The sequence below is a fragment of the Amycolatopsis sp. NPDC052450 genome (assembly GCF_044547565.1).
Classification (GTDB): Bacteria; Actinomycetota; Actinomycetes; order Mycobacteriales; family Pseudonocardiaceae; genus Amycolatopsis.
Genome location: NZ_JBIUAQ010000048.1, coordinates 909 through 44,268 on the forward strand (window position 1 = coordinate 909; position 43,360 = coordinate 44,268).

The window sequence follows — 43,360 nt, forward strand, 5'->3', positions numbered from 1 at the left end:
CCTTTGGGGGCTCCGCCAACCCCTTTGGCGCGCCGCGTGGGTCCCCATTGGGGGATCCCCCGACACGGTCACCCCACAAGCCCACGAACGAATCCCCGCGACCCGACACCATGAAGTCAGCGGAATGCTCACGGCCTCAGACGACACCATCTTCACCGCGCGAAGCAACAACAAGATCCTTCGGCACCACGCCGAACTACCACACGAACTTCCGACTCGGGACACTAGACGCAAGGAAGGTGTCCTTCACGGAAAGACGATCCGGCCTTCGACCGCAGTGAATGCGAAGACCTTAAGCCTGATGCCGTCGCGCGAGCGCCTCCGAACCTTGAGCGAGCAGAGACACATCGGCGCCGACCAGCACGAACGAAGCGCCGGCATCAAGGTACCGCTGAGCCTGCGCGGGGTCGAACGCGTTGACCCCCACCGGTTTCCCCTGGGCACGGACGGCCTCGAAGGTGCTCAATACCGCCGCGGTGACGTCGGGATGTGTCTGCTTTCCGAGCAGGCCCATCGAGGCGGCCAGGTCGGACGGGCCGACGAACACCCCGTCGACGCCGTCGACCGCGGCGATCTCGGCGGCTGCCGCGACACCTGCCGTCGACTCGATCTGGACGAACAGGGACGTGAACTCCTCGGCCTTCGCGAGGTAGTCCTCGACCCGGTTCCAGCGCGCCGACCGCGACAAAGCACTGCCGACACCGCGCACGCCACGCGGCGGGTAGCGGACGGCACGCACGATGGCCTCCGCCTCCTCCGCGCTGTCGACCATGGGCACCAGCAGGTTCTGCGCGCCCAGGTCGAGCAACTGCTTCAGCGCGACCGCGTCCCCGGACGACGCGCGGACCATCGGCGTGATCGGATACGCGGCGATCGTTTGCAGCAACGTTTGCACCGTTTCGAGTGCGGCGGGGGAGTGCTCGGTGTCGATGAGCAACCAGTCGAGTCCGGAGCCCGCGCAGATCTCCGCGACGACCGCGCTTCCCGACGTGACCCACATGCCGATCCGCGGTCGCTCGGCCAGCTGGTCCCGGAACGGCGGGTCTAGACGAAGCGGCATGTGATCGCCCCCAGGTCCCGGTAGTCGGCGGTCACGGTGTCGCCGGGGTGCACCCACATCGGCCGCGTGAACGAGCCTGCCAGCACGATGTCGCCCGGGTCGAGTTTGTCGCCGTGCTGCGCGAGCTTGTTCGCCAGCCAGGCGACGCCGTTCGCGGGGTGGTTCAGCACGGCGGCGGCGACGCCGGATTCCTCGATGGTTTCGTTGCGGTACAACAGCGCCGAAACCCACCGCAGGTCGACGGCGTCCACCGCGACCGGGTTGCCGCCGTAGACCATCCCGCCCATGGCGGCGTTGTCGCTGATCGTGTCCACGATGGTCCGTCCCGCCATTTCGATGCGCGACGACAGGATCTCCAGTGCGGGCACGACGTACTCGGTCGCGCGCAGCACGTCGAACACCGTGGTGTCCGGTCCGGCGAGGGAATCACGGAGTACGAAGGCCAGCTCGACCTCGATGCGCACGTTCGAGAACCGGCTGTGCTCGATCACGGAACCGTTTTCGAACACCATGTCCGCGAAGATGGCGCCGTAGTCGGGTTCGGTGATCCCGGTGGCGGCCTGCATGACCTTCGAGGTGAGCCCGATCTTGCGCCCGACCGGACGGCGCCCCGCCGCGATGCCCCGCCGCCGCCATTCGTTCTGCACGGCGTACGAGTCCTCGACGGTCATGTCCGGGTAGCGCGCCGTCAGCAGCGGGATCGTCTCCCGGGCCTCCTCCGCGGCCGCCAGTTCGTCGGCGATCGCGGTGATCGTTTCCTGTTCGAGCATGTCCCCGCCTCAGAGCTGGTTGCCGAGTTTGTACTCGCCCTGTTTCCAGGCCGGCAGTTCGCCTTCGTCGTCACCCTTGCGGGTGTACGAGAATCCGTCGGCGCCGATGGTGACTTCCAGTTCGGTTTCCTCGGTTCTCGCGGCCACCGGCTGCGGTTTGCCGTCGAGGTCGAGCACGAGGGAGGCGTCGGTGTACCAGGACGGGACCACCGGTGTGCCCCACCAGTCGCGGCGCTGGTTGTCGTGCACGTCCCAGGTGACGACCGGGTTGTCGGGATCGCCGGTGTAGTAGTCCTGGGTGTAGATCTCGACGCGGTGCCCGTCCGGGTCGCGCAGGTACAGGTAGAAGGCGTTCGAGACGCCGTGTCTGCCGGGGCCGCGTTCGATGTGGTCCGACATCCGCAGCGAGCCGAGTTTGTCGCAAATGGACAGAATGTTGTGCTTTTCGTGCGTGGCGAAGGCGACGTGGTGCATCCGCGGCCCGTCGCCGCCGGTCATCGCGGTGTCGTGCACGGTGGGCTTGCGCCGCATCCAAGCCGCGTACGTGACGCCCTGGTCGTCCTGGATGTCTTCGGTGACACGGAAGTTGAGGTCTTCCATGTGCTTGACCGCGAGCGGCACGTCCGGCGTGACCTGGTTGAAGTGGTCGAGCCGGACCAGCGCGCCCGGGACGTGCAGGTCGTAGCGCCAGCTGAGTCTGTCGACGTGCTGGACGTCGTGGAAGAACTCGAGCGGGAAGCCGAGGGGGTCTTGCACCCGCACCGAGTCGCCGATGCCTGTGGTGAACCCGTTCTCGTTGCGCTCCACCCGGCAGTCCAGCTCCGTGTAGAACGCGACGGCCTTGTCCAGGTCCTCCGGCGACCGGACCCGGTAGGAGAACGCCGCGACCGCGGCGACCGGACCCTGGCGCAGCACGAGGTTGTGATGGATGAACTCGTCGATCGTGCGGAGGCTGACCGTCGTGTCGTCCTCTTCGGTCACCGTCAGTCCGAGCACGTCGGCGTAGAAGGCGCGCGAACGCGCCAGATCGGTGACGACGAGTTCCATGTACGCGCAGCGCAGGACGTCCGGCGGCGGCGATTTCGGAGTGGGGATCGGCTTCATTGCGTCATCCTTTGTGGACGGGGGAACGGGGTCAGCCCTTGCCGAAGGCGGGGTTGTGCACCTCGCCGAGATTGATGTGCACCGCCTGCTGGTCGGTGTAGAAGTCGATGGAGCGGTAGCCGCCCTCGTGCCCCAGCCCGGACGCCTTGACCCCGCCGAAGGGGGTGCGCAGGTCACGGACGTTGTTCGAGTTGAGCCACACCATGCCCGCCTCGACGGACTGCGCGAAGTTGTGCGCCCGCTTGAGGTCGTTGGTCCAGACGTAGGCCGCGAGCCCGTACTTCGTGTTGTTCGCGAGCTCCAGCGCCTCTTCTTCGGTGTCGAACGGCGTGATCGCGACGACCGGGCCGAAGATCTCCTCCTGGAAGATCCGGGCGTCCGGTTTGACGTCGGCGAACACCGTCGGAGCCACGTAGTTCCCGGTCGGGAAGCCGTCGGGGCGGCCGCCGCCGGCGACCAGCCTGGCCTCGGTCTTGCCGATCTCGATGTACTTCATGACCTTGTCGTAGTGCTCGGGGTGCACCAGGGCGCCGACCTCGGTCGCGGGGTCACTCGGGTCCCCGACCTTGACTCGTTGGGCCTGCGCGGCATAACGCCCGACGAACTCGTCGTAGATCGCGCGCTCGACCAGGATCCGGCTGCCCGCGGTGCAGCGTTCGCCGTTGAGCGAGAACACGCCGAAGATCGTCGCGTCGATCGCGGTCTCCAGATCGGCGTCGGCGAAGACGATGGCCGGCGACTTGCCGCCCAGCTCCATCGACAGTCCTTTGAGGAACGGCGCCGCGTTGCCGAAGATCAGGCTGCCGGTGCGGCTCTCACCGGTGAACGAGATCAGCGGGACGTCCGGGTGCTTCACCAGCGCGTCGCCCGCGTCCTCGCCGAAGCCGTTGACGAGGTTGAACACACCCGGCGGCAGCCCGGCCTCCTCGAAGATCTCCGCCCAGAGCGACGCGGAGAGCGGGGTGAACTCGGCGGGCTTGAGCACGACGGTGTTGCCGGTCGCCAGCGCGGGGGCGAGTTTCCACGACTCCAGCATGAACGGCGTGTTCCAGGGCGTGATCAGCCCGGCGACGCCGATCGGTTTGCGGTTCACGTAGTTGATCTGGCGGCCGGGCACCTTGTAGGTGTCGTCGGCCTGCGCGACGATCAGGTCCGCGAAGAACCGGAAGTTCTCCGCGGCCCGGCGGGCCTGGCCCAGCGCCTGCGAGATCGGCAGGCCCGAGTCGAAACTCTCCAGTGCCGCGAGCCGCTTGTCCCGCGACTCGACGAGATCCGCGATGCGGTTCAGCACGCGCGAACGCTCGCGCGGCAGCAGCTTCGGCCAGGGGCCCTCGGTGAACGCCTTCCGCGCGGCGGCGACGGCGCGGTCGATGTCGGCCTTCTTGCCGGCGGCGGCCTGGACGTAGACGTCGTTGGTCACCGGGTCGATCACGTCGAAAACGGCACCGTCGGCCGAGTCGGTGAGTTCGCCGCCGATGTAGTGCCGGATCCGCTCCGGGACGCCGTCCGGGATCGGCCGGGGAGTCGTGCTGGTCAAGATTCCTCCTCAGTCAGCGTTTCGCGCGCTCTCGCGCGTCCAAAAAGGCCTGCATGGTGGCCCAGCGGTGATTGCGCGCGGCGAATTCGATGTCGAGCGGGTCGGCCTTCTCGGAGATCAGCCGGAGGATCTGTTCGTGTTCCTCGACCGACCGGTGCGCGCGGTCGGGGACGAACGCGAAGGTCGAGTCGCGCAGTCCGGACAGCCGGGTCCAGCCCTGGTGCACGAGGTCGAGGATCTGCGGGTTGGGGCAGCATTCGAACAGCAGCGAGTGGAACTGCTGGTTCAGCGCGGTGAACTCGTGTGCGTCGAAGTGGTCCAGCAGCGCGATCATGCGCTCGTTCACGCGGCGGGCCCGCGCGATGTTCTCTTCGGACAGCTGCGGCGCGGACAGCGCGGTGGCGACCCCTTCGACCACGCCGAGGGTTTGCATCGCGTGGACGTACTCGTTCTGGTCCACCATCGCCACGCGTGCGCCGACGTTGCGTTCGAAGGTGACCAGCCGTTCGGCCTCCAGCCGCCGGATCGCCTCGCGCACCGGGACGACGCTCATGTCGAGCGCGCCGGCGATCTCCGCGAGGACGAGCCGGTAGCCGGGTCCGTACTCGTGCCGGGCGATCCGCTCACGCAGCCACTCGTAGGCGAGTTCGGACTTGCTGGTCGTCTTCACTGCTTCTTCTGCCATGCCTCATACCTTTCCCGCCACAACGGGTTCAGCGGGAAGAGCCCCTCGATCGGGCGGCCCTGGCCGACCTGCTCGGCGATCCACGCGTCTTCGTCCTCCTGGACGAGCGTCGCGTCGACGACCTCCTCGGCCAGCGCCGGCGGGATGACGATCACGCCGTCGTCGTCCCCGACGATGATGTCGCCGGGCAGCACGGTGGCACCGCCGCAGGCGACCGCGACGTCGGTGTCCCACGGCACGTGCTTGCGGCCGAGGACCGCCGGATGCGGGCCCTGTGAGAACACCGGGAGCCCGGTCGCGGCGACGGCTTCGAAGTCGCGGACCCCGCCGTCGGTGATCACCCCGGCCGCTCCGAGGTGGCGCGCCCGCAACGCCAGGATGTCCCCGAGCGTCCCGGAACCCTTGTCGCCGCGGGCTTCGATGACGATCACCTCGCCGGCGCCGACCGAGTCGAAAAGGCGTTTCTGCGCGTTGTAACCACCGCCGTGGGATTTGAACAGGTCTTCCCGGTTCGGGACGAAACGCAACGTCCTCGCCGTGCCGACGACCTTCGAGCCGGGCAGATTGGGGTGCACGCCGTCGATCGCGACGTTGTTCAGCCCGCGCTTGCGCAGCTGGGCGGACAAGCCCGCGACTGGCGCACGAAGAAGCTTGGCGCGCAGTTCCTCGCTGAGCGTGGGCGAGTTCTCTTCGACCGCTTCGGCGGGAGTTCCCCAAGCTTCGGCGCGCTGCTTGTCGTCGACCTCTGGCAGGCTGCCGATGTCCGAAAAGGACCGGATCCCCTGGGTGACGGTGGTGTGCAGCCGTCCGCTGCTGGCGGAGGTGCCGGGGACGTCCACTTCGACCACGACGACGTCGCCGGGGGAGACCACCGTCGAACCCGCGGGGGTGCCGGTGAGGATGACGTCGCCCGGTTCGAGCGTGAAGTGCTGGGAGAGATCGGAAACGAACTGCCGCAACGGGAACAGCAGTCCGGCCGTGGTGTCCTCCTGCACCAGGTCGCCGTTCACCCAGGTGCGGATGCGCAGCGACGAGGGATCGATGTCGCGTGCGTCGATGAGGCCGGGACCGAGCGGGGTGTAGCCGTCACCGCCCTTGGAGCGGACGTTGGAGCCCTTGTCCGCCGCACGCAGGTCGTAGAGGCCGAAGTCGTTCGCGGCGGTGACCGCGGCGACGTGGTCCCACGCCTTGTCGGGCTTGACCCACCGGGCCGTGGTGCCGATGACCAGCGCGATCTCGCCCTCGAAGGCCAGTAGTTCGGTGCCTGCGGGACGTTCGACCGTGCCACCTGACGTACCGATCGAGCTCGACGGCTTGAAAAAGTACGACGGGGTCGCCGGACGCCGCCCGCGCTGCGCGGCCCGTGACGCGTAGCTGAGATGGACGGCGATGATCTTGCCCGGCCGGGTGGCATGCGGACCGGACGCGCGGCCGGAAGGCGCTGATGCCTCGTAAGTGCCCATGTTCCCCTGAATCCTCGACCCTTGCTTCGTATCTAATAACGTATATGATTCTGTGCCACAGTGGCAAGGCGGTCACCGAGTGGCCTTCGCCTCGCCCGGGATCCCTGCGGGCCGCCACTCGCGTCAGGCCTATGTCAAAGGAGTCAAGGTGTCGAATCCAGCGCAGGATGAACGCACGCCCGGCCGGACCGCCCCACCGTCTTCCGATCGACGTCGGGTCGCCTTCGCGACCGTCGTCGGCACCACGGTCGAGTGGTACGACTTCTTCGTTTACGCGTCCGCCGCCGGTCTCGTCTTCGGCAAGCTGTTCTTCTCCGGCCTCGGCGCGAACAGCACCCTCGTTTCCTTCGCCACGGTGGGCGTGAGCTTCCTGTTCCGCCCGCTCGGCGCCTTCCTCGCCGGGCACTTCGGAGACAAGTACGGCCGTCGCGTGGTCCTGGTGCTCACCCTGATCCTGATGGGCGTCGCGACCACGTTGATCGGCGTGCTCCCCACCTTCGACCAGATCGGCGTCGCCGCGCCGGTGCTGCTGATCCTGCTGCGGATCCTGCAGGGCGTTTCGGCGGGCGGTGAATGGGGCGGCGCCGTCCTGATGGCCGTCGAGCACGCGCCGTCGAAGCGCCGGGGACTTTTCGGTGCGTCGCCGCAGATCGGCGTCCCGCTCGGCCTGCTGCTGGCTTCCGGTGTCCTGGCGCTGACCAGTCTGCTCGTCCCCGGCCAGGCGTTCCTCGACTGGGGCTGGCGCATCCCGTTCCTGCTCAGCGTCGGGCTGATCCTGGTCGGTCACTATGTGCGGCGTCGCGTCGAGGAGAGCCCGGTCTTCCGTGAGATAGCCGAACGCCGGGAGCAGACCCGGACCCCGATCATCCAGCTGTTCCGCAAGCACTCCGTGCTCGTCCTGGTGGCCGCGCTGGTGTTCGCGGGCAACAACGCGGTCGGCTACATGACCACCGGCGGCTACATCCAGAACTACGCGACCAATCCGAAGGGTCCGATCGGCCTCGATCGCGGGCCGGTGCTGTGGGCGGTCACCGCGTCGGCGGCGACCTGGCTGCTCTCGACGTGGGCGGCGGGCGCGGTGTCCGACCGGATCGGCAGGCGGCGCACGTATGTGCTGGGCTGGATCGCGCAGCTTGCCGGCGTCGCGGTGCTCTTTCCCTTGGTGGATACCGGGAACGTCGTGTTGTTGGCGCTCGGGTTGATCATCCTCAGTGTCGGGCTCGGGTTCACCTACGGCCAGCAGGCGGCGTTCTACGCGGAGCTGTTCCCCGCCTCGATCCGGTTCTCCGGCGTTTCGATCTCCTACGCGCTCGGCGCGATCCTCGGTGGCGCTTTCGCGCCGACGATCGCCACCGCCCTGGTCGGCGCGACAGGCACGTCGGTGTCCGTGGCCGTCTACTTGGCCGGGATGACCGTCGTCGGCCTCATCGCCACTTTGCTGCTGCGCGACCGGTCGGGGATTCCGCTCGGGCCGGACCATGAGGCCGAGCAGGCGGTGAGCCCGCTGCGGTTCGGCAAGTGATCAGGCCGTCCGTGACGCTCACCCGCCGAGAGCGTCACGGACGGCCTTCGCCGCCGCCTTGAGCCGCTCCGCGAGCTCGGCGGGGGCCCGCGTGCTCGACAGATAGACGACAGCGAGTGCCGCCGGGTTGTGGCCGCGAAGGGGGAGCGGCACCGCTACGGAACTGAGGTTTTCGATCACTTCGCCATGGCTGTCCGCGTAACCGCGGGCGGCGACTTCCCGCACTTCTTCGGGCCAGTCTTCCGACGGCAGTTGGGAAAGGATCGCGCGGCCGGGAGCGCCCGCGGTGAACGGATGCCTGGACCCCGGGCGCTGCGCGACGGACGCGACGGCGTGCCGGGGTTCCACGCTGACCAGGGTCACGCATTCCTCGCGGTCCATCACCGCCACGAAACACGTCATGCCGAGTTCGTTCGCGACCGCGGTCAATTCGGGCAGCGCGGCGGCCTGCAGGTCGTGCTTGATCCCCGCCGCGAGCGCAGCCAGGCGCGTGCCGAGTTCGAATTTCCCCGCGGGCTCCCGCGTGAGAAGCCCGTGGTCTTCGAGCGTGCGGATGAGCCGGTACGCGATCGACCGATGGACGCCGAGACGTTCGGCGATCTGGTCGACGCTGAGCGCTTCTTGGGCATCGGCAAGGACTTCGAGCACGCGGATGCCTCGGCTGAGCGTCTGGGACGTGCTCGTGGTCTTGCGGGAGTCCGAAACCATCGTATACGATCCATTTCGATAGTTGAACTGTCTGTTCGATTATAGAACAGGAATCGACGATGATGTCACGCGAAACCAGTTTCTCGCCGGGTTCGAGCCTCTATCGGCCGCCCGCACAGTTCTTCCGCGGCTGTCTCGGCCGCTTCGCGACGGGTGTCGCGGTGGTGACCTTCGATGCCGCGACGAAACGGCACGGCCTGACGGTGAACTCCTTCACCGCGGTCTCGATGGATCCGCCGCTCGTCCTCGTCTCGATCCAGCGCACCGTGAAAAGCCACGACCTGCTCGCGGGCCGCCCGTTCGCGGTCAACGTCCTCGGTGCCGAACAGGAGGCGCTCGCGATGAACTTCGCCGGCCGTCCGACTCCCGAAGGCGCGCCGGCATGGGTCGAAGGCGGACACGCGCCGCGGCTCGGCGGCGTCCTCAGCTGGTTCGACTGCACGCCGTGGGCGGCCTACGACGGTGGCGACCACACCCTGTTCCTCGGCGAAGTGCAGGAATTCGACTATCGCTCCGGCGACGCGCTCGGCTTCGTCAACGGGCAGTTCTCGACCATCCACGAATCCGCGCAAGGCCACGAATCCCTTTTCTGACAACGACGTCCACCCGAGAAGGAGCACCACATGGGAGCCCGTACCGGACAGCAGTACCTCGACAAGCTCAACGGGATGACGCCGGAGTTGTACGTCGACGGCGAGAAGGTGACCTCGAAGGTCGCCGAACACCCGGCGTTCCGCAACAACGCGCTGACTTACGCGAAGCTGTTCGACCTTCAGCACGACCCGGCGCACCGTGACGTCCTGACCTACGAATCGCCGACCACGGGGGAGCGTGTCGGAACGTCGTTCCTGGTGCCGCGCACCGAAGAAGACCTCAAGCGCCGCCGCGCCGCCTTCTCCGTGTGGGCGCAGTACTCCAACGGCTTCCTCGGCCGCACCGGCGACTACATGAACTCGTCGCTCACCGCGCTGTCGACCGCGAAGAAGTTCTTCTCGCAGGCCGATCCCGTCTTCGGTGAGCGCATCGAGAAGTACTACGAGATGGCGCGCGAGAACGACCTCCTCGCGACGCACACCCTGATCCCGCCGCAGGTCAACCGTTCGGTGTCGGGGAGCCAGCAGGGCGGCGGCAACCTGTCGGCGAAGGTGGTCGAAGAACGAGAAGACGGCATCGTCGTCCGCGGCGCCCGGATGCTCGCCACCATCGCGCCGATCGCGGACGAACTCCTGGTGTTCCCGTCGACAGTGCTGCGCGGAACCCCCGAGGACGCGCCGTACTCCTACGCTTTCGCCGTCCCGAACGACGCGCCAGGGCTGAAGTACTTCTGCCGCGCCGGACTCGACCACGGCCGCTCGCGGTTCGACGAGCCGCTCGCCTCGCGGTTCGAGGAGATGGACGCGGTCGTGGTGTTCGACGACGTCTTCGTCCCGAACGAGCGGGTGTTCCTGCTGGGGCATCCGGAACTGTGCAACGCCTGGTATTCCGAGACCGGCGCCGGGGCGCTCATGACCCACCAGGTCGTCACGCGCACGCTGGCCAAGACGGAGTTCTACCTCGGCCTCGCCAGTGAGATCGCCGCCGCGATCGGCATCGGCGGCTTCCAGCACATCCAGCAGGATCTGTCCGAGCTGATCTCCTACGTCGAAATCGAGAAGGCCGTGCTGCGCGCGGCGGAGGCCGACGGGAAACTGAGCGAGGATGGCGTCTTCCTGCCCAAATGGGAAGTCCTCAACGCCGCCCGGAACTGGTACCCCACCAAGGTCTCGCCGCGGCTGACCGAGATCATCCGCAAGTTTTCGGCGTCCGGCCTCATGGCTCTGCCGGGCGAAGCGGACTTCGAGGCCGAAGGCCGCCCTGACATCGACACCTACCTCCAGTCGGCCACGCTGCCCGCGAAGGACCGCGCGCGGCTGTTCAAGCTCGCGTTCGACGCGTCGGTCTCGAGTTTCGCCGGGCGTGAGTCGCTGTACGAGTACTTCTTCTTCGGCGACCCGGTGCGGATGGCGGGAGCCCAGGTCAACGCGTACCCGCGGGAGGCACTGCAGGAACGGGTCCGCGAACTGCTGGCGCGAGACGAGTGACTGCGGATTTCGCCGATGAATGAATATTCCTGCGCGATTTCGTTGAGATCGCCGTAAATGTGAGCGGATCGCGATAACGGAAAGCGTCCGTCGCCCACCGGGTGGCGGGCGCTTTTCGTGCGATCGGGCGAGTGGCTATGTATCGGCCATGATGTGTCCCGCTTTTGTCCAAAGTTCGCGTTCACGAATCCGTGATCAGGTTACGACGTTCGAGTTAACCTCCGCATTGGCCGTTCAAGTCCGCCATATCCGTGCGCAAAAATCCAGGATGGTCCGATCGACGGAGACCAGGCGAGGCGGCAGGGGGAGACATGATCGAAACCATGCAGTGCGCGGGTGCGGATTTCTGTGAAGAGCTTTCAGGTGCTGACGACACCTCCTTCGCCCGTTTCTACGAAGGCGACCCATCGTCCCGGCTGATATATTCAACAGAAAATTTGACCCTGCTGGCAGATATGTCACCGCTCGTCCTCGGGCATCTCCTGCTCCTTCCGTCGAACCACTACATGTCGTTCGCTCAGGTACTTTCCCTCCATGAGGCGGAGGTGTCAGGCTTTCTCGCCGAGATCGTGCCGCTGTATCGCGAGGCATTCGGTGAGCCGCTGATCCTGGAGCACGGGTCGAGTGCCGGACAGGAGAGCCACGCCTGCATCACGCACGCGCATCTGCACTTTCTCCCCATCGATGGGGACGCCGTTGACGATCATCTCATCGCGGACGCCCTCGCCTACCGGGATCTGGGCTCGCTCGGGGAACTCGCGCTCTCGCCGTGGCCGTCTTCGGCCTATTTTCTCCGCGTGTACCGGGAAAGGGTCCGGGTCTATCGGCCGACAGGGGAGCAGAAAAGGCAGTATCTGCGTTCGGTCGCCGGAGCCGTGCTGGCGATCGAGGACCCGGAATGGGATTACGCGGTGGTGATGCGGAAGGGGGAGCTTCGCCGGACCATGCGAATGGTGGACTACTGGCCGGGAAAATTGAGCGGCAACGTCATGACCGTCGATGCGGAGCTGTCCTGTGGTGAGTGAGAAATTCTCGGACGAACCGACCAGGCTGGCACAGACGATCGTTCCGTTGTTCGCTCGCCAGGCAGGTGCGTTCGCTCCGGTTTCGTTTCCGGACGGCGGCCGCGTGGAGCTGACCACGGGAGCCGATGCTCAAGACGACTGCGCGGTCTTCCGGCTGGCCGGGAGCCATGACCTCGTGGTGGGCACCGACTACGTCCGTGGCCCCAAATTCAGGCTGTACGAGATGGGGTACCTGGACGAATACGACCTGGGGTACTACCTGGTCGCGGCGAACTTGAGCGATATCGCCGCGATGGGCGCGAAGCCGATCGGGCTGCTTTCGGTCGTACGGTACCCGGCCGAAATGGACGACGCCCTGTTCAGCCTCGTCATGCGAGGCATCCGTGACGCGTGTGCCGCGTTCGGTTGCTTCAACGTGGGTGGTGACATCGGTGGCGCGGAACGTCTGATCCTCTCCGCCTCGGCTCTGGGGGTTTGCCCGGCAGGCAAGGCGTTGTTGCGGTCCGGCGCGAAACCCGGCGACGTCGTATGCCTCACGGCCCCGACCGGCCCCGCCGGGGCCGCGATGGCGTATCTGCGCTCCGGCGTCCCGGACCTGGTCATCGACAGCCTGCTTCCCTCGTTGCTCGCCAACTGGAAGCGGCCGGTGGCCAGGGTGGGCGAGGGACTCGTGCTCGGGGCCAGCGGAGTGGTCACGAGCTGCCAGGACACCTCGGACGGTCTGAAGGCCACCTTGCTGGGTATCGCCGAGTCGAGTGGTGTCGGGATCGACGTCGACGAGCGGTCCATTCCCGTCCCCAAGGCGGTGGCCGCCGTGGCTGCCCATGTGGACGTGGAGCCGTTGAGCCTGGTCATGGGGGATTCGGTCGATTTCGAGCTCGTCTTCACCGTATCTCCCGGCCAGGTGGACGATCTCGCCGAAGCGTTGAGCTTCCACAGGATCGGGGTGGTCACCGAGAAGCGCGAAGTGGTGCTGACCGGTGAGAACGGCGAGCGTACGGACCTTCCCGGCAAGGCGTGGCGGCACCAGGGCGACGGAAAGACATGAGACGGAAGACGGCCAAGGCCGCGGACAAGGCGATCCTGCTGTCGGCGACCCTGTTCCTGGCGGGCAAGGCCTACAACGTACCTTCGAAGCTCTTCTGGGATGACCTCCTGACCGGCCGCCCTTACCTGTTGCTGGTCGTTCTCGTCGTGGCCGGTGTTTTCGGCGCTTTCACACCCTTCGAAAGCTGGCAGCGACGCTCCTTTGTGGACCGGAACGTCATGATGCGTCGCCGTGTCCTGTCCACGTTCGGCAGATTGCTCGATATCAGTGCGAAAATCGATCCGCCACTGGACACCGGCGATCTGGCACTCCATGTCTGGCGGAAGACGCGCACGCTGCGACATCCGGTACAAGGTGTGCTGAAACGACTTTCCTCCTATCGGATGTCATCCTTCCCGGCGACGCGGAGCTTTGCCCCGGCGCGAGGCATCGGGGCTGTGGGATTGCGCTGGCAACACGACCGTGAGGTGCGGTTCGACGTCGCGCCCTTGGTGGAGCACCTCACCGACCCGGCGAAATACGAAGACCACGTGACAAGGTACGGACCGGAATCGGTGATGAACCTGACGTGGGAGGAGTTCCGGGTCCTCCAGCATCGAACGGCGCTCTTCGTCACGCCGATCAGGAGCGGGCGCAACAAGTTCGTCGGCTGCGTGAGCGTCGACGCCGGCCGGGGTTACGACGTGCTCGACAGGCGGGAGTTGCTCGAGGAGATGACGAACCTGGGCATGGCCATCGGCCGTGAGGACTTCGAATGCACCTGAACGACGAAGACTTGCGTGCCCTCGTGTCACGTAACCGCTCGGCCTACGACGAGAGCGCCGCCGCCTTCATCCGGGCCACGGACACACTCGACAAATTTCCCGGTCTCGACCGTGAGTTGGATCGGTTCTTCGAGTCCTTGCCGGGTGCTCTCGTACTGGACCTCGGCAGTGGCGCCGGCCGCGATTCCGAGTACCTGATCGAGCGAGGTGCGGCCGTCGTCGCGACCGACCTCAGCGAAGAGTTGCTCCGGCACACCCGCTGTCGGTGTGCGGTCTTCGGCGCGGTGCAGTGCGATCTCCTGGCCCTGCCGTTCGCCGCCGGAGTGTTCGACGGCGTCTGGGCCTGCGCGAGCGTCCTGCATCTCCCGAGCGAGGTGCATCCTCACGTCTTCTCCGAGCTCCATCGAGTGCTCGCGCCCCGCGGTGTCACCGCGATCAGCCTCAAGGAAGGGGAAGGCGAAGGATGGATGCGAAGCGCGCGTATGTCGTCCTCGCGCTGGTTCTCGTTACGCAGGCCCGAAGCCATTGTGGCTGAGCTGGCCGCTGTCGGCTTCGTATCGGTCCGGGTCTTGCCGAGCGGGCGTGGCAACTGGTTCGTGGTGGAGGCGAGGAAGGCTCAAACAAGCCATTCGTCGGGATTGGTCCCCGGCAGGACGTGACGGATACCGCCTCGAGGGTCCGGCACGTCACCCTCGTAGCGTGGGATCAGGTGGATGTGCAGGTGGTCGATCGTCCTGCCCGCGGCCTGCCCCTCGTTCACGCCGATGGTGTATCCGTCCGGTTGGAACTGTTCTTCGATCTTGTGCCATGCCCGCTTGATCAGGGCATAGACTTCGGCGTGCTCACTCGCTGTGAGAGCGAAGTAGGACTCCACATGTCTTTTCGGGACAACTTCGACATGCCCCTTTGCCGCCGGGAAGTTGTCCCAGCGGACATAGATCTCGCGTCCTTCGAACAGTACGTCATTGACCGAGGCGTCATCGAAATGGCAAAAGAGACATTCGGCTGTCACCGGTTCGGCTTCGTTTTCCTTCGCCATCGCCGGTCTCATAACCGATACTCCTTGTCATTGATCGATCACTTGAAGTCATACCCGTGGTCAACTTAGCTTCGTCGCAGACAAAGCAGAAGCGTACTCGCACTATCGGTTGATCTCTAAGCCTCTGTTACGACACGCCGACGACATGCGGTTCAGCACCTGCATGAGCGTGAGTTCGGAGGTGTCGATTCTGATGGCGTCCTCCGCGGCGGCCAGCGGTGACGACGTTCGGGACATATCGGCGGCATCTCGGCGAACCACGTCGCTGAGAACCTGCTCGTAAGAGGCTGCCCGCTCTTGACGTACTCGCCGCATCGCCCTGATTTCGGGCCTGGCGGTCAAGTAGAACTTCACGGTAGCGGCGGGAAAGATGGCAGTGCCGATGTCTCGCCCCTCGATGACGCACCGTGTCTGTGCTCCGGCCCAAAGCCTGATGAGGCTGGTGACACGCTGGCGGACCTCCGCGATCTTGGCCACGGCCGAGACGGCGACGTTGACGGGGGCCGCGCGCAGTTTGTCAGGTGCGTAGCGCTCGGAAGTCAGCAGGCCTGCCGAACGGCTCTCCGTTATCAATTCGTCACACAGTCCGGTGATCTTCCCGGCGTTGTCGACCGGAATTTCCCGTTGAAGCGCCTCGAAAGCGATGATGCGGTAAGTCCTGCCGCTTTCGAGATAGCGAAGGTCGAATGATCTCGCCAGTTCAAGACAGGTGGTGGTCTTGCCCGCCGCCGCCGGACCATCCACCGCCACGACGGTGTTGAAGCCTTGTTCGGGCATGATTATTCCTTGACGGTGTGCACTGGATGAGGCCGGACTGTGGGGAGTAGGGCGCAGACGCTACCACGGGGGACGTGAGTCGTGGCCACGTGTGCGTGGGGCCCCGGAGCAGCGGATCTGCGGGGAATCACGCTCTGCCAACGAATTGTGGGTCCCGGCCGAGAGGCGTGTGCGGGACGGTCGGCGACGCTCCGGCGTGCTCACTCACTCGTCCAGGTGTCCTGTAGTGCCACTTTTGTGTTGATGTGCACCAAAAGCCCCTGGTGACAGTGGAGATTCCTTGCCTCCGGAGCAAGTTTCGTTCGATTTTCGCACCTTCGTGTGGTCATCGATGCGCGGTCCAGACCAGTGGCCGGGGGCGCTTCGTGGATATCGCAAACCGTCGATCAATGCGTTTTCGGCCGGTTGTTTGTCCGGAGTGAAAATTCTTGAAGAGAATCTGTAACGTAAGCCACAAAAGCGGCGTCGATATGGGTAACCGCCCTTGCCGTGTCCGGCGGCCGAATCGTCCCAGTTGCCTCAAGCTCGCCGTCGTGGCGCGTGAAGGGCTCGCGGCGCTCGGCCTTCGTGTCCTCGGTGGGTGCGGACTTGAGGCAGCGAGACACGCCCGGGATCCGAGAACTTGATTCATTCCAGAAAATGGGCCAGACTGCGCTCGTGCCCACGACCCCGGAGTTCGAGCGGATGCTGCGCGGGGCCGCCCTGCGCGTGACGCGTCCGAGGGTGGCCGTGCTGACAGCGGTCCGCGACCACCCGCACGCCGACACCGATTCGATCATCGGTGCCGTGCGTTCCGAGCTGGGAGAGGTCTCTCATCAGGCCATCTACGACGTGTTGCGGGCACTGACCGCCGCGGGTCTCGTCCGGCGGATCCAGCCGTCGGGATCCGTGGCACGCTACGAGTCCCGGGTCGGGGACAACCACCACCACGTCGTGTGCCGATCATGTGGAGCCATCGCCGACGTCGACTGCGCCGTCGGTCCCGCCCCCTGTTTGACCGCGTCGAACGATCAAGGCTTTCTGATCGAAGAGGCCGAGGTCATCTACTGGGGCCGGTGCCCCGACTGTGCGATCGAACCCCGTTCCTGAACCCCGCCAGTTCTTATTCCCGGAAGGATCCCCGTGTCTGACAGCCCGGACGCCGTCGTCGGCGAAATGAACGAAGAGAGCGCGGGCGGCTGCCCCGTCTCGTCGGGCCGCCGCAACCACCCCACCGAAGGCGCGGGCAACCGTGACTGGTGGCCGAACCAGCTCAACCTGAAGATCCTCCGGAAGCACTCCGCCGCCTCCGACCCGATGGACGCCGGGTTCGACTACGCCGCCGAGTTCAAGACCGTCGACCTCGACGAGCTCGCCAAGGACGTCGACGCCGTCCTCACGACTTCGCAGGACTGGTGGCCCGCGGACTTCGGCCACTACGGCGGCTTCATGATCCGCATGGCGTGGCACAGCGCGGGCACGTACCGGATCGAGGACGGCCGCGGCGGCGCCGGCGCGGGCATGCAGCGCTTCGCCCCGCTCAACAGCTGGCCGGACAACGGCAACCTGGACAAGGCCCGCCGTCTGCTGTGGCCGGTCAAGAAGAAGTACGGCCGCAAGATCTCGTGGGCCGACCTGATGATCTTCACCGGCAACCGCGCCCTGGAGACCATGGGCTTCAAGACCTTCGGCTTCGCCGGTGGCCGCGCGGACGTGTGGGAGCCGGACGAGGACGTGTACTGGGGTCCCGAGCGCACGTGGCTCGGCGACGAGCGCTACACCGGTGACCGTCAGCTCGAGGGCCCGCTGGCCGCCGTGCAGATGGGTCTCATCTACGTGAACCCGGAAGGCCCGAACGCCAACCCGGACCCGCTGGCCGCCGCCCGCGACATCCGCGAGACCTTCGGCCGCATGGCGATGAACGACGAGGAGACCGTCGCGCTGATCGCCGGCGGGCACACCTTCGGCAAGACCCACGGCGCGGCGGACCCGGACAAGTACGTCGGTGCCGAGCCCGAGGGCGCTTCGATCGAGGAGCAGGGCCTCGGCTGGAAGAACACCTTCGGCAGCGGCAAGGGCCGGGACGCGATCACCAGTGGCCTCGAGGTCACCTGGACGCCGACCCCGACCCAGTGGAGCAACTGGTTCTTCCACAACCTGTTCGAGTACGACTGGGAGCTGACCAAGAGCCCGGCGGGCGCCCACCAGTGGACGCCGAAGGACGGCAAGGCGAAGAACACCGTGCCGGATCCCGAGGACGGCAAGCTCAACCGCGCGCCCGGCATGCTCACCACCGACCTGGCGCTGCGTTTCGACCCGGTCTACGAGCAGATCTCGCGCCGGTTCTACGAGAACCCGGACCAGTTCGCGGACGCCTTCGCCCGCGCCTGGTTCAAGCTGACCCACCGCGACATGGGCCCGGTCCAGCGCTACCTCGGCCCGCTGGTGCCGCAGGAGACGCTGATCTGGCAGGACCCGGTGCCCGCCGTCGACCACGAGCTGATCGACGACGCGGACATCGCCTCCCTCAAGGAGAAGCTGCTCGCTTCGGGACTGTCGGTCTCGCAGCTGGTCTCCACCGCGTGGGCGTCGGCCTCGACCTTCCGCGGCAGCGACAAGCGCGGTGGCGCGAACGGTGCCCGCATCCGTCTCGAGCCGCAGCGTGACTGGGAGGTCAATGACCCGCAGACGCTGGGTCAGGTCCTGCGGACCCTGGAAGGGGTCCAGGAGGCGTTCAACAGCGCCCAGACCGGCGGCAAGAAGGTCTCGCTGGCCGACCTGATCGTGCTCGGTGGCGTCGCCGCCGTCGAGCAGGCCGCCAAGGACGGCGGCGTCGAGGTCGAGGTGCCGTTCACTCCGGGCCGCACCGACGCGACGCCGGAGCAGACCGACGTCGAGTCGTTCGCCCCGCTCGAGCCGACCGTCGACGGCTTCCGCAACTACCGCGGCAAGGGCCACCGTCTCCCGACGGAGTACCTGCTCCTCGACCGCGCGAACCTGCTGAACCTGAACGCGCCCGAGCTGACCGTCCTCGTCGGCGGCCTGCGTGTGCTCGGCGCCAACGCCCAGCAGTCCCCGCACGGCGTGTTCACCCAGAAGGTGGGGTCGCTGACCAACGACTTCTTCGTGAACCTGCTCGACATGGGCGTCCAGTGGACCGCCACGTCCGCTGACGCGGAGACCTTCGAAGGCCGCGACTCCGCGACCGGCGAGGTCAAGTGGACCGGCACCCGTGCCGACCTCGTGTTCGGGTCGAACTCCGAGCTTCGCGCGGTGGCGGAGGTCTACGCCAGCGACGACGCCAAGGAGAAGTTCGTCCGTGACTTCGTGTCGGCGTGGGACAAGGTCATGAACCTCGACCGTTACGACCTGGTCTGAGCTTGATCCGAGCGTCCGGGCCCGTCGCTTCCGCGGCGGGCCCGGACGTTTTCATTGGTGCTGTATATCGGGCTCCGGGTAGTCGCCCGCCTTGCGTTCGAGCGCGGTCGTGAGCAGACCCAGCGCGATCATGCCGAGGCCGAGACCCAGATGCAGCCAGTTGTCGGCGACGTTGAACGGCAGGAAGTTCCCCGGGCTGCTCTGGGGGATCACCAGTCCGATGATCCACAGGAGCAGATAGATCCCGCCGCCGACCATCAGGAAGACACGGGAAGCGGCGCGTTTGCGAGCGGCGAGCACACCCACCACGCCGAACAGCAGATGCACCAGGTTGTGCAGGATCGACACGGCGAAGACACCGAACAAGCGGGCTTCGGAATGGTGTCCGGCGAATTCCAGCCCCTCGTAGCCGGTCGTGACGCCTGGGATGAAGCCGAGCACACCGACCGCGAGAAAGGCCACGCCGACGATCAGGGCGGCCACCTGCGGCGGATGCCGTCGGGTGCCGTGTGTCACGCCTTCTTGTTCCATACCGGCCGAGTACCCCGCGTTCTCCGGGGCAATCCTCCCGCCGCGCGTCCGGCCACCTGGTCGGACAGACTGAGCGTCGGGTTTCGGAATGCGAGGAGGAGGATCGGGTGCCGGAACTACTGGCCGCGGGTGGTTGGGGCCTACTGGCCGGGTCGGCCTTGCTGCTCGGCGCGGTGGCGGGCTTCCTGGCCCGGATCCCGGGCAAGGCCGTCGCAGGCGTCATGGCCTTCGGCAGCGGCGTGCTGATCTCCGCCGTCTCCTTCGAGCTGATCGCCGAAGCGCACGAGAAGGGCGGTTTCCTGCCGACCGCGCTCGGCGCTCTCGGCGGTGCGCTGATCTACACCCTCGCCAATGTCGCTCTCGCCCGGCGAGGCGCCCGCCATCGCAAACGCTCCGGTGACCAGCAGCCGTCCGAAACCGAGCAAGCGGGCTCCGGGACCGCCATCGCGCTCGGTGCCCTGCTGGACGGCGTCCCAGAATCGATGGTGATCGGCACGAGCCTGCTCGGCGGCGGAAGCGTCAGTGTCGTGACCGTGGCCGCCGTGTTCATCAGCAACGTTCCGGAAGGGCTGTCCAGCGCCGCGGGGATGAAGCGGGCGGGCCGGAGTCCGCGCTACGTTTTCCTTCTGTGGAGTGGTATCGCCGTGATCAGCGGGGTGGCGGCCATGCTCGGCTACGGCGTTCTCGGTGGTGCGTCCGGTGCCACCCTGGCGGTGATCACCGCGATCGCCGGCGGCGCGATCCTCGCCATGATCGCCGACACGATGATCCCCGAGGCCTTCGACGACGCTCAGTTGTGGACCGGGCTGATCACGGTCGCCGGTTTCCTCACCGCGTTCGGCCTTTCGCACGTCGGCGGCTGAGCCAGGGTGGCCCGGACGTCATCTGGTTCAGACTTCGCCCGACGCCAGCAAGGTGAGCAATTCGGCGTGCCCGGCCTGGGTGATCAGGCTGGCGGCGTCGAAGTAGATGCGCTCGTTGGTGATCCGGTCCTCGTCGAAGAAGAACACCGCGATGATCGGCACCCGGAACGCCTTGGCGGTGGGCGGACGGCCGTAGAACTCGCCGAGGTTGGTGCCGAGCAGGTCGAACTCGACGATGACCGACTCGTCGGCGAAGTGGTACCGGACGTTGTCGTGCCGTTGGTCCGGGAAAGCCGTCCGGGTCATGCGGTAGTACGCCATGACCTCTTCGTCACCGTCGAAGATCTGCCCGGTCGCCATGATCTCGTAGTGCGGATGGCCGTTGAAGGTGCCCAGTGTGCGCTCGAACTCGTGGGCCACCTCGGTGTCCATATGCTCTTCGATGATCTTGTGGCGGCGTTCGCGCAGGTCTTCGCTGATCACTGGTCCTCCGGGTCGTTACTGGTCGCGATCCGGAGCCTACCGCCCGCGGCCTCGTCGTCGGTTCCGTAGAGCAGGCTGCCGCACGAGCGCGAAAGGCAGGTCAAGGCCTCGATCTTGTGCCCGGGGAAGTCGCCGATCTTCGCCGGGACGGGGGAGAGGGCGATCGAGCCGTCGGAGCGGAGGACCCCCGCCGCGTACACGGCCGAGTCGAACGGGCCCTCGTCGCCGGGATCGGAGGCGGCCGAGACCAGGACGCGGTCGTCCGCGGTGATCTCGACGTCCGAGGTGTGCCGGACGTCGGTGGCCGGGTACGGGACCCGGAACGGGACCGACTTCGGCTTCTTGAAGGACAGCTTCGAGACGGAGAACTCCGCGGAGTAGAGCGTGGCGGGCCGGGCGTCCTGACCGCGGTCCGCCCAGATCGCGAACAATCGGTCATTCACCTTTTTCAGCGCGAAACCCTCGTAATTGTCGTCCGGGTCGCCGGTGGGGACCCGGAAAGCGCCGAGCACTTTCAGCCGCCGGTCTTTCAGCTTGATGTGGAAACCTTTTCCGTCACTGGCGAGCGCGATGAATTCGCCGGTCCTTCCCGGCACCCCTTCGGCCGCTTCCAGATCGACCGGGAGTTCGCCCGGCCAGCCGATCGGGTCCACTTTGGATACTTTGCCGTCCTCGAGCCGGACCTGGACGGCCCGGTTCTCACCGGGTTTCTTGTTGTCCCGCACGACGAGCGCGTCGATCCGGTCACCGTCGCGGGCGAGGACGGCGACGCCGCTGACACCGGAGGTCATACCGGTGCCGATGGATTCCCAGCCGTCGCCCGCGAGTGCCGCTGACGGCAGGAGCAGAGGGATGGCCAAAGCCGGAAGAATTGCCAGGGAGGTGAATTTCATGCCGACAAAGTAGTTCAGGAACGGGCAGGGATAAAGGCCGGAATCGATGCACTCCATTCCGGCGCGGATCCGCGCCGGAATGGAGTGGCGGCTCAGCCGCAGGAGAGGGTGCCGGCGCGGAGCGCGTGGCCGCCTTCATTCCCGTCGTCCGCCCAGACCACCTGCTTGCTTCCCGACGCGCAGGCGCTCGCGATGGCGAAGCCTTCGTTGTTGTAGTCCGGCATTCCGCTCGGACGGTCGTACGTGGCGGTCACGGCGAACTTGCCCTGCGCGCCGACGGCGAGCGTCGTCGAGGCACCGCCGCAGTTGTCGTCGCAGACCGCCCACAGCTTGCCGGTCGAAGCTTCGTATTCGAGCTCCATGATGGAGTCGAGCCCGCTCGCGAAGCTCGCGACGCGGGTGTACTTCCCGCCCGCCTGGTCGAGCGCGTAGGCGTAGATCATCCCGTTGCTCTCGAGGCCGACGAGGTAGAGGCCGGTGCCGTGACCGGGGTAGCTGCCCGGGTTGTACGGCGCTTTCGTGCGCTCGTCCACGAATCCCTTCGCGGTGAGGGCGCTGTCCGGGACCCACGAGACGGCTTCGAGGCCGTCGTTGGCCGAAACCTTCGGCAGATCCGCGGTCAGATCCCATTCGGCCTTGGCGGTGAGGGTCTTGGCCGAGCCGGAGACGTCGTACCGGAGCACCTTGAGCGCGCTCGTCTTGCTGTTGTCGCCGTCCCGCTCGGTGGCCGCGACCACGCCGTCCGGGGTGGCCACGACCGCTTCGGCGTCCGGATCTCCCTTGCCGCTGCGGTAGCGCAGCGCCTTGCCCGACGACCAGCCGTTGGCGGTGTCCGGCTGCCACCTCGTGCCGTTGCGCACGAGGCGGTACAGCGTGCCGGGCCCGTTCTTCACCGCCCAGAGGACGTCGGGTCCGCCGAAGGACAGGCCGCTCATGTTGCCGCCGAGGACGTTCGAGCCGTCGGCGTTCGCGACGGCGGAAGCGCCCGGCCATGCGCTGCTCGCCGCGGTGCTCGCGGTGGCGGTCGTGGCGGGCAGCGCCAGCAGGGCCGCGGCGACGGCGGTCACGGCGGCGGGTCGGATCCGACGGGATGATCGGGGCATTCGCGCTCCTTCGGGGCGGACGAAGTGGGTCGCGGCGTGTCGTCACAAGTTAAGTAAGTTTCCTTACTAACGCAAGATATCGCCAGGTTCTCACCAAATGAAGCAACGATGGATTTACAAAAGATGACTACTTGTCAAACCTGGTGTACATCACCTACAGTTTTGTAAACCCAGCCAATAGAGGAGGGTGCGATGAGCGAGTTGACGGGCACGATCCCGGCGGGCTCGACCGAACGGTGGACCGACCGCAAGCGATACCTGTGGCTGATCGGCCTGGTCGTCCCCTCGCTCGCGTTCCTGGCCATCGGGCTGCACGCGGCCACCGGCTGGGGTGTCTGGTTCTGGATCGGGCCGATCGTGATCCTGGTGATCGTGCCGCTGATCGATCTGCTGGCCGGGCTGGACCGCAGCAATCCGCCCGATGACGTCATCGAGCGGCTGGAACGGGACCGCTACTACCGGTGGATCACTTTCGCGTTCCTGCCGATCCAGTACGCGGGTTTCGTGGTCGCCTTCTGGCTGATCGCCCGCGGTGACCTGTCCGTCGTGGACAAGATCGGCCTGGCGATCTCGATCGGCTGCATCGGTGGCATCGGCATCAACACCGCGCACGAACTGGGGCACAAGAAGGAAAGCCACGAACGCTGGCTGTCGAAGATCGCGCTGGCGCAGAGCTTCTACGGCCACTTCTACATCGAGCACAACCGTGGCCACCACGTTCGCGTGGCGACCCCGGAGGATCCGGCCAGCAGCCGGGTGGGGGAGAGCTTCTACCGGTTCTGGCCGCGCACGGTGTTCGGCTCGCTGAAATCGGCGTGGGGCCTGGAGCGCAAGCGGTACGCCCGGCGCGACCGGCATCCGTTCCGGATCGGCAACGACGTGCTCAACGCCTGGCTGATGTCGGCCGTGCTGTGGGCGGCGATGACCGTGTGGCTGGGCCCGGGAATCCTGCCGTACCTGGTGATCCAGGCCGTGATCGGCTTCTCGCTGCTGGAGGTCGTGAACTACATGGAGCATTACGGTATGCGTCGGCAGAAGGTCGGCCCGCCGAACCGGCGACGCTACGAACGGGTGGATCCCAGCCACAGCTGGAATTCCAACAACATCGCCACGAACGTCCTGCTCTACCACCTGCAGCGGCACAGCGACCACCACGCCAACCCGACCCGCCGCTACCAGACGCTGCGCGATTTCGCGGAATCGCCGGTCTTGCCGACGGGCTACGCCGGGATGATCGTGCTGGCGCTGGTCCCGCCGGTGTGGCGGCGCGTGATGGATCCGCGTGTGCTCGCGCATTTCGACGGAGACATCTCCCGCGCCAACATCCAGCCGTCGAAACGGGCCAAGATCCTGGCGCGCCAAGGAACGCGCGTCAGCGCGCCGTCCCGGGTCGTCACCGACACGCACGGCGACGCGACCGAAGGCGGGATGTGCCCCGGCTGCGGCTACGTCTACGACGAGAAACTCGGCGACCCGCGGGAAGGTTTCCCCGCCGGAACGCCGTGGTCGGCGATCCCCGATTCATGGTGCTGCCCGGACTGCGGGGTGCGGGAGAAGGTCGATTTCGTGGCACCGGGAAGGGTCGGAGCATGATGAAGATCGAGGCGGACCGCGCGAAATGCGACGGGCTGGGCATGTGCGAGGCGATGGCGCCCGACTTCTTCGAGGTCGGCGACGACGGCACGGTCGTCGTGCTCGACGAACGGCCCGGCGAGGAATACCGGAAGGACCTGTCGGCCGCCGTCGACGCCTGCCCTGTCCTCGCCCTGAAACTGCGGGACTGATCATGGCGCTGGTCATCGTGGGAGCCTCGCTGGCCGGACTGCGCGCGGTGGAGGCCGCGCGCCGGGACGGGTACCGCGGGCGGATCGTGCTGATCGGCGCGGAGGACCACCCGCCGTACGACCGGCTCCCGCTGTCGAAGGCGTTCCTCGACGCGGAAGGCCCCGGGCGGATCGAGCCGTTCCACGGTGAGGCCGTGCTGAGTGACGAATTCGGTGTCGAACTGATGCTCGGCGCCCCCGCGGACGGGCTCGACACCACCGCTCGCGAGGTGTCGGTGGCGGGGACGACGGTGCCCTACGACGCGCTGGTGATCGCGACCGGCGCCACCGCGCGGCGGCTGCCCGGAAGCGAGGGAATCGCCGGCGTCCACACGCTGAGGACCGCCGAGGACGCACTGGCCGTCCGATCCGCGCTCGACCGCGGGGCGCGCACCGTCGTGATCGGGGCCGGTTTCATCGGCTCGGAAGTCGCCGCCGCGGCCAGGAAACGCGGGCTGCCCGCGACGATCGTCGAGGCGCTCGATGTCCCGCTCACCCGATCGGTCGGTGCCGAGGCGGGCGCCGTCTGCGCTTCACTGCACCGAGAAGCGGGTACGGAACTGCGGCTGTCCACGACAGTCACCGGCCTGGAATCCGAAGGCGGCGTGGTGACCGGCGTCCGGCTCGCGACCGGCGAGGTGCTGCCCGCGGACCTGGTGGTCGCCGGCATCGGCGTCGTCCCGGCCACCGGCTGGCTCGCCGGGAGCGGTGTCCCACTGCACGAGCGCGACGGCGGCGTGGTGTGCGATGCCACGCTCGCGACCGGGGTCCCAGGCGTGTACGCCGCCGGAGACGTCGCACACGTCGCGAATCCGTTGTTCGACGGCGAACTGATGCGGCTGGAACACTGGACGAACGCCGCGGAGCAGGGAGCCGCGGCCGCTCGTCACGCGCTCGCCCCGGAGTCGGCGCGTGCGCTGGCGCCGGTGCCGTACTTCTGGTCGGACTGGTACGACCACCGGATCCAATTCGTCGGCACGCCACACGCGGACGAGGTGGTGACCACTGTTCCGGCTTCCGGTGGGTTCACCGCGCTGTACCGGCGCGGCGACCGGATCGTCGGGGCGCTGACGATCGACCGGCCGCGCGAGATCATGAAGTACCGGCGCCACATCGCCGGGCGGGCGCCGTGGCCGGAGGCACTGGCGTTCGCCGCGGAAACGGCGGCCTAGAAGGTGCGTCCTGAACGGAGCTCGACGACCTGGGTGAGGACACGCGCGCCCTGAAAGGCACAGCCTAGAATGACGATCATGAGTGAGGCACCGGTCACGGGGGGTCCGTACCGTCAACCGATCGTCGCGTCGGCGATCGAGTTGACCGTGCGCTCCGGCTGGTCCTCGGTGACGATGAGCAAACTCGCGGAGATCGTCGGCGTCAGCCGCCAGACCGTCTACAACGAACTCGGCTCGAAGTCCCAGCTGGCCGAAGCGATGATCTCGCACGAACTCGGCCGGTTCCTCATGGTCGTCCGGGACGCTTTCGAACGGCACCCCGACGACCTCGTCGAGGCGATCCACGACGCCGTCCGCGGCGTCCTCGAACTCGCCGACGACAACCTCCTGCTGCGAGCCATCGTCTCGGCCACGCACGGCGCCGACACCGAATTGCTGCCGCTGCTGACGTCGCGGGCCGGGAGCCTGCTGAGCGAAGCGACCGTCATGCTGCGCGGTCGCGTTCGGGCCTACGGTCCGCCGCTGGATGCGGATCAGCTGGACGTGGCGATCGACGTCGTGGTCCGGACCGTGCTGAGCCACATCATGCAGCCGTCGGACACTCCGGCGCGTACGGCCGACGCGCTGGCTTGGATGGCGTCGCGCGTGCTCGGCGCGACGACGACCCGCTCGCTGCGGCATCTTTCGCAGGGCTAGACCGCGGTTTCCGCTGGGCTCGAACGGGCGTCGCCGCCCCGCAGACCTGAACGCGACGGTGGAGGATTCGGGACGTTGAGTGTCCCGAATCCTCCCCCGTCGCGTGGTCGCGCCTCATGAGCTCGCGGAAACTGTCGGTCCCGTATGCGAAGCTCCACCGATGATCGTCGTATTCGATGCCGAACTCTGGGTCTGGGACGCCCGCCGCGAGGAGACCTGGACCTTCGTGAGCCTGCCCGAGGACATCTCCGAGGAGATCCGCGAGATCGCCGACGGCCCGCGCCGCGGGTTCGGGGCGGTTCGCGTCCAGGTCGGCATCGGCGGCAGCAAATGGAAGACGTCGATCTTCCCGGACGCCAAACGCGGCGCCTACGTGCTGCCGGTCAAGAAGGCGGTCCGCAAGGCCGAAGGGATCGAGGAGGGAGATATAGCGAAGGTGACCGTCGAGCTGATCGACCTCTGACCGTCAAAGCAGGCGTTCACCGAGCGGGGTCGTCTGGTAGAGGACGCCGCGGCCGGAGCGTTCGCGGGTGACCAGCCCGGTGTCCCGCAGGACCTTGAGGTGCTGGGAGACGGCGCTCGGTGTCACGCCGAAAGCCCGGGCCAGGTCGGTCGTGGTCGCGGGGGAGGACAGCGCCGAAAGGAGCGCGGCCCGCATCCGGCCTAAGAGGCGCACGGTGCCTGCTCCCGGTGATCGGGTTCCGGCTGCCCATAACGCGGCGGTTCCTCGTGCCGGGTAGCGGATCGTGGTCTGGGTCGAGGTGTTGTTCTTGATCAGGACATAGGGCGAGCCGAGGACGACAGGCATCAGCACGAGACCACCTGGTCCTCGCGCGACGGTCCGGTGCCGATTCCGCCAGCGCTCGCCTGCCAGCGCCACCCGGTCGGAGTGCCAGCACAGGTCCGGGTGCAGATCCGCGAACAACCGCTCGGCACCGCCCGTGGTCAGTTGCCGGGCGCGGTATCCGACGTCGGCTTCCAGTACCGCCCGGATCCGCGGCCAGAGCGGCGCGACGAGGCGGTCGTGGGCTTCGCGCAGTTCCGCGGCGATCTCCCGGAGGCCGGCGGCGGGGTCGTCGGCGAGGACCGCGGCGGCGCGGGGAAGCTTTTCGCCGAAGACTCGGTCGAGGCTGGCTCTCACCCGTCCTTCGGGGGTTCGCCGCAGCGCGTCGAGGTCGTTTTCGAGGGAATCTCCCGAGTCCCGCGGAGCGGGGACGAGGAATTCCGGCCAGCTGAGCCTGCCGGTCACGAGCAGCGGCCAGGTCCGCGAAAGAGCGAGAGGTTCGCGATCGAGTTCCTCCCGCGCCCATCGCGACCAGGGCTGATTGACCGTGTTCCGGTCGAGTCCGGCGATCTGCAGCAGGCAGGCGACGGTTTCGGACAGCGGCGAGATCGCGAACCGGGTCGCGGCCAGTTCGGCGACGCCGAGTTCGATGGTCATCGGCATCGCCCGAGTATGTAGCCCCGGGCTGAATGGTGTCGCCGGAACGAGGGACGTCGGCACGATCCGACCATGCCCGACTTACCCCGCGCGTACCGGCGACTGTGGTGGGCCACCGGGATCGACAGTCTCGGCAATGGCGTCTTCGCGGCGGCGTTGCCGTTGCTGGCCGCGACGGTGACCCGCGACCCGAGGGCGGTCGCCCTTGTCTCGGCCGCGACGTACCTGCCGTGGCTTCTGCTGGTGCTCATCGCCGGATCTGTCGTCGACAGGGTCGACCTGACCACGCTCATGTGGCGGACGCAGGCACTCCAAGCCCTGATCGTCGGCGTGCTCACGGCACTCGTCGTGGCCGGGGCGATCAGTGTGCCGGTGCTCGTTCTTCTCGCGTTCGCTCTGGGCGCGTGCGACGTCTTCTACGACAACGCCGCGCAAACGACACTTCCGGATCTCGTCCCGGAAGACCGGCTGCACCAGGCGAACGGCAGACAGCAGGTGGCGACGACCGTCGGCAGGCAGTTCCTGGGGCCGCCTCTCGGGAGCCTGTTCTTCGCGCTCGCCTTGGCACTCCCGTTCGCGGTCGACGCCGCGTCGTTCGTCATCGCCGCCACACTTCTGGCCAGGCTGCCCGGACGGCGTGGACACGCGGAAAGCGCGAAGGTCCTCGACGGACTTCGCTGGCTGAGGAAACACCGTCTGTTCCGCACGCTCGCTTTGCTGCTGGGCGTCAACACCTTCTGCGGTCAGCTCGGGAACGCGACACTCGTGCTGTTCGTGACCGACGTGCTGCATCTCGGCGCGGGAGTGTTCGGTCTGCTGCTCGCCGGCGCGGCACTCGGTGGCATCGCGGGCGGACTGGTGATCGCGCGGCTGGTCGCCCGGATCGGCGACCTCCGTGCGCTCCTGGTCTCGCTCGCCGTGAACGCCGTCGTCTTCGCCGGTATGGGGTTCAGCCCGAACGTCGCCGTGCTCGGCGGGCTCTTGGCGGTGAGCGGTTTCGTGACGACGACCTGGAACGTCGTCACGGTCAGCGTCCGCCAGCGGGCGGTACCCGCTTCGCTGCTCGGCCGGGTCAACAGCGTCTACCGGCTTCTCGGCTGGGGGTTGATGCCGCTGGGCGCGCTGGCCGGCGGACTGCTCGCGCACAGGTTCGGGCTTCGCGTTCCCTATCCTGTCGCGGGAGTCGTCCGAGGCCTCGCGCTCTTGGCCGCGCTTCCGGTGCTGATCCCGGCGATGCGGGACGCTACTCCTCGGTGAGTTCGGCCAGCTGATCCGCGGCGTCCCGGTTGCTACGTTCGGCCAGCCGCCGGAGATCGCGATCGCCGCGTTCAGTCCCGTCCGGTCTTCGCCAGCTTCGACGGCCACCAGATCTTCCGTCCGACGTCCACGGACAGAGCCGGTACCAGCAGTGAGCGCACCAGGAGCGTATCGAGCAGAACGCCGAACGCGACGATGAAAGCCAGCTGTGCCAGGAAAAGGATCGGCAGGACGGCCAACGCGGCGAACGTCGCGGCGAGCACGATACCCGCGGAGGTGATCACGCCACCGGTGACACGCAGGCCGCGCAGCGTCCCGTCCCGGGTGCCGATTCCGGCCGCCTCCTCACGGACCCTGGTCATCAGGAAGATGTTGTAGTCGATCCCCAGCGCCACAAGGAAGACGAAGCCGAACAGCGGAACGACCGGGTCGGCGCCGGGGAAGTCGAAGACGTGGTTGAACACCAGCGCCGAGACACCCATCGTCGCGGCGAACGACAGCACCACCGTGCCGATCAGCAGCAGCGGCGCGAGCAGCGACCGCAGCAGCAGGGCGAGTACCAGGAAGATCACGACCAGGACGATCGGGATGATCAGCAACCGGTCGTGCTCCGAGGTCTCCCTGGTGTCGAGCAGGGTCGCCGTCGGCCCGCCGACCTTGGTGCCCTTGACGGGGTGCACGGCTTCGCGGATCCGTTGGACCGTCGCGACGGCCGCGTCGGAGTCGGGCGGATCGGCCAGTACCGCGTCGATCTTCGCCAGTCCGCCCGCTTCACCGGTTTGACGGACGTCCGAGACGCCGGGGACACGCGCCAGCTCGGTCACCGCCTTGGCCTGTCCGGCAGGGGCGATGATCACGGTCGGAGAGCCGGAGCCGCCGGGGAAGTAGCGGGAAAGGATTTCCTGTCCCGCCACGGAATCGACAGGCGTGAGGAAGACGTCTGACTGCGCGGTGCCGGAAGCCTTGAGCTGCGGGAGGAACGCGCCGCCCGCCAGGAGGACGACGGCCGTGACGATCCAGATCGTGCGCGGCGCGCGGGAGATCCAGCCCGCGACGCGTCCCCAAAGCCCGCCGGTCTCATCCTGCGGCGGGGCGACCGCCGGCCGGAAGGGCCAGAAAGCGTTGCGCCCGCACAAGGCCAGGACGGCGGGCAGGAACGTGATGGTCGTCAGGAAGGCCGCGCCGATGCCGATGGCGGCGACCGGGCCGAGTCCCTTGTTGGAGTTCAGGTCGCTGAACAGCAGGCAGAGGACACCGAGGATCACGGTCCCGGCGGAGGCCGCGATCGGCTCGATGGTGGAGCGCCAAGCCGTGCGGAGCGCGGAGCGGGCGTCGTCGGTCGTCCTGAGTTCTTCGCGATAGCGCGAGATCATCAGGAGCGCGTAGTCGGTGGCGGCGCCGAAGACGAGGATGAACAGGATGCCCTGGCTCTGCCCGTTCAACGCCAGCACGTCGTGATCCGCGAGCAGGTACACCGCGAGGCTCGCCGTTCCCAGCGCGAACACCGCGGACAGCAGGACGAGCAGGGGCAGCAGCGGGCTCCGGTACACGATGATCAGGATGAGCGCGACCACCGCGCCCGCGACCAGGAGCAGCAGCCCGTCGATCCCGCCGAACGCCTCCTTGAGATCGGCGACCTGCGCGGCCGGACCGGTCACCAGCACTTTCAGCCCATCCGGTGTGTCACGGGCGAGCGCGTCACGCAGTGCCTCGACCCCGTCCCCGGGGTCGGTCGTGGCGTCCATAAGCACGACGACCTGCGCACCCGCGTTGCTCTGCGGAGCAGGGACGAGCCGTGCGTTCGACGTCCGGTCGGCGAGGAACCGCTTGTCGCCCTCGGTCAGGCCCGACGGCCGTTCGGCGACGACGATCGCCGGGATGACGGCGGCACTGGAGAACTGCTTCTGGAGTTCACCGACCTCGGTCGCTTCGGCCGAAGCGGGCAGAAAGCTGCTGCTGTCGTTCTCCGTGACCTGGCTCAGCTTGCCGGCGTACGGGCCGCTGAATCCGCCGAAGATCAGCCAGGCCACCGCGACGAGGGCGGGGAGCAGCCAGCGCAGACGTGACCGCGTGCGGGCGGGGTGTTCGACTTCGGAGATCATGAGCGGATGGCTCCCGTGGCGGTACTACTTCGACGAGTGAATAGTTCGACCATCGAAATAGTAGAGTGGTCATCCGGACGGGGCAGCGTGAGGGGAGGTTTCGGACATGACCAGGGGCGCTGAAGACGCTGAAGACACTGCGGAGGTCACGGACGCCCTGCTCGTCCTCCTGCTGCGGCAGCTGACCGTCGAATCGGACCGGTTCGCCGAGATGTTCGGCGAAGCGCACGGCCTGCACCGGACCGACCTCAACGCGCTCGCGGTGATCATGGACGCGGCCAGGATGGGGGACCCGATGAGCCCGAGCAGGCTCGCGAGCGCGCTGCATCTGAGCGCGTCGGCGACGACGTCGGTGCTGGATCGGCTGGAGCGGGCAGGGCATCTCTACCGGGACCGGAGCGCGACCGACCGCCGCAAGGTCGAGTTGCGGATGCACGAGAAGGCGCGGGAGGTCGGCGCCGAGTTCTTTCTGCCCCTCGGCGAGCGCTTCTCCGCCGTATGGAGCGACCTGGGGGAGGACGAGCGGCGGACGGTCGCCCGGTTCCTCCGGAGCAGTATCGCCGCGACCGTGGAGGTGCGAGCACGCCTGGCACCGTGAACACTCGGGGCATGCGATGTGTGGTGCTCGGTGCGACGGGATATGTCGGCGGGCGGCTGGTGCCGCAACTGCTCGAAGCGGGCCACGAGGTCCGCGTGGTGGCTCGCTCTCCGGAGAAGATCGCCGAAGAGCCGTGGCGTGACCAGGTCGAGGTCGAACGCGGCGACGTCACCGATCCGGCTTCGATTGAGACGGCGCTGGCCGACGGCGAGGTCGTCTACTACCTCGTGCACTCCCTGGCTCAGAAGGACTTCGTCGCGATCGACCGCGAGGCGGCGAAGACGGTCGCCGAGGCCGCGAAGAAGGCGGGCGCGCGGCGGCTGGTGTACCTGGGCGGCATCGTGCCGGACGACGAGGAATTGTCGCCGCACCTGGCTTCCCGCGCCGAAGTCGGCAGGGTGCTGCTGGACTCCGGGGTGCCCGCCGTCGTCCTGCAGGCCGCGGTGATCATCGGCTCGGGTTCGGCGAGTTTCGAGATGCTGCGCTACCTGACCGAACGCCTTCCCGCGATGATCACCCCGCGGTGGGTGCACAACCGCATCCAGCCGATCGCGATCCGGGACGTGCTGCACTACCTCGTGCACGCGGCCGACCTGCCGCCCGAAGTGAACGGCGCGTTCGACATCGGCGGCCCCGACGTCCTGACCTATTTGGACATGATGCGCCGCTACGCCGTCGTCGCGGGCCTGCCGAGGCGGGCAGTCGTGCCCGTTCCGGTGCTGACTCCGTGGCTTTCCGCGCAGTGGGTCAACCTCGTCACGCCCGTGCCGAAGTCGATCGCCGTACCGTTGATCGAATCGCTGGTGCACGAAGTGGTCTGTCACGACCACGCCATCGCCGAGCACGTCCCCGACCCGGAAGCGGGGCTGACCCACTACGAACACGCCGTCGAACTGGCGCTGACCCGAATTCGGAACGCCGACGTGCCGACCCGCTGGTCGGACGCGTCGACCGCGCCGTCGGACCCCCTGCCGAGTGATCCGGAGTGGGCGGGCGGCACGGTCTACGAGGACAAGCGCGAGCAGCGGACGGACGCCTCGCCGGAAGCGTTGTGGGACGTCATCGAGTCCATCGGCGGGGAACACGGCTGGTACTCGTTCCCGCTGGCCTGGTCGGTCCGCGGCTGGGCGGACCGGCTCGTCGGCGGGGTCGGGTTGCGGCGCGGGAGGCGGGATCCGCGACGGCTGCACCTCGGTGAGGCGCTGGACTGGTGGCGCGTCGAATACCTCGACCGGCCGCGTCTGTTGCGGTTGCGGGCGGAGATGAAGCTCCCGGGCCGCGCCTGGCTCGAACTCGGCGTCGAGTCCGATGAGGACGGTGGGACGATCTACCGGCAGCGGGCGGTGTTCGAGCCGCACGGGCTCGCCGGGCACGCGTACTGGAAGGGGATCGCGCCGTTCCACGGCGTGGTCTTCGGCGGCATGGTCCGCAACATCACCGGCGCCGCGCAGAAAGCGGCCGGTGTGCTCGGGAGCTGAAGGGGACTTCGCGAGACGGCCGTGTCCCCAATGTGGCATTGGGGACGCTCAGTGACCCCAATGCCACATTGGGGGCACGGCCGTGGCGGACGCGGCCCGCTGAAAGCGTCCCTTCACCCCTTCCGCGACCGTGACCGCGGCGGCGCCGTGCTGGACCGGACGACGAGTTCCGTCGGCACGCTGATCGCGCCCGCCGCGGCGCCGTCGGAGATCTCGGCGAGCAACGCGGCGACGGCCCGGTTCCCGACCTCGCCGAACGACTGCCGGACGGTGGTGAGCGGCGGCCAGAAGTGGGCGGCCTCGTCCATGTCGTCGAAGCCGACCACGCTCACGTCGCCGGGGACGGACCGGCCCTTTTCGTGCATCGCCCGCAGCAGGCCGAGCGCCATCTGGTCGTTCGCGACGAAGACGGCGGTGACCGCGGGATCGCCTGCCAGCCGGACGCCGTGTTCGTACCCGGACCGCGAAGACCAGTCACCGGTGAGCGGCGGCGGCACTTCCCGGCCGTCCGCCTCGAGCGTCTCCTGCCACGACTTCCGGCGGCGTTCGGCCGCGTAGGACTCGGGCGGGCCGGCGACGTGCCATACGGTCTCGTGCCCGAGGTCGAGCAGATGCCGGGTCGCGGCGATGGCGCCGGACGCCTGATCGAAGTCGACGACCGGGTGGTCGCGCCTGCCGCCCGCGTCGATGACGACGACCGGAAGCCCGTGGGGCAGCTCGATCTCGCTTTGGTCCAGCTCGTGCTGCTCGATGAGGATGATGACGCCGTCGACGGCCTGCTCGTCCAGTCTGCTGAAGGCGCCCGACACTTCGCCTTGGGACGGTCTCGTCACTGGCATGAGAATGATCGAGAACCCTTCACCCGCGGCCGCGGACGCGACCGCGTCGAGGGTGCGGCTGTTGCCGAAGGTCGCGAGCGCCGAGATGATCACGCCGATACTGCGGAACCGGCCGTTGCGCAGCGCGCGGGCCGCGCTGTTGGGCCGGTAGCCCACCCGGCGCATCGCCGCGAGCACACGTTCTCGGGTCGCCTCGTCGACGTTCGTCCTGCCGTTCGCGACCCGGGAGACGGTCTGGCCGGACACGCCGGCTTCCCTGGCGACGTCGGCCATCGACGGTCCGCGGCCGTTCCTGGACATGTTCACGTCAACACGATAGCCTCCGCCGGTCTGATGTTGACGTAAACATCTCGCGAGCCGCGCTTTCGCTCGGAGAATCCGGAGGGACGATGACGTCCACAGCGGTCGCGCCCGCACCGGCGCCGCCCCGCCGTACGGGCACCACGCGACGAGTCCGTCGCAACTGGCGCGGCTGGCTTTTCGTCGCCCCGTTCATGCTGGTGTTCGCGCTGACGTTCCTGGCGCCGATCGTGTACGCGTTCGTCCTGAGTCTCTTCCGCGATCAGGCCTTCTTCGGCGGGACGACGTTCGTCGGGGTGGACAACTACGCGCAGGTGCTCGCCGACCCGAAGTTCTGGGACTCCTTCCAGCGGGTGCTGGTGTTCCTCGCCGTGCAGGTGCCGATCATGCTGGTGTTCGCGCTGATCGCGGCACTGGCCATCGACAGCGCCCGCCTGCACGCGTCCGGCTTCTTCCGGGTCGTGATCTTCCTGCCCTACGCCGTGCCCGCCGTGGTCGCCGCGCTGATGTGGGGCTTCATCTACGGCGACCACTTCGGACTGGCGGCCGACCTGAACCACCTGCTCGGCCGCGACCTGGTGAAACCGTTGTCGGACAACTGGATGCTCGCCTCCATCGGCAACGTCGTCACCTGGGAGTTCGTCGGCTACAACATGCTGATCTTCTACTCCGCGCTGAAGGTGATCCCGAAGGAACAGTTCGAGGCCGCGGCGATCGACGGCGCCGGCGCGTTCCGCACCATCCTGAGCGTGAAGCTGCCCGCGCTGCGCGGGGCGATCGTCATCGCCACGATCTTCTCGATCATCGGCAGTTTCCAGCTCTTCAACGAGCCGAACATCATGCGCACCCTGGCGCCCAACGTGATCGGCACCTTCTACACGCCGAACATGTACGCCTACAACCTTTCCTTCGGCGCGCAGCAGTACAACTACTCCGCCACCGTCGCGATCGTGATGGGCGTGATCACCGCGATCATCGCCTACGTCGTGCAGCTGCGCGGTTCCCGGAAGGGGATGTGATGGCCACGTTCTCGGTGACGCGGCCCCGGAAGTCACGCGTCCTCACCGCCGTCATGGCGTTGTACCTGATCTACACGCTCGTGCCGCTGGTGTGGCTGGTGATCAACGCGACCAAGACGCAGTCCGCCCTGTTCACCACCTCGGGACTGTCGTTCGGCGGACCGTTCGCGTTGTTCGAGAACATCGGCGAGACCTTCACCTACGACAACGGGATCTTCCTGCGCTGGCTGGGGAACACGCTGCTCTACGTCGTCGTCGGCGCAGGGGGCGCGACCATTCTCGCCACCGCCGCGGGATACGGGCTGGCCAAGTACCGCTTTCCCGGCCGCCGCGCGGTGTTCGCGGTCGTGCTCGGCGCGGTCGCCGTCCCGGGTACGGCGCTCGCGGTGCCGACCTTCCTGATGTTCAGCGAACTCGGCCTCACCAACACGCCGCTCGCGATCATCATCCCGTCGCTCATCAGCCCGTTCGGCCTGTACCTGATCTGGGTGTATGCCTCCGAAGCGATCCCCGACGAGCTGCTGGAGGCGGCGCGGATCGACGGCGCGGGGGAGATCCGGATCTTCCTCACCGTGACGCTGCGCCAGCTGGCGCCGGGCATCGTCACGGTGGCGCTGTTCACCGTGGTGTCCACCTGGAACAACTACTTCCTGCCGTTGATCATGCTCAGTGAACCGAAGTGGTATCCGCTCACCGTCGGGCTCAACCAGTGGAGCGCGCAGGCGTCCGGCGCCGGTGCCCAGCCGGTGTACCACCTGGTGCTGACCGGCTCGCTGCTCACCATCGTCCCGCTCGTCATCGCCTTCCTGCTCATGCAGCGCTATTGGCAGTCCGGCCTGAGCGCGGGCAGTGTCAAGCAATGACCACCGTCCCGAAAGGACACTCGATGTCGCGAATCCGTAGACGCGTCAAGGCCGCCGTCGCCGTCACACTGGCCGCGGCACTCGCCGTCGGTTGTTCGTCCGGCGCGGACGGCCCGGCCGCCGGGTCACAGGACTCGGTCGACGCCGCGCTCAAAGCGGGCGGAACGATCACCTACTGGAGCTGGACGCCGTCCGCGAAGGACCAGGTCGCCGCGTTCGAGAAGGAGTACCCGAACGTCAAGGTCGACTACGTCAACGCCGGTACCAACAAGGAGCAGTACACCAAGCTGCAGAACGCGATCAAGGCAGGCTCCGGGGCACCGGACGTCGCCCAGATCGAGTACTACGCGTTGCCGCAGTTCGCGCTGACCGAGTCGCTGGCCAATCTGGATCAGTACGGCTTCGGTTCCTTCGAGAAGGACTACGCGCCCTCCACCTGGTCCAGTGTCCGGGTGAATAACGGCCTATACGGCTTGCCGCAGGACTCCGGTCCGATGGCGCTGTTCTACAACAAAGAAGTCTTCGACGCCCACGGTATCGCCGTACCGAAGACCTGGGACGAGTACGTCGCCGCGGCCAAGAAGCTGCACGCGGCCGACCCCGGCAAGTACCTCACCTCCGACACCGGTGACCCCGGCTTCGCCACCAGCATGATCTGGCAGGCGGGCGGGAAGCCGTTCACCGCCGACGGCAGGAACGTCAACGTCGACCTCGCCGACGCGGGCACCAAGAAGTGGACGGCCACCTGGAACCAGCTGGTCGAGGGCAAACTGCTCGCCCCGATCAAGGAGTGGTCCGACGACTGGTTCCGCGCGCTCGGCGACGGCACCATCGCCTCGCTGGTCACCGGCGCCTGGATGCCGGGCAACTTCAAGTCCTCGGTCCCCGGCGGCGCCGGCAAGTGGGCGGTGGCGCCGATGCCGACGTACGACGGTCAGCCGGTCACCGCGGAGAACGGCGGCAGCACCCAATCGGTGCTGAAGCAGAGCGGCAACCCGGCGCTGGCCGCTGCGTTCGTCCGCTGGCTCAACCACGGCAACGGGGTCAAGCCGTTCATCGCCAGCGGCGGATTCCCGGCGACCACGGCCGATCTGAACTCACCAGCCTTCCTCGACCAAGCCGATCCCTACTTCGGCGGACAGAAGATCAACCAGGTGCTCAACGACGCGTCGAAGAGCGTCGCGAAGGGCTGGACATACCTGCCGTACCAGACCTACGCGAACAGCGTCTTCAGCGACACCGTCGGCAAGGCCTACCTCAACGGCACCTCGCTCGACGCCGGACTGAACGCCTGGCAACAGGCGATCGTCGACTACGGCAACCAGCAGGGCTTCACCGTCAGCGCGGGGTGAGACGTGGGCAGCCAGATCGAAGCCGACGTTTCCGAGGTGATCGGTGCGGTGCCGCGGCGGCTGTTCGGCTCGTTCGTCGAGCATATGGGCCGTTCCGTCCACACGGGAATCTTCGAGCCAGGACACTCCACTTCGGACGATCGCGGATTCCGGGGCGACGTCCTCGGCCTGGTCCGTGAACTCGGGCCGTCGGTCGTCCGCTATCCCGGCGGGAACTTCGTTTCCGCGTACCGCTGGGAAGACGGCGTCGGACCGGTGGAACGGCGTCCTGTCCGGCTGGATCCCGCGTGGCACAGTGTCGAGTCGAACCGCTTCGGCCTGCACGAATTCGCCGCGTGGGCCGAGGCCGCGGACGTCGAGGTGATGTACGCGGTCAACCTCGGCACCCGCGGTGTCCAGGAGGCCGCCGACGTCCTCGAGTACTGCAACCACCCCGGCGGCACGGAACTGAGCGAGCGGCGGCGCGCGAACGGCGCCGACCGTCCGTTCGGCTTCCGGCTCTGGTGCCTCGGCAACGAGATGGACGGGCCGTGGCAGGCCGGGCACAAGACCGCCGGAGAGTACGGCCGCCTCGCCGCCGAGACGGCCAGGCTCATGCGGATGATCGACCCGGGTGTCGAACTCGTCGTCGCGGGGAGTTCGAGCCGTGAGATGCCGACGTTCGGGCAATGGGAACGCACCGTCCTGGAGCACACCGCGGCGCTCGTCGACCACCTGTCCCTGCACGCCTACTACCAGGAGCACGACGGTGACGTCGCGAGCTACCTGGCCAGCGCCGCCGCCCTCGACGGCTTCGTCCGCACCACCGGCGGGATCATCGACGACGTCCTCGCGAAAGCCGGACTGGACAAGAAGATCGGCATCAGCGTCGACGAGTGGAACGTCTGGGATCAGCGCCACTGGAACGACGTCGAGCAGCACGAACTGGCCGCCGGCGGCTGGCGGGAACACCCCCGGATCATCGAGCAGGACTACACCGTCACCGACGCGGTCGTCGTCGGCTCGCTGCTCGGGTCACTGCTGCGCAACGTCGACCGGGTCACGATGGCCAACCAGGCGCAATTGGTGAACGTCATCGCGCCGATCCGCACCGAACCCGGCGGTCTGGCGTGGCGGCAGACGACCTTCCACCCGTTCAGCCTGATGTCGTCGCTCGCCAGGGGGAACAGCCTGCGGCTCACGGTGACGGGTGAGACCGTCCACACAGGACTACACGGCCGGGTGGACGTCGTCGACGCCGCGGCGACCTTCGACGAGGACGGTCGTTGCGCGGTGTTCCTCACCAACCGGTCGACCGAGTCCGCCACCGGCGTGCGGTTGCGTGTCCGCGGCGCCCGGCTGGCGCCCGACGGGACCTGGACCGTCGCCGTCCCGGACGGATACCACCGGCACGTCACGAATTCCGTTCACACAGCACCAGTCCGGCCCGTCCCGTTGTCCGGGGTGACGGCCGAGCACGACCCGGAAGGAACCACCATCACCGCCACGCTTCCGCCCCTTTCCTGGACCGCGCTCCGGCTGGCCACGGTGGTGGCCCGCGATGTCTGAGTTCAGCATCGGGGAGACCGACTTCCTGCTCGACGGCAAGCCGTTCCAGATCATTTCCGGGGCGCTGCACTACTTCCGCGTGCACCCGGACCTGTGGGCCGACCGCATCGACAAGGCCCGCCGGATGGGCCTCAACACCATCGAGACCTACGTCGCCTGGAACGCGCACTCGCCGGAACAGGGCGAGTTCGACGTCTCCGGCGGCCTCGACCTCGACCGGTTCCTCCGGCTGATCGCCGAGGCCGGGATGTACGCGATCGTCCGGCCGGGGCCGTACATCTGCGCGGAGTGGGACAACGGCGGCCTCCCGACCTGGCTGCTGCGCGACACCGAACTCCGGGTCCGCGAGTTCGAACCGCGCTACCTCGCCGCCGTGCGCGGCTACCTGGACGACGTGTTCCGCGTCGTCGCGCCGCATCAGATCGATCGCGGCGGGCCCGTCCTGCTCGTCCAGGTCGAGAACGAGTACGGCGCTTTCGGCGGCGACAAGCGTTATCTGGCCGCGCTGACGCACTACACCCGCGCCGCCGGCATCACCGTTCCCCTGACCACGGTGGACCAGCCCACCCACGAGATGCTGGCGAACGGCGGTCTCGACGGGGTGCTCCACCGGACGGCGTCGTTCGGTTCGCAGAGCACCGCGCGGCTGAAGACCCTGCGCGAGCACCAGCCGACCGGTCCCTTGATGTGCAGTGAGTTCTGGAACGGCTGGTTCGACCACTGGGGCGCGCACCACCACACCACCACGGTCGCCGAGTCCGCGGCGGATCTCGACGCGCTGCTCGCGGCGGGCGCCTCGGTCAATCTGTACATGTTCCACGGCGGCACCAACTTCGGACTCACCAACGGCGCCAACGACAAGGGCGTCTACCAGCCGCTGGTCACCTCCTACGACTACGACGCGCCGCTCGACGAAGCGGGCGACCCGACACCGAAGTACCACGCGTTCCGCGAGGTGATCGCGCGGTACCACAAGGTTCCGGACACCGTTCCGCCCGAGGCCCGGCCGGCGCCGACGCCGGCCGGGGCGCTGTGCGACCCCGCCTGGCTGCTCGATTCGCCGCGTCGCTGGGGAACCGCGCAGGCCCACGAGAGCCTGCCCACCTTCGACGAACTGACCCCGACCCCGCGTCTGGCGTTCCTGCGGACGACCATCGACTCCGAAGGGCCGAGCGTCCTGACCTTCGGCGAGGTGCGCGACCGGGCGACGGTGTTCTTCGACGGCGACCGTGTCGGCACCCTGCTTCGCGAGCACCGCGATCGCGCGATCCGCTTGCCCCGTGCGCGCGGCGAGCTCCTGGTGCTGGTGGAAGACCTGGGGCGGGTCAACTACGGGGAGCGGATCGGCGAGGCCAAGGGGATCATCGGCGGCGCGCGGCTGCATGGTGAACCGTTGACCGGCTGGGAGGTCATCCCGATCGACGTGGCCGCGTTGCCGGATCTCCTGCCGGAAGTCTCCGCGGCTGAGCGCCCGGCGGGGCCGGTGTCCGGTCCCGTGATGGTCCGGGGCGGCTTCGACCTCGACGAACCCGCGGACCTCTTCCTCGACACGGCGCACTGGGGCAAGGGCCTGGTCTGGATCAACGGCTTCCTGCTCGGCCGCTACTGGCGCCGAGGTCCACAAAGGACGTTGTACGTGCCGCGGCCGGTGGTCCGCTCCGGGACCAACGATCTTGTGGTGCTGGAGCTGGACACGATGCTCGAAACCGAGGTGCGGTTCGTGCCCCGGCCGCTCCTGGGGCACACCGAAGCCTGATCGGCAAACGGATCCGAACGAAGGGCAGTTCACCGATGAGCCGCAGAACCACGTTCCGCCGTCTGTTCACCGTCCTCTGTGTACCGTTGACCGCGGCCGGGCTGACCGTCGCGACGGCCTCGGCCGCCGACGCGGTCACCGTCCGGCCCGATCCCACCTACCGTCATCAAGCGTTCGAGGGCTGGGGCGCGAGCCTCGCGTGGATGGCCGAGGCGACCGGGCGCTATCCGGATCCGATCCGCACGAAACTGGCCGACATGGTGTTCGGCGAGGACGGGCTGAACTTCACCATCGCCCGGTTCAACATCGGCGGCGGCAACGCGCCGGACGTCCCGCCGTATCTGCGTCCGGGCGGCGCGATCCCCGGCTGGTGGAAGGCGCCCGCGGGGACGACCCGCGCGGACAAGGACTGGTGGACCCCGGGCGATCCCGCGGAGTTCGACCCCGCCGCCGACCCGAGCCAGCGCTGGTGGGTGGACCGGATCAAGAACCGGGTCACCCGCTGGGAGGCGTTCAGCAACTCGCCGCCGTACTTCCACACGGTGTCGGGGTACGTCTCCGGCGGGTTCAACGCCACCGATGAGCAACTCCGGACCGAAAAGATGGGCGACTTCACCGCTTACTTGGCGAAGGTCACCAAGACGCTCGAACGCGCGCACGGCATCAAGTTCGCGTCGGTCAACCCGCTGAACGAACCCAACACGAACTACTGGAAGACCACACTGGGACCGGACGGGAACCCGACCGGTGGCAGGCAGGAAGGCGCGCACATCGGGCCGTCGGTCCAGTCGCGGCTGATCCCCGAGATGGCGAAAGCACTGGCAGCGACCGGTTCGCGGGCGATCGTCTCCGCTCCCGACGAGACCAATCCGGACATCTTCGCCGCGGACTGGAACGGCTGGTCGCCCGAAGCGCGCGCGGCCGCCGGACGGCTCAACGTGCACACCTACGGCACCGGTAACCGGCCGATCCCCAGGGATCTGGCCAAAGGCGCGGCGAAACCGCTGTGGATGAGCGAGGTCGGCGGAAGCTGGAAGGACGGGCAGGACTTCACGAGTATGGATCCCGGCCTCGGTCTCGCCCGGCAGATCACCGGCGACCTGCGTGAACTGGAGCCGAGCGCGTGGATCGGCTGGCAGCCGATCGAGGACCACAACGCGATGAAGCCGGGCGGCGAGCGGCCGGAGGGGATGAACTGGGGCGAGATCCAGATCCCGTTCGACTGCCCGGCGAACGCGTCCCTGGCGAACTGTCCGATCAGGACGAACACGAAGTACCACACGATGCGGAACTTCACCCATTTCATCAAGCCGGGTGACCGCGTGATCGGGGTGAACGACTCGTCAAGTACCGCCGCGCTGCGCGGCGAGAACCTGGCGACGGTGGTCCATGTCAACGCGGGTGACACCGAGCGGGACGTCACCCTGGACCTGTCCGGCTTCGCCCGGATCCAGCCCGGTGCGAAGGTGACGCCGGTGGTGACCGACGTCGGAGGCGCGCTCCGGAAGGGCGAAGCGGTGAAGGTGTCGGGCCAGAAGGCGACCTTGCGGGTGCCGGCCCGGTCGGTGACCAGTTTCGTGGTCGACGGTGTCGGGTCGGTCGCCTCCGGGACCGGCCTCGGCTCCGGGAAGGCGTTCTCGTTCACCGGCGTGCAGAGCGGGAAGTCGCTGAGCGCCGAGAACGGTTCGCTCGTGCAGCGCACGACGGACGCCTCGGCCGCCGCCCAGCGTTGGACACTGGCCGATCGCACCGGCCGGTACGGCAACCGGGATCAGTTCACGATCTCGAACGCCGGCAGCGGACAGGTGCTCAGTACGGCCGGTGGTGCGGTCACCCTGGTTCCGGCGGGCACGGACGGACCGGCTTCGCGCTGGATGTTGTCGAGCACCGGTGACGGGACCTGGGCGTTCGTCAACGTCGCGACGGGACAGCTGCTCGACGTGACCGGCGAATCCCGTGAGGACGGTGCGCGGATCGGGAGCTATCAGCCCACCAACGGCCCGAACCAGCGGTGGCAGGCCGTGCCACTCACGACCACCTGGACCGAACGGCTCCCGGCCGTCCCGAGTACATGAAGGCTCCCTTCCTTGCGCCTATGTACAGGAAGGGGTCCTTCATGTACTCCGCAAGGTGTGAAGGTCGAGTTTCCTCGGCTGAGCCGAGGGAAGGGGGCCTTCACGCGCAGCCGCTGTGACCGCTGGTGCTTGTGGGGAGAATGTGGCGATCCTGGAGTCCGTGAAGGCCTCCTTGAGGGACCCAGAGTCCCTCAAGGAGGCCTTCACGGACCGACCTGAGACTGCTTA

Annotated in this window: 40 protein-coding genes; 24 read left to right on the forward strand and 16 right to left on the reverse strand. The window is 67.6% G+C overall.

All coding sequences use genetic code 11. From position 1 onward, the window contains the following. Positions 1 to 292: 292 nt before the first annotated feature. From ACIHAO_RS40675 to ACIHAO_RS40700, 6 genes are read right to left on the reverse strand one after another with little or no spacing between them, the layout of a single operon-like run. Entirely contained in the window at positions 293 to 1,060 is a 768-nt protein-coding gene (locus ACIHAO_RS40675) for an HpcH/HpaI aldolase/citrate lyase family protein (RefSeq protein WP_396567289.1), read from the reverse strand. Then, entirely contained in the window at positions 1,045 to 1,830 is a 786-nt protein-coding gene (gene hpaH, locus ACIHAO_RS40680) for a 2-oxo-hept-4-ene-1,7-dioate hydratase (protein WP_125695198.1), read from the reverse strand. Before hpaH ends, ACIHAO_RS40675 begins: the two co-directional genes overlap by 16 nt. A gap of 9 nt (positions 1,831 to 1,839) precedes the next feature. Then, a complete protein-coding gene (gene hpaD / locus ACIHAO_RS40685) occupies positions 1,840 to 2,934 on the reverse strand; it encodes a 3,4-dihydroxyphenylacetate 2,3-dioxygenase (RefSeq protein WP_396567292.1) in 1,095 nt (364 codons plus the stop codon). A gap of 31 nt (positions 2,935 to 2,965) precedes the next feature. Further along, positions 2,966 to 4,471, reverse strand: a complete 1,506-nt coding sequence (gene hpaE / locus ACIHAO_RS40690; RefSeq protein ID WP_396567294.1) for a 5-carboxymethyl-2-hydroxymuconate semialdehyde dehydrogenase — start codon at positions 4,469 to 4,471, stop codon at positions 2,966 to 2,968. A gap of 13 nt (positions 4,472 to 4,484) precedes the next feature. After that, complete coding sequence (locus ACIHAO_RS40695) at positions 4,485 to 5,156, reverse strand: GntR family transcriptional regulator (RefSeq protein ID WP_396567296.1); 672 nt, start codon at positions 5,154 to 5,156, stop codon at positions 4,485 to 4,487. Next, positions 5,138 to 6,619 carry a fumarylacetoacetate hydrolase family protein gene (locus ACIHAO_RS40700; protein WP_396567298.1) on the reverse strand — a complete coding sequence of 494 codons (1,482 nt, stop codon included), beginning with the start codon at positions 6,617 to 6,619 and terminating at the stop codon, positions 5,138 to 5,140. The genes ACIHAO_RS40695 and ACIHAO_RS40700 overlap by 19 nt, the downstream gene beginning before the upstream one ends. Before the next feature lie 148 nt (positions 6,620 to 6,767). On the opposite strand from ACIHAO_RS40700, the gene ACIHAO_RS40705 reads away from it, so the two are divergent. After that, entirely contained in the window at positions 6,768 to 8,141 is a 1,374-nt protein-coding gene (locus ACIHAO_RS40705) for an MFS transporter (RefSeq protein WP_396567300.1), read from the forward strand. Between the two features lie 18 nt (positions 8,142 to 8,159). Here the strand turns inward: ACIHAO_RS40705 and ACIHAO_RS40710 are convergent, their stop codons facing one another. After that, entirely contained in the window at positions 8,160 to 8,849 is a 690-nt protein-coding gene (locus tag ACIHAO_RS40710; RefSeq protein WP_396567302.1) for an IclR family transcriptional regulator, read from the reverse strand. A gap of 59 nt (positions 8,850 to 8,908) precedes the next feature. Between ACIHAO_RS40710 and ACIHAO_RS40715 the strand changes: the two genes are divergently transcribed. The 6 genes from ACIHAO_RS40715 (at position 8,909) to ACIHAO_RS40740 (ending at position 14,426) form a co-directional block, all read left to right on the forward strand. After that, positions 8,909 to 9,442, forward strand: a complete 534-nt coding sequence (locus ACIHAO_RS40715; RefSeq protein ID WP_396567304.1) for a flavin reductase family protein — start codon at positions 8,909 to 8,911, stop codon at positions 9,440 to 9,442. A gap of 30 nt (positions 9,443 to 9,472) precedes the next feature. Then, complete coding sequence (gene hpaB / locus ACIHAO_RS40720; protein WP_396567306.1) at positions 9,473 to 10,930, forward strand: 4-hydroxyphenylacetate 3-monooxygenase, oxygenase component; 1,458 nt, start codon at positions 9,473 to 9,475, stop codon at positions 10,928 to 10,930. Between the two features lie 311 nt (positions 10,931 to 11,241). Further along, positions 11,242 to 11,955, forward strand: a complete 714-nt coding sequence (locus ACIHAO_RS40725; protein WP_396567308.1) for an HIT domain-containing protein — start codon at positions 11,242 to 11,244, stop codon at positions 11,953 to 11,955. Beyond that, positions 11,948 to 13,003 carry a thiamine-phosphate kinase gene (gene thiL, locus ACIHAO_RS40730; protein ID WP_396567310.1) on the forward strand — a complete coding sequence of 352 codons (1,056 nt, stop codon included), beginning with the start codon at positions 11,948 to 11,950 and terminating at the stop codon, positions 13,001 to 13,003. Before ACIHAO_RS40725 ends, thiL begins: the two co-directional genes overlap by 8 nt. Further along, complete coding sequence (locus ACIHAO_RS40735; RefSeq protein ID WP_396567312.1) at positions 13,000 to 13,767, forward strand: hypothetical protein; 768 nt, start codon at positions 13,000 to 13,002, stop codon at positions 13,765 to 13,767. The genes thiL and ACIHAO_RS40735 overlap by 4 nt, the downstream gene beginning before the upstream one ends. Continuing rightward, complete coding sequence (locus ACIHAO_RS40740) at positions 13,758 to 14,426, forward strand: class I SAM-dependent methyltransferase (protein WP_396567314.1); 669 nt, start codon at positions 13,758 to 13,760, stop codon at positions 14,424 to 14,426. Before ACIHAO_RS40735 ends, ACIHAO_RS40740 begins: the two co-directional genes overlap by 10 nt. Here the strand turns inward: ACIHAO_RS40740 and ACIHAO_RS40745 are convergent. Beyond that, a complete protein-coding gene (locus ACIHAO_RS40745; protein ID WP_396567316.1) occupies positions 14,384 to 14,818 on the reverse strand; it encodes an HIT family protein in 435 nt (144 codons plus the stop codon). The two genes, ACIHAO_RS40740 and ACIHAO_RS40745, sit on opposite strands and share 43 nt — an antisense overlap. Positions 14,819 to 14,908: 90 nt before the next feature. After that, on the reverse strand, positions 14,909 to 15,583 hold the full coding sequence (cmk, locus tag ACIHAO_RS40750; protein WP_396567318.1) for a (d)CMP kinase: 675 nt from the start codon (positions 15,581 to 15,583) through the stop codon (positions 14,909 to 14,911). Positions 15,584 to 16,240: 657 nt separating this feature from the next. On the opposite strand from cmk, the gene ACIHAO_RS40755 reads away from it, so the two are divergent. Then, entirely contained in the window at positions 16,241 to 16,672 is a 432-nt protein-coding gene (locus ACIHAO_RS40755; protein ID WP_199746796.1) for a Fur family transcriptional regulator, read from the forward strand. A gap of 33 nt (positions 16,673 to 16,705) precedes the next feature. Continuing rightward, complete coding sequence (katG, locus tag ACIHAO_RS40760) at positions 16,706 to 18,940, forward strand: catalase/peroxidase HPI (RefSeq protein ID WP_396567320.1); 2,235 nt, start codon at positions 16,706 to 16,708, stop codon at positions 18,938 to 18,940. A 51-nt stretch (positions 18,941 to 18,991) separates the two neighbouring features. On the opposite strand, the gene ACIHAO_RS40765 is transcribed toward katG, so the two are convergent. After that, complete coding sequence (locus ACIHAO_RS40765) at positions 18,992 to 19,471, reverse strand: DUF4383 domain-containing protein (RefSeq protein WP_396567322.1); 480 nt, start codon at positions 19,469 to 19,471, stop codon at positions 18,992 to 18,994. 107 nt (positions 19,472 to 19,578) lie between these two features. Here ACIHAO_RS40765 and ACIHAO_RS40770 point away from each other — a divergent pair, with 107 nt between their 5' ends. Further along, positions 19,579 to 20,334 carry a ZIP family metal transporter gene (locus tag ACIHAO_RS40770; RefSeq protein WP_396567324.1) on the forward strand — a complete coding sequence of 252 codons (756 nt, stop codon included), beginning with the start codon at positions 19,579 to 19,581 and terminating at the stop codon, positions 20,332 to 20,334. 27 nt (positions 20,335 to 20,361) lie between these two features. Here the strand turns inward: ACIHAO_RS40770 and ACIHAO_RS40775 are convergent, their stop codons facing one another. From ACIHAO_RS40775 to ACIHAO_RS40785, 3 genes are all read right to left on the reverse strand, one after another. Then, a complete protein-coding gene (locus ACIHAO_RS40775; protein WP_396567326.1) occupies positions 20,362 to 20,817 on the reverse strand; it encodes an ester cyclase in 456 nt (151 codons plus the stop codon). Then, complete coding sequence (locus ACIHAO_RS40780; RefSeq protein ID WP_396567328.1) at positions 20,814 to 21,710, reverse strand: hypothetical protein; 897 nt, start codon at positions 21,708 to 21,710, stop codon at positions 20,814 to 20,816. The genes ACIHAO_RS40775 and ACIHAO_RS40780 overlap by 4 nt, the downstream gene beginning before the upstream one ends. A 92-nt stretch (positions 21,711 to 21,802) precedes the next feature. Next, positions 21,803 to 22,813 carry a hypothetical protein gene (locus ACIHAO_RS40785; protein ID WP_396567330.1) on the reverse strand — a complete coding sequence of 337 codons (1,011 nt, stop codon included), beginning with the start codon at positions 22,811 to 22,813 and terminating at the stop codon, positions 21,803 to 21,805. A gap of 192 nt (positions 22,814 to 23,005) precedes the next feature. On the opposite strand from ACIHAO_RS40785, the gene ACIHAO_RS40790 reads away from it, so the two are divergent. The 5 genes from ACIHAO_RS40790 (at position 23,006) to ACIHAO_RS40810 (ending at position 26,967) form a co-directional block, all read left to right on the forward strand. Continuing rightward, positions 23,006 to 24,406 carry a fatty acid desaturase gene (locus ACIHAO_RS40790; protein ID WP_396567332.1) on the forward strand — a complete coding sequence of 467 codons (1,401 nt, stop codon included), beginning with the start codon at positions 23,006 to 23,008 and terminating at the stop codon, positions 24,404 to 24,406. Then, entirely contained in the window at positions 24,403 to 24,597 is a 195-nt protein-coding gene (locus ACIHAO_RS40795) for a ferredoxin (RefSeq protein WP_396567334.1), read from the forward strand. Before ACIHAO_RS40790 ends, ACIHAO_RS40795 begins: the two co-directional genes overlap by 4 nt. A 2-nt stretch (positions 24,598 to 24,599) precedes the next feature. After that, positions 24,600 to 25,808: an NAD(P)/FAD-dependent oxidoreductase gene (locus tag ACIHAO_RS40800; protein ID WP_396567336.1), complete on the forward strand. Its 1,209-nt coding sequence runs from the start codon at positions 24,600 to 24,602 to the stop codon at positions 25,806 to 25,808. Positions 25,809 to 25,877: 69 nt separating this feature from the next. Then, positions 25,878 to 26,504, forward strand: a complete 627-nt coding sequence (locus ACIHAO_RS40805; RefSeq protein ID WP_396567338.1) for a TetR family transcriptional regulator — start codon at positions 25,878 to 25,880, stop codon at positions 26,502 to 26,504. Positions 26,505 to 26,664: 160 nt separating this feature from the next. After that, positions 26,665 to 26,967, forward strand: coding sequence for a DUF1905 domain-containing protein (locus tag ACIHAO_RS40810; RefSeq protein ID WP_396567340.1), 303 nt, complete (start codon positions 26,665 to 26,667; stop codon positions 26,965 to 26,967). A gap of 3 nt (positions 26,968 to 26,970) precedes the next feature. Here ACIHAO_RS40810 and ACIHAO_RS40815 read toward each other — a convergent pair whose 3' ends face one another. Continuing rightward, complete coding sequence (locus tag ACIHAO_RS40815; protein WP_396567342.1) at positions 26,971 to 27,951, reverse strand: DUF5937 family protein; 981 nt, start codon at positions 27,949 to 27,951, stop codon at positions 26,971 to 26,973. Between the two features lie 66 nt (positions 27,952 to 28,017). On the opposite strand from ACIHAO_RS40815, the gene ACIHAO_RS40820 reads away from it, so the two are divergent. Next, the gene (locus ACIHAO_RS40820) at positions 28,018 to 29,202 is read left to right on the forward strand and encodes an MFS transporter (protein WP_396567344.1); all 1,185 of its coding nucleotides are present in this window, start codon (positions 28,018 to 28,020) and stop codon (positions 29,200 to 29,202) included. A 71-nt stretch (positions 29,203 to 29,273) separates the two neighbouring features. Here ACIHAO_RS40820 and ACIHAO_RS40825 read toward each other — a convergent pair whose 3' ends face one another. After that, positions 29,274 to 31,304, reverse strand: a complete 2,031-nt coding sequence (locus ACIHAO_RS40825) for an MMPL family transporter (RefSeq protein ID WP_396567346.1) — start codon at positions 31,302 to 31,304, stop codon at positions 29,274 to 29,276. Positions 31,305 to 31,410: 106 nt separating this feature from the next. On the opposite strand from ACIHAO_RS40825, the gene ACIHAO_RS40830 reads away from it, so the two are divergent. Together ACIHAO_RS40830 and ACIHAO_RS40835 are read left to right on the forward strand one after the other, a co-directional pair. Beyond that, complete coding sequence (locus ACIHAO_RS40830; RefSeq protein WP_396567348.1) at positions 31,411 to 31,902, forward strand: MarR family winged helix-turn-helix transcriptional regulator; 492 nt, start codon at positions 31,411 to 31,413, stop codon at positions 31,900 to 31,902. Between the two features lie 11 nt (positions 31,903 to 31,913). After that, complete coding sequence (locus ACIHAO_RS40835) at positions 31,914 to 33,380, forward strand: SDR family oxidoreductase (RefSeq protein WP_396567350.1); 1,467 nt, start codon at positions 31,914 to 31,916, stop codon at positions 33,378 to 33,380. 113 nt (positions 33,381 to 33,493) lie between these two features. Here ACIHAO_RS40835 and ACIHAO_RS40840 read toward each other — a convergent pair whose 3' ends face one another. Further along, on the reverse strand, positions 33,494 to 34,519 hold the full coding sequence (locus ACIHAO_RS40840; protein ID WP_396567382.1) for a LacI family DNA-binding transcriptional regulator: 1,026 nt from the start codon (positions 34,517 to 34,519) through the stop codon (positions 33,494 to 33,496). A gap of 89 nt (positions 34,520 to 34,608) precedes the next feature. Between ACIHAO_RS40840 and ACIHAO_RS40845 the strand changes: the two genes are divergently transcribed. From ACIHAO_RS40845 to ACIHAO_RS40870, 6 genes are read left to right on the forward strand one after another with little or no spacing between them, the layout of a single operon-like run. Next, positions 34,609 to 35,538: a carbohydrate ABC transporter permease gene (locus ACIHAO_RS40845; RefSeq protein WP_396567352.1), complete on the forward strand. Its 930-nt coding sequence runs from the start codon at positions 34,609 to 34,611 to the stop codon at positions 35,536 to 35,538. Beyond that, entirely contained in the window at positions 35,538 to 36,401 is an 864-nt protein-coding gene (locus ACIHAO_RS40850; protein ID WP_125782855.1) for a carbohydrate ABC transporter permease, read from the forward strand. The genes ACIHAO_RS40845 and ACIHAO_RS40850 overlap by 1 nt, the downstream gene beginning before the upstream one ends. Before the next feature lie 23 nt (positions 36,402 to 36,424). Continuing rightward, entirely contained in the window at positions 36,425 to 37,753 is a 1,329-nt protein-coding gene (locus ACIHAO_RS40855; protein WP_396567355.1) for an ABC transporter substrate-binding protein, read from the forward strand. 3 nt (positions 37,754 to 37,756) lie between these two features. After that, entirely contained in the window at positions 37,757 to 39,301 is a 1,545-nt protein-coding gene (locus ACIHAO_RS40860; protein ID WP_396567357.1) for an alpha-N-arabinofuranosidase, read from the forward strand. Next, the gene (locus ACIHAO_RS40865) at positions 39,294 to 41,057 is read left to right on the forward strand and encodes a beta-galactosidase (protein WP_396567359.1); all 1,764 of its coding nucleotides are present in this window, start codon (positions 39,294 to 39,296) and stop codon (positions 41,055 to 41,057) included. Before ACIHAO_RS40860 ends, ACIHAO_RS40865 begins: the two co-directional genes overlap by 8 nt. 35 nt (positions 41,058 to 41,092) lie before the next feature. After that, entirely contained in the window at positions 41,093 to 43,132 is a 2,040-nt protein-coding gene (locus tag ACIHAO_RS40870) for an RICIN domain-containing protein (RefSeq protein ID WP_396567361.1), read from the forward strand. The last annotated feature ends 228 nt before the right edge of the window (positions 43,133 to 43,360 follow it).

Coding starts and splice junctions, on each gene's coding strand:
- ACIHAO_RS40675 (WP_396567289.1), bottom strand. CDS start 1,060: ATGCCGCTTCGTCTAGACCCGCCGTTCCGGGACCAGCTGGCCGAGCGA.
- hpaH (WP_125695198.1), bottom strand. CDS start 1,830: ATGCTCGAACAGGAAACGATCACCGCGATCGCCGACGAACTGGCGGCC.
- hpaD (WP_396567292.1), bottom strand. CDS start 2,934: ATGAAGCCGATCCCCACTCCGAAATCGCCGCCGCCGGACGTCCTGCGC.
- ACIHAO_RS40695 (WP_396567296.1), bottom strand. CDS start 5,156: ATGGCAGAAGAAGCAGTGAAGACGACCAGCAAGTCCGAACTCGCCTAC.
- ACIHAO_RS40700 (WP_396567298.1), bottom strand. CDS start 6,619: ATGGGCACTTACGAGGCATCAGCGCCTTCCGGCCGCGCGTCCGGTCCG.
- ACIHAO_RS40710 (WP_396567302.1), bottom strand. CDS start 8,849: ATGGTTTCGGACTCCCGCAAGACCACGAGCACGTCCCAGACGCTCAGC.
- ACIHAO_RS40715 (WP_396567304.1), top strand. CDS start 8,909: ATGATGTCACGCGAAACCAGTTTCTCGCCGGGTTCGAGCCTCTATCGG.
- hpaB (WP_396567306.1), top strand. CDS start 9,473: ATGGGAGCCCGTACCGGACAGCAGTACCTCGACAAGCTCAACGGGATG.
- ACIHAO_RS40725 (WP_396567308.1), top strand. CDS start 11,242: ATGATCGAAACCATGCAGTGCGCGGGTGCGGATTTCTGTGAAGAGCTT.
- ACIHAO_RS40735 (WP_396567312.1), top strand. CDS start 13,000: ATGAGACGGAAGACGGCCAAGGCCGCGGACAAGGCGATCCTGCTGTCG.
- ACIHAO_RS40740 (WP_396567314.1), top strand. CDS start 13,758: ATGCACCTGAACGACGAAGACTTGCGTGCCCTCGTGTCACGTAACCGC.
- ACIHAO_RS40745 (WP_396567316.1), bottom strand. CDS start 14,818: ATGAGACCGGCGATGGCGAAGGAAAACGAAGCCGAACCGGTGACAGCC.
- cmk (WP_396567318.1), bottom strand. CDS start 15,583: ATGCCCGAACAAGGCTTCAACACCGTCGTGGCGGTGGATGGTCCGGCG.
- ACIHAO_RS40765 (WP_396567322.1), bottom strand. CDS start 19,471: ATGGAACAAGAAGGCGTGACACACGGCACCCGACGGCATCCGCCGCAG.
- ACIHAO_RS40780 (WP_396567328.1), bottom strand. CDS start 21,710: ATGAAATTCACCTCCCTGGCAATTCTTCCGGCTTTGGCCATCCCTCTG.
- ACIHAO_RS40785 (WP_396567330.1), bottom strand. CDS start 22,813: ATGCCCCGATCATCCCGTCGGATCCGACCCGCCGCCGTGACCGCCGTC.
- ACIHAO_RS40790 (WP_396567332.1), top strand. CDS start 23,006: ATGAGCGAGTTGACGGGCACGATCCCGGCGGGCTCGACCGAACGGTGG.
- ACIHAO_RS40795 (WP_396567334.1), top strand. CDS start 24,403: ATGATGAAGATCGAGGCGGACCGCGCGAAATGCGACGGGCTGGGCATG.
- ACIHAO_RS40800 (WP_396567336.1), top strand. CDS start 24,600: ATGGCGCTGGTCATCGTGGGAGCCTCGCTGGCCGGACTGCGCGCGGTG.
- ACIHAO_RS40805 (WP_396567338.1), top strand. CDS start 25,878: ATGACGATCATGAGTGAGGCACCGGTCACGGGGGGTCCGTACCGTCAA.
- ACIHAO_RS40810 (WP_396567340.1), top strand. CDS start 26,665: ATGATCGTCGTATTCGATGCCGAACTCTGGGTCTGGGACGCCCGCCGC.
- ACIHAO_RS40815 (WP_396567342.1), bottom strand. CDS start 27,951: ATGCCGATGACCATCGAACTCGGCGTCGCCGAACTGGCCGCGACCCGG.
- ACIHAO_RS40820 (WP_396567344.1), top strand. CDS start 28,018: ATGCCCGACTTACCCCGCGCGTACCGGCGACTGTGGTGGGCCACCGGG.
- ACIHAO_RS40825 (WP_396567346.1), bottom strand. CDS start 31,304: ATGATCTCCGAAGTCGAACACCCCGCCCGCACGCGGTCACGTCTGCGC.
- ACIHAO_RS40830 (WP_396567348.1), top strand. CDS start 31,411: ATGACCAGGGGCGCTGAAGACGCTGAAGACACTGCGGAGGTCACGGAC.
- ACIHAO_RS40835 (WP_396567350.1), top strand. CDS start 31,914: ATGCGATGTGTGGTGCTCGGTGCGACGGGATATGTCGGCGGGCGGCTG.
- ACIHAO_RS40840 (WP_396567382.1), bottom strand. CDS start 34,519: ATGTCCAGGAACGGCCGCGGACCGTCGATGGCCGACGTCGCCAGGGAA.
- ACIHAO_RS40845 (WP_396567352.1), top strand. CDS start 34,609: ATGACGTCCACAGCGGTCGCGCCCGCACCGGCGCCGCCCCGCCGTACG.
- ACIHAO_RS40850 (WP_125782855.1), top strand. CDS start 35,538: ATGGCCACGTTCTCGGTGACGCGGCCCCGGAAGTCACGCGTCCTCACC.
- ACIHAO_RS40855 (WP_396567355.1), top strand. CDS start 36,425: ATGTCGCGAATCCGTAGACGCGTCAAGGCCGCCGTCGCCGTCACACTG.
- ACIHAO_RS40865 (WP_396567359.1), top strand. CDS start 39,294: ATGTCTGAGTTCAGCATCGGGGAGACCGACTTCCTGCTCGACGGCAAG.
- ACIHAO_RS40870 (WP_396567361.1), top strand. CDS start 41,093: ATGAGCCGCAGAACCACGTTCCGCCGTCTGTTCACCGTCCTCTGTGTA.